General features: G+C 37.2%; 42 protein-coding genes and 5 pseudogenes (1 of these 47 running past the window's edge). 36 read left to right on the forward strand and 11 right to left on the reverse strand.

What is annotated here, in order from left to right:
- Positions 1 to 384, forward strand: a pseudogene (locus ACQKMR_RS19825) (group II intron maturase-specific domain-containing protein); the annotation flags it as partial.
- Positions 385 to 462: 78 nt separating this feature from the next.
- On the opposite strand, the gene ACQKMR_RS19830 reads toward ACQKMR_RS19825, so the two are convergent.
- Genes ACQKMR_RS19830 through ACQKMR_RS19840 form a run of 3 tightly spaced genes read right to left on the reverse strand, consistent with a single transcriptional unit; the run spans position 463 to position 4,522 of the window.
- Positions 463 to 2,322, reverse strand: coding sequence for an ABC transporter ATP-binding protein (locus ACQKMR_RS19830; RefSeq protein ID WP_427698852.1), 1,860 nt, complete (start codon positions 2,320 to 2,322; stop codon positions 463 to 465).
- Positions 2,319 to 4,043 carry an ABC transporter ATP-binding protein gene (locus tag ACQKMR_RS19835; protein ID WP_427698853.1) on the reverse strand — a complete coding sequence of 575 codons (1,725 nt, stop codon included), beginning with the start codon at positions 4,041 to 4,043 and terminating at the stop codon, positions 2,319 to 2,321. Before ACQKMR_RS19835 ends, ACQKMR_RS19830 begins: the two co-directional genes overlap by 4 nt.
- Positions 4,040 to 4,522: a MarR family winged helix-turn-helix transcriptional regulator gene (locus tag ACQKMR_RS19840; protein WP_427698854.1), complete on the reverse strand. Its 483-nt coding sequence runs from the start codon at positions 4,520 to 4,522 to the stop codon at positions 4,040 to 4,042. The genes ACQKMR_RS19835 and ACQKMR_RS19840 overlap by 4 nt, the downstream gene beginning before the upstream one ends.
- Positions 4,523 to 5,322: 800 nt before the next feature.
- On the opposite strand from ACQKMR_RS19840, the gene ACQKMR_RS19845 reads away from it, so the two are divergent.
- The 10 genes and pseudogenes from ACQKMR_RS19845 to ACQKMR_RS19890 all read left to right on the forward strand — a co-directional run bounded on the left by ACQKMR_RS19845 (position 5,323) and on the right by ACQKMR_RS19890 (position 17,067).
- Positions 5,323 to 6,315 (forward strand): thiamine pyrophosphate-dependent dehydrogenase E1 component subunit alpha, encoded by a 993-nt coding sequence (locus ACQKMR_RS19845; protein WP_427698855.1) that lies wholly within the window; start codon positions 5,323 to 5,325, stop codon positions 6,313 to 6,315.
- 15 nt (positions 6,316 to 6,330) lie between these two features.
- Positions 6,331 to 7,314, forward strand: coding sequence for an alpha-ketoacid dehydrogenase subunit beta (locus tag ACQKMR_RS19850; RefSeq protein WP_427698856.1), 984 nt, complete (start codon positions 6,331 to 6,333; stop codon positions 7,312 to 7,314).
- 43 nt (positions 7,315 to 7,357) lie between these two features.
- A pseudogene (locus ACQKMR_RS19855) lies at positions 7,358 to 7,459 on the forward strand (2-oxo acid dehydrogenase subunit E2); the annotation flags it as partial.
- A 474-nt stretch (positions 7,460 to 7,933) separates the two neighbouring features.
- The gene (locus ACQKMR_RS19860) at positions 7,934 to 9,301 is read left to right on the forward strand and encodes a sigma-54 interaction domain-containing protein (protein ID WP_427698857.1); all 1,368 of its coding nucleotides are present in this window, start codon (positions 7,934 to 7,936) and stop codon (positions 9,299 to 9,301) included.
- Between the two features lie 429 nt (positions 9,302 to 9,730).
- Positions 9,731 to 11,284, forward strand: a complete 1,554-nt coding sequence (locus ACQKMR_RS19865; RefSeq protein WP_427698858.1) for an acyl-CoA synthetase — start codon at positions 9,731 to 9,733, stop codon at positions 11,282 to 11,284.
- Between the two features lie 190 nt (positions 11,285 to 11,474).
- Positions 11,475 to 12,269, forward strand: a complete 795-nt coding sequence (locus ACQKMR_RS19870; RefSeq protein WP_427698859.1) for an enoyl-CoA hydratase/isomerase family protein — start codon at positions 11,475 to 11,477, stop codon at positions 12,267 to 12,269.
- 181 nt (positions 12,270 to 12,450) lie between these two features.
- The gene (locus ACQKMR_RS19875) at positions 12,451 to 13,917 is read left to right on the forward strand and encodes a GntP family permease (RefSeq protein ID WP_427698860.1); all 1,467 of its coding nucleotides are present in this window, start codon (positions 12,451 to 12,453) and stop codon (positions 13,915 to 13,917) included.
- Between the two features lie 194 nt (positions 13,918 to 14,111).
- The gene (locus tag ACQKMR_RS19880) at positions 14,112 to 14,555 is read left to right on the forward strand and encodes a MaoC/PaaZ C-terminal domain-containing protein (RefSeq protein ID WP_427698861.1); all 444 of its coding nucleotides are present in this window, start codon (positions 14,112 to 14,114) and stop codon (positions 14,553 to 14,555) included.
- Positions 14,556 to 15,365: 810 nt separating this feature from the next.
- Positions 15,366 to 16,343 carry a ring-cleaving dioxygenase gene (locus ACQKMR_RS19885; protein ID WP_427698862.1) on the forward strand — a complete coding sequence of 326 codons (978 nt, stop codon included), beginning with the start codon at positions 15,366 to 15,368 and terminating at the stop codon, positions 16,341 to 16,343.
- 124 nt (positions 16,344 to 16,467) lie between these two features.
- A complete protein-coding gene (locus ACQKMR_RS19890; RefSeq protein ID WP_427698863.1) occupies positions 16,468 to 17,067 on the forward strand; it encodes a nitroreductase family protein in 600 nt (199 codons plus the stop codon).
- Between the two features lie 481 nt (positions 17,068 to 17,548).
- On the opposite strand, the gene ACQKMR_RS19895 is transcribed toward ACQKMR_RS19890, so the two are convergent.
- Entirely contained in the window at positions 17,549 to 18,892 is a 1,344-nt protein-coding gene (locus tag ACQKMR_RS19895) for a PLP-dependent aminotransferase family protein (protein WP_427698864.1), read from the reverse strand.
- A 116-nt stretch (positions 18,893 to 19,008) separates the two neighbouring features.
- Here ACQKMR_RS19895 and ACQKMR_RS19900 point away from each other — a divergent pair, with 116 nt between their 5' ends.
- Both ACQKMR_RS19900 and ACQKMR_RS19905 read left to right on the forward strand, forming a co-directional pair.
- Positions 19,009 to 19,974, forward strand: coding sequence for a DMT family transporter (locus ACQKMR_RS19900; protein WP_427698865.1), 966 nt, complete (start codon positions 19,009 to 19,011; stop codon positions 19,972 to 19,974).
- A complete protein-coding gene (locus tag ACQKMR_RS19905; RefSeq protein WP_427698866.1) occupies positions 19,967 to 20,851 on the forward strand; it encodes a DMT family transporter in 885 nt (294 codons plus the stop codon). Before ACQKMR_RS19900 ends, ACQKMR_RS19905 begins: the two co-directional genes overlap by 8 nt.
- Positions 20,852 to 21,047: 196 nt before the next feature.
- Here the strand turns inward: ACQKMR_RS19905 and ACQKMR_RS19910 are convergent, their stop codons facing one another.
- The 3 genes from ACQKMR_RS19910 to ACQKMR_RS19920 form a co-directional block, all read right to left on the reverse strand.
- Positions 21,048 to 21,605, reverse strand: coding sequence for an MFS transporter (locus tag ACQKMR_RS19910; RefSeq protein ID WP_427698867.1), 558 nt, complete (start codon positions 21,603 to 21,605; stop codon positions 21,048 to 21,050).
- Positions 21,602 to 23,032 carry an FAD-binding protein gene (locus ACQKMR_RS19915; RefSeq protein ID WP_427698868.1) on the reverse strand — a complete coding sequence of 477 codons (1,431 nt, stop codon included), beginning with the start codon at positions 23,030 to 23,032 and terminating at the stop codon, positions 21,602 to 21,604. The genes ACQKMR_RS19910 and ACQKMR_RS19915 overlap by 4 nt, the downstream gene beginning before the upstream one ends.
- Positions 23,033 to 23,576: 544 nt before the next feature.
- On the reverse strand, positions 23,577 to 24,182 hold the full coding sequence (locus ACQKMR_RS19920; RefSeq protein WP_427698869.1) for a TetR/AcrR family transcriptional regulator: 606 nt from the start codon (positions 24,180 to 24,182) through the stop codon (positions 23,577 to 23,579).
- A 192-nt stretch (positions 24,183 to 24,374) separates the two neighbouring features.
- On the opposite strand from ACQKMR_RS19920, the gene ACQKMR_RS19925 reads away from it, so the two are divergent.
- The 4 genes from ACQKMR_RS19925 (at position 24,375) to ACQKMR_RS19940 (ending at position 29,282) form a co-directional block, all read left to right on the forward strand.
- Positions 24,375 to 25,061 (forward strand): CoA transferase subunit A, encoded by a 687-nt coding sequence (locus tag ACQKMR_RS19925; protein WP_427698870.1) that lies wholly within the window; start codon positions 24,375 to 24,377, stop codon positions 25,059 to 25,061.
- Positions 25,045 to 25,698, forward strand: a complete 654-nt coding sequence (locus tag ACQKMR_RS19930; protein ID WP_427698871.1) for a 3-oxoacid CoA-transferase subunit B — start codon at positions 25,045 to 25,047, stop codon at positions 25,696 to 25,698. Before ACQKMR_RS19925 ends, ACQKMR_RS19930 begins: the two co-directional genes overlap by 17 nt.
- Before the next feature lie 386 nt (positions 25,699 to 26,084).
- A complete protein-coding gene (locus ACQKMR_RS19935) occupies positions 26,085 to 27,404 on the forward strand; it encodes an MFS transporter (RefSeq protein ID WP_427698872.1) in 1,320 nt (439 codons plus the stop codon).
- Between the two features lie 408 nt (positions 27,405 to 27,812).
- Positions 27,813 to 29,282 (forward strand): helix-turn-helix transcriptional regulator, encoded by a 1,470-nt coding sequence (locus tag ACQKMR_RS19940; protein ID WP_427698873.1) that lies wholly within the window; start codon positions 27,813 to 27,815, stop codon positions 29,280 to 29,282.
- Positions 29,283 to 29,360: 78 nt separating this feature from the next.
- On the opposite strand, the pseudogene ACQKMR_RS19945 reads toward ACQKMR_RS19940, so the two are convergent.
- Positions 29,361 to 29,656: pseudogene (locus ACQKMR_RS19945) on the reverse strand (transposase); the annotation flags it as partial.
- Between the two features lie 474 nt (positions 29,657 to 30,130).
- On the opposite strand from ACQKMR_RS19945, the gene hutU reads away from it, so the two are divergent.
- The 15 genes and pseudogenes from hutU (at position 30,131) to ACQKMR_RS20020 (ending at position 47,246) form a co-directional block, all read left to right on the forward strand.
- Positions 30,131 to 31,810 carry a urocanate hydratase gene (gene hutU / locus ACQKMR_RS19950; protein ID WP_427698874.1) on the forward strand — a complete coding sequence of 560 codons (1,680 nt, stop codon included), beginning with the start codon at positions 30,131 to 30,133 and terminating at the stop codon, positions 31,808 to 31,810.
- Positions 31,807 to 33,066 carry an imidazolonepropionase gene (gene hutI / locus ACQKMR_RS19955; RefSeq protein WP_427698875.1) on the forward strand — a complete coding sequence of 420 codons (1,260 nt, stop codon included), beginning with the start codon at positions 31,807 to 31,809 and terminating at the stop codon, positions 33,064 to 33,066. The genes hutU and hutI overlap by 4 nt, the downstream gene beginning before the upstream one ends.
- Positions 33,067 to 33,261: 195 nt before the next feature.
- Positions 33,262 to 33,555 (forward strand): hypothetical protein, encoded by a 294-nt coding sequence (locus ACQKMR_RS19960; protein ID WP_427698876.1) that lies wholly within the window; start codon positions 33,262 to 33,264, stop codon positions 33,553 to 33,555.
- 72 nt (positions 33,556 to 33,627) lie between these two features.
- Positions 33,628 to 34,950 carry an MFS transporter gene (locus ACQKMR_RS19965; RefSeq protein WP_427698877.1) on the forward strand — a complete coding sequence of 441 codons (1,323 nt, stop codon included), beginning with the start codon at positions 33,628 to 33,630 and terminating at the stop codon, positions 34,948 to 34,950.
- Positions 34,951 to 35,097: 147 nt separating this feature from the next.
- Positions 35,098 to 36,165: pseudogene (locus ACQKMR_RS19970) on the forward strand (Glu/Leu/Phe/Val family dehydrogenase); the annotation flags it as partial.
- A gap of 71 nt (positions 36,166 to 36,236) precedes the next feature.
- Positions 36,237 to 36,389 (forward strand): hypothetical protein, encoded by a 153-nt coding sequence (locus ACQKMR_RS19975; RefSeq protein ID WP_427698878.1) that lies wholly within the window; start codon positions 36,237 to 36,239, stop codon positions 36,387 to 36,389.
- A 434-nt stretch (positions 36,390 to 36,823) separates the two neighbouring features.
- Positions 36,824 to 38,209, forward strand: a complete 1,386-nt coding sequence (locus ACQKMR_RS19980; RefSeq protein ID WP_427698879.1) for an MFS transporter — start codon at positions 36,824 to 36,826, stop codon at positions 38,207 to 38,209.
- Positions 38,210 to 38,302: 93 nt separating this feature from the next.
- Positions 38,303 to 39,862, forward strand: coding sequence for a histidine ammonia-lyase (hutH, locus tag ACQKMR_RS19985; RefSeq protein WP_427698880.1), 1,560 nt, complete (start codon positions 38,303 to 38,305; stop codon positions 39,860 to 39,862).
- Positions 39,863 to 40,031: 169 nt separating this feature from the next.
- Positions 40,032 to 41,156: an N-methyl-L-tryptophan oxidase gene (gene solA, locus ACQKMR_RS19990; RefSeq protein ID WP_427698881.1), complete on the forward strand. Its 1,125-nt coding sequence runs from the start codon at positions 40,032 to 40,034 to the stop codon at positions 41,154 to 41,156.
- Between the two features lie 446 nt (positions 41,157 to 41,602).
- Positions 41,603 to 42,364: a 5-oxoprolinase subunit PxpA gene (gene pxpA, locus ACQKMR_RS19995; RefSeq protein WP_427698882.1), complete on the forward strand. Its 762-nt coding sequence runs from the start codon at positions 41,603 to 41,605 to the stop codon at positions 42,362 to 42,364.
- Positions 42,365 to 42,483: 119 nt separating this feature from the next.
- The gene (locus ACQKMR_RS20000) at positions 42,484 to 43,626 is read left to right on the forward strand and encodes an NRAMP family divalent metal transporter (protein ID WP_427698921.1); all 1,143 of its coding nucleotides are present in this window, start codon (positions 42,484 to 42,486) and stop codon (positions 43,624 to 43,626) included.
- Positions 43,627 to 43,700: 74 nt separating this feature from the next.
- Positions 43,701 to 44,492 (forward strand): putative hydro-lyase, encoded by a 792-nt coding sequence (locus ACQKMR_RS20005; protein WP_427698883.1) that lies wholly within the window; start codon positions 43,701 to 43,703, stop codon positions 44,490 to 44,492.
- Between the two features lie 13 nt (positions 44,493 to 44,505).
- The gene (gene pxpB / locus ACQKMR_RS20010) at positions 44,506 to 45,273 is read left to right on the forward strand and encodes a 5-oxoprolinase subunit PxpB (protein WP_427698884.1); all 768 of its coding nucleotides are present in this window, start codon (positions 44,506 to 44,508) and stop codon (positions 45,271 to 45,273) included.
- Complete coding sequence (locus tag ACQKMR_RS20015) at positions 45,270 to 46,265, forward strand: biotin-dependent carboxyltransferase family protein (protein ID WP_427698885.1); 996 nt, start codon at positions 45,270 to 45,272, stop codon at positions 46,263 to 46,265. Before pxpB ends, ACQKMR_RS20015 begins: the two co-directional genes overlap by 4 nt.
- Before the next feature lie 225 nt (positions 46,266 to 46,490).
- The gene (locus ACQKMR_RS20020; RefSeq protein ID WP_427698886.1) at positions 46,491 to 47,246 is read left to right on the forward strand and encodes an IclR family transcriptional regulator; all 756 of its coding nucleotides are present in this window, start codon (positions 46,491 to 46,493) and stop codon (positions 47,244 to 47,246) included.
- Between the two features lie 969 nt (positions 47,247 to 48,215).
- Here the strand turns inward: ACQKMR_RS20020 and ACQKMR_RS20025 are convergent.
- The 3 genes and pseudogenes from ACQKMR_RS20025 to ACQKMR_RS20035 form a co-directional block, all read right to left on the reverse strand.
- Positions 48,216 to 49,268: a hypothetical protein gene (locus tag ACQKMR_RS20025; RefSeq protein ID WP_427698887.1), complete on the reverse strand. Its 1,053-nt coding sequence runs from the start codon at positions 49,266 to 49,268 to the stop codon at positions 48,216 to 48,218.
- Between the two features lie 390 nt (positions 49,269 to 49,658).
- Positions 49,659 to 50,287 (reverse strand): annotated as a pseudogene (locus tag ACQKMR_RS20030) (homoserine/threonine efflux transporter).
- Between the two features lie 330 nt (positions 50,288 to 50,617).
- Entirely contained in the window at positions 50,618 to 51,532 is a 915-nt protein-coding gene (locus ACQKMR_RS20035; RefSeq protein WP_427698888.1) for a LysR family transcriptional regulator, read from the reverse strand.
- 453 nt (positions 51,533 to 51,985) lie between these two features.
- Between ACQKMR_RS20035 and ACQKMR_RS20040 the strand changes: the two genes are divergently transcribed.
- From ACQKMR_RS20040 to ggt, 4 genes are all read left to right on the forward strand, one after another.
- Complete coding sequence (locus ACQKMR_RS20040) at positions 51,986 to 52,960, forward strand: TAXI family TRAP transporter solute-binding subunit (protein ID WP_427698889.1); 975 nt, start codon at positions 51,986 to 51,988, stop codon at positions 52,958 to 52,960.
- 84 nt (positions 52,961 to 53,044) lie between these two features.
- Positions 53,045 to 53,551 (forward strand): DUF1850 domain-containing protein, encoded by a 507-nt coding sequence (locus ACQKMR_RS20045; RefSeq protein ID WP_427698890.1) that lies wholly within the window; start codon positions 53,045 to 53,047, stop codon positions 53,549 to 53,551.
- Entirely contained in the window at positions 53,544 to 55,538 is a 1,995-nt protein-coding gene (locus tag ACQKMR_RS20050) for a TRAP transporter permease (RefSeq protein WP_427698891.1), read from the forward strand. The genes ACQKMR_RS20045 and ACQKMR_RS20050 overlap by 8 nt, the downstream gene beginning before the upstream one ends.
- A gap of 239 nt (positions 55,539 to 55,777) precedes the next feature.
- A protein-coding gene (ggt, locus tag ACQKMR_RS20055) for a gamma-glutamyltransferase (protein WP_427698892.1) crosses the window boundary here: on the forward strand, positions 55,778 to 57,671 show its 5' portion. The gene runs 182 nt beyond the window's last position; only the first 1,894 of its 2,076 coding nucleotides appear in the window; its start codon is at positions 55,778 to 55,780; its stop codon lies off the right edge, out of view.

Here is a 57,671-nt window from a genome sequence, read left to right on the forward strand (position 1 = left end):
AAACGAATCAGGGAAATGACCTCGAGAAAATTACCGATACCCATGAAACTCCGAATAAATAAGTTAAAGCAATACCTTAGAGGTTGGATGGGGTATTTCGCCCTCATTGATACTCCGAACGTATTGAAGAATTTAGATTCATGGATTCGAAAAAGACTCAGATGTGCCTATAAAAACAATGGAAATTGCCAAGAACGAGAGTGAGGAAACTTAAGGGATTAGGCGTCCCATTTGGAAAAGTATATGAATGGGGAAATAGCAGAAAGGGTTATTGGCGCATAGCGCATAGTCCTATTCTAGATAAAACCCTTAATAATGTTTATTGGCACCAACCAAGGGTTAGTAAATCTATATGAACGATATACAAAACTACGTCAGACTTAAACTGAACCGCCGTATACCGAACGGTACGTACGGTGGTGTGAGAGGTCGGAGGCTAGGCGCCTCCTCCTACTCGATTTATTATCCAGCTACATTTTCAGTAAACTGACTATTGTAAAGATCTGCGTAGAAACCATTTACCTCTAATAGTTCTGAATGCGTTCCTTGCTCAATCACCTTTCCTTGATCCATAACCAGAATCAAATCTGCATCCTTAATGGTTGAGAGACGATGGGCAATTACAAAACTAGTCCGTCCTTGCATCAGTCGGTTCATCGCCTTTTGGATAAAGACTTCGGTCCGAGTGTCCACACTCGACGTCGCTTCATCCAATATCATGATTGGTGGATCTGCAAGGACAGCACGTGCGATTGTCAAAAGCTGCTTTTGTCCTTGTGAGATGTTCGAGGCTTCTTCGTTTAAGACTGTATCATAACCATCTGGTAGTGTTCGAATGAAGTGGTCGGCATGTGCCGTACGAGCAGCTGCGAAAATTTCTTCATCTGTTGCTCCATTTTTTCCATAAGCGATATTGTCTTTAATCGTACCATTAAAGAGCCACGTGTCTTGAAGCACCATCCCAAAGTTCTTTCGAAGGTCATTCCGAGACATATTCCGTGTATCAAGACCATCAATCTTTATCTTTCCGCCATTGAGTTCATAAAATCTCATCAAGAGATTTATCATTGTCGTTTTTCCAGCACCAGTCGGTCCAACAATTGCGACCGTCTGTCCAGACAAGACATCAATGTTCATATCTTTAATTAATAAGTCTTCTCCATATCCAAAGTCTACATGTTCAAAAGTTACAGCGCCATTTGCTCTCTTTATACTAGTTGTCGTTTTTTCTTTCATTTCCTCTTCTTCATCGAGTAGCTCAAAGACACGCTCAGCTGCTGCAACCGTCGACTGAATAATGTTTGCGATGTTAGCTGTTTGTGTGATAGGCTGGGTGAACTGTTTTGAATATGTGATAAATGCTTGAATATCACCAATTGAGATCGAACGTTGCGTTACCAATATCCCACCGACAACACTAATAAGGACATAGCTCAAATTTCCGATAAAGAACATCATGGGCATGATGATACCAGATATAAACTGTGCTTTGCTTCCCGCTTTATACAATTCTTCATTAACCATATCAAACTGGGCGCTAGCCTTTTTTTCATGTCCGAATGCTTTTACGACTTGATGACCAGTATACATTTCTTCAATGTGCCCATTTAATTGTCCGAGTGTACGTTGTTGATTAGCAAAATGTTTTTGGGATCTTTTTAAAATGGGCCGGATTGCAAATATTGACAAAGGTAAGCTGACAATCGAGATTAATGTCAATAACGGGCTAATCGAAAGCATCATAATGATAATCCCTAAGATAGTTACAATTGATGTGATGAACTGCGTTAAGCTTTGTTGAAGGGTGCTCCCGATTGTATCAATGTCATTTGTCATTCGGCTTAGCGTTTCTCCGTTTGGACGTCCTTCAAAATATTTGAGAGGAAGTTTTTCAAGCTTTTTATTAACATCTTCCCGAAGATCATATACTGTATCTTGTGCAACACTAGACATAATGTATTGTTGTACATAGTTGAAAAGGCTGCTTAAGACATACAGTCCAGCAAGTAATAGAAGAATCTGGCCAATTTTATCAAAATTAATAGCTGCTCCTGGAATTCCTTGAAATTTCCCGTAAGCTCCTTCGAATAATTCCGTAATCGCCGTTCCCATGATTTTTGGTCCGACAATCATGAAAATCGTACTCATGATTGCAGCGAAGAACACGGCAATCAATTTGTTGCGCCGCGGTTTTAAATAGGCTAAGAGACGTCTTAGTGTTCCTTTAAAATCTTTTGCTTTTTGACCCATCATCATCATGTTTCCGCCACCAGGACCATGCCCCATCTGACCTCCGCTTTGAGGTTTTTTTTGATTACTCATGCAATTTCCTCCTCTGAGAGCTGTGATAAGGCGATTTCACGGTATACGTCGTTTGTGCTAAGCAACTCTTGGTGTGTACCCATACCTACAATGTGTCCTTCGTCTAACACGATGATTCGGTCAGCGTCTACGACTGTACTAACACGCTGTGCAACAAGTAACACCGTCGCATTTTTTGTTTCATCTTTCAGGGCTGCACGAAGGTTGGCATCTGTCTTAAAATCAAGTGCAGAAAAACTATCATCGAATATATAAATATCTGGTTTTCGAATAAGAGCTCGCGCAATCGAAAGTCGTTGTTTTTGTCCTCCTGATAGGTTTGAGCCGCCTTGTTCGATTTCTGCATGATAACCGTCTTTCATGTTACTAATAAAATCTTCTGCTTGCGCAATACGAGCCGCATGCTCAATTTCATCCTGTGTGGCGGTTTGTTTTCCAAAGCGAATGTTTTCAGCAATAGTACCCGTAAAAAGGATGGCTTTTTGTGGCACAAAGCCAATTTTTGAACGAACTTCATCTTGTGATGCCTTACGAATATCAACACCATTGACGCGAATAGCTCCACTTGAAATATCATAAAAGCGAGGGATTAAATTGACGAGCGTTGATTTCCCTGAACCTGTTCCACCGATTATTGCAGTGATTTCACCAGGTCTCGCAGAAAAACTAATATCCGATAATGCAGGTTCTTCTGCTCCTGGGTAACTGAACGTCACATGTTCAAATTCCAGTTTACCGTGTTCACGATCTGCCTTTTCTGTTCCTTCATCTAGGAATGACGGTTTCATGTCAAGGACTTCGTTTATCCGCGTTGCTGACACAGCAGCACGTGGAACCATAACGAACATCATGGAAGCCATAACAAGTGCGAACATAATTTGCATCACATATTGGATAAAGGCCATTAAGTCCCCGATCTGCATACCGCCGTTATCAATTCGAACTCCACCAAACCAAATGATACCAACAACCGTCAAGTTCATGACAAGCATCATTATAGGCATCATAAACGCCATAACTTTATTTACTTTAATCGAGACATCTGTCAATTCTTTATTCGCTTTCTTAAGACGTTCCTTCTCTTGGGTTTCACGATTAAAGGCACGAATGACGCGAATCCCAGTTAAATTTTCTCGTAATACAAGATTCAACCGGTCTAATCGTTTTTGCACCGTTTGAAAAAGAGGCACACCTTTATATAGAATAAGCAGGATTGAACCAATCAACAGAGGCATGGCGACGACAATAACAAGGGATAATTTGGCATCCTTCGAAACGGCCATAATCACTCCACCGACTAGCATAATAGGTGCACTGATAACCATACGAAGCATCATAATAACCACTTGCTGGACTTGTGTTATATCATTGGTCGTCCGTGTAATTAGTGACGCGGTACCGATTTCGTCAAATTCTTGTAACGAAAATTTTTCAACATGATTAAAGACTTTCAGGCGGACATCGCGTCCCATTCCCATTGCTGCTTTTGACGAATAGTAGCTTGCGATAATAGAAGCACAAGCGCCAAGAGCTGAAACTAACAGCATTATACCACCAATTTTCCAAATGTAGGATGTGTCTCCAGGAACGACACCTTTGTCAATAATATCGGCCATTAGTGTAGGTAAAAAGAGGTCCGACATTGATTGAACAAAGACTAGACCGAAAACTGCCAAAATAATCCACTTATAAACGGATAAATTTTTCAGTATTTTTATCATTTTGTACACTCTCCTTGTTCTGTTGCTTGTGCTTCTAAATAGTTTGTAATTTGAAGATGCGTTTCAAGCAACTCTTCAAACTGTTCTTCAGTAAGCAATTCAATGACCGTTTGAAAGATTTGGTGAATACTGCCTTCATGCATATGAACCGTTTTTAACAAATTTTTTCCCTTTTCGGTGATTGACAACTGGATTTCACGCCGGTTGCCCTCCACATGCTCACGATGGAGCATGCCTGCTCGAACGAGACCATCAACAGATTGGCTCAGTGTGCTTTTTGGAAGAAATGTTTTCTCCCCAACGTTTTTTTGCGTCATCTCTTTGTGAAGGATAATGGTCATCAAAATAGAATATTGTGGAACTGATAATCCATTTTCTACTGCTGTTTTTTGAACGAATCGCATAATATTTTTCTGCACGTTCCCAAATGAACGTAATAGTTGTACTGAACGCATAAATTCTTGATTTTCACTCTCCACTCAACATCACCATTCTTCCTCTTCTGAACTGTTCCATAACGAACAGTTCATTTTATGAATTATTTAAATTTACATCTATTTTTCCGCTTAGTCAAGAAAAAACAATTGCATCATTTCAGTGTGTATCTTGCCCTTAGTGCTAACATAAAAAGCAAGTTTTAAACTTCAGTCAAGGTCTAAATTCTTTTAACAAAGAAGGTAAGGGATTTCTCTAGTAACTCGATTAATCGTTTAGGTATAGAAACAACTAGTTCAATAAGGATACAGCTTGGCACAATTTTGTTTTACAATATTAAACTACGTAATTAAGTGAATTTTTTTATAGTATATAGAGCTCTCTATTGACCAAAGTCCGTTTGCTACCCTAGAAAGTGTTATGAAAGTGGAGAAGACTAGTGATAAAGCAATGCTTTTAACGATGCCTTATGGATTGTTTGTGATTTGCTCTTAATTCAAATAGACAAGAAAATAATCTGGTTAACAAAGTGGAATTAGTTGAAAATATGAGATAAAAAGTGTTAGGATAATATTGCATTAAGTTAGTACCAGGTAATAATACTAGATGATAACGTAAATGAGAATGTAATGGTGTTAAATGGAAGATTTATTACATAATAGAGATTTTTCATCCATGGAGGATAGATAACCAAATTTTGTCGAGACAGACAAACAAACAGTTAAAAAGAAAGTATTGTGATTTATGATACAGCGCTCCGTATTGCATTTAAGGGTGCCAGTATGAGGACTAACATTCGGTTTTAAAAGAAAAAAGTTTTAATTATTAGGAGGGATGATGACGTATGGTTGAAAACCGTCATCTACAGGCAGGTCTCAGTGATGATAAAGTGCTTGGGATGTATAAAGTGATGTTGTTAGCAAGGCGGATAGATGAGCGGATGTGGTTGTTAAACCGATCTGGGAAAATCCCATTTGTTGTTTCTTGTCAAGGACAAGAAGCCGCTCAAGTAGGGGCTGCGTTTGCATTAAATCGTGAAAAGGATTATGTCCTTCCCTATTATAGGGATCTTGGAGTAGTGCTTGCGTTTGGGATGACTGCTAAGGATTTAATGTTATCCAGTTTTGCAAAAGCAGAAGATCCTAATTCAGGGGGTCGTCAAATGCCCGGTCATTTCGGGCAAAAAAAGAATCGTATCGTGACTGGTTCCTCGCCTGTTACCACTCAAGTACCACATGCTGTTGGAATTGCACTAGCTGCAAAAATGGAAGGGAAAGATATCGTTTCATTTGTTACTTTTGGAGAAGGTTCATCCAATCAAGGAGACTTTCATGAAGGAGCAAATTTTGCTGGCGTTCATAAACTCCCGGTTATCTTGATGTGCGAGAATAATCAATATGCCATTTCCATTCCGATTGAAAAACAGTTAGCGTGTAAAAAAGTATCAGATAGGGCCATTGGTTATGGCATGCCAGGAGTAACGGTTGACGGAAATGATCCGATTGAAGTTTACCAGGTTGTAAAAGAAGCCGCGGAAAGAGGCAGGCGCGGTGAGGGGCCAAGCTTAATAGAAACGGTTTCATACAGGTTAACACCCCACTCGAGCGATGATGATGACAGTATGTATCGGTCATCTGATGAAGTGGCAGAAGCAAAAAAAATAGATTCGATTATTACATTTGGTGCCTATTTAAAAGCAACAGGGGTCCTAGATGATCAACTTGAGAAACAAATTAATGACGAGATAATGGACGTTGTGAACGAAGCGACTGATTATGCAGAAAAAGCTCCATATGCAAATGAAGAAACGCTATCGAAATACGTTTATGCAGATTAGTAAGGAGGAAAGAAGATGGCTGTAATTTCTTATATAGATGCAGTGACAATGGCTATACGTGAAGAAATGGAACGCGATTCCCGTGTATTTGTACTAGGTGAGGATGTAGGAAAAAAAGGCGGCGTTTTTAAAGCAACAACAGGTTTATACGAACAATTCGGAGAACAACGGGTTATTGATACTCCGCTTGCTGAATCAGCCATAGCAGGCGTTGGCATTGGTGCAGCTATGTATGGAATGAGGCCGATTGCAGAAATGCAATTTGCTGATTTTATCATGCCTGCAATCAACCAAATTATTTCGGAGGCTGCAAAAATTCGTTATCGCTCTAATAATGACTGGCAATGTCCAATAGTCATTAGAGCTCCATATGGCGGCGGAGTCCATGGGGCGCTATATCATTCACAATCCGTAGAAGCTATATTTGCCAATCAACCAGGGCTGAAAATTGTCATGCCATCCACGCCATATGATGTGAAAGGGTTATTGAAAGCAGCTATTCGCGATGAAGACCCAGTTCTTTTCTTTGAGCATAAACGTGCATATCGCCTAATTAAAGAAGAAGTACCGACAGATGATTATGTATTACCTATTGGCAAAGCAGATGTAAAGCGTTACGGGGAGGACGTTACAGTTATTACTTACGGCCTTTGTGTTCATTTTGCGCTTCAGGCAGCTGAAAAATTGGCCAGTGATGGGATATCTGTTTATATACTTGATTTACGAACAATTTATCCATTAGATCAAGAAGCCATTATTGAAGCAGCATGCAAAACTGGAAAAGTTCTATTAATTACAGAAGATAATAAAGAAGGAAGCATTATTAGTGAAGTGTCAGCCATTATTGCAGAAAACTGTCTTTTTGATCTGGATGCACCAATAATGAGACTCGCCGGCCCGGATGTTCCAGCCATGCCATATTCTCCGCCATTGGAAAAATCTTTTATGGTGAATCCTGAAAAAGTGGAAAAGGCACTGAGGGACCTTGTTGCCTATTGAATGAACCTTAAAATAGAACAAACAAAGCATCCTCCATCTGGGGGATGCTTTGTTTGTTCCCGTGATTGATCATGCCGATGAAAAACCAATTAAGGAAATCGCCAAGGATGTCCGTGAACTTGACCAAAAAGTACGCATGAATAAAAAATCATTGAAACGGCATTTGATTTTACTCGAATCTTATACGTTGAAGCAAGTCGGCAAAATAAACTATACCAGTATTTATTGAAGACTAGACTACAGGCTACAGAGATTCGTATAGACCAAGCACTTGAAGAGTATTGTAAAGGAAATGGAAAAGGTGAATTTTATATTAGTTCACATAATACGGATTATAATCATTAAGGCCTTTAATAGTGTTTATATTGGGGTTGAATCTTAAAAATGAACTTAAGTCTAGCAACTATAATAAGGTTGCCAGGCTTTTTTTTCGATAAATAAAGTCAACTATAGAAGCGTGAAAAACTAATCCGTTTGATTACGCTAGGGAGGGCACATAATATCTCCCCCGATTTCTTTTATTCAGTTGTGATTTTTGATGAATTTTCACTTCGTAAATATATATTGATCGAAATGCGTGGTATTATATGGTAAAGGATTCTAGGTAAAGGAGCTTAAGATGAATACTGGACAATTCTCCAATAATAAACTATTAGATATAGTGTTTGAAAGTACATATTATGGAATTGTAATTGTCGATAGTAATGGGAAAATTCAATACATTAGCAATAAATATTGTGAATTTTTAAATGTTGAACGCGACAGAGTGATTGGTGAACATGTGACGAATATAATTGAAAATACAAGGCTACACCTTGTAGTGCAAATAGGTAAATCGGAAATCGCTGATATACATTTTCTTCGTGGTGATTTTGTTATCGCCAATCGCATTCCTATAATCGAAAATAATGAAATAATTGGTGCAATCGGGACAATAATGTTTCGTGATCTTGATGACTGGAATAAAATGAATAGTCACATTAAGGAGATACTGACAAAACATAATTTTTACAGAAATGAAATAGATGTTACAAATGGAGTAAAGTATTCCTTACACAACTTAATTGGAACTTCTCAAGAAATACAACAGTTAAAAGAACGTGTGAAAAGGTTGGCTAGAGGTGATATCTCTGTACTAATTAGAGGAGAAAGCGGTACAGGCAAGGAAATAATAGCACATAGCATTCATCAGTTAAGTGGAAGAAGCGACAAACCGCTTGTGAAAATAAATTGTAGTTCAATTCCGGAACACTTGTTAGAATCTGAACTTTTCGGTTATGAAGAAGGTGCCTTTACAGGGGCAAAAAAGGGAGGTAAAATAGGAAAGTTTCAATTTGCTGATGGTGGAACGGTTTTCCTTGACGAAATTGGTGATATGCCTCAGCAAATGCAAGTCAAGTTATTAAGGGTCCTTCAGGAGAAAGAGTTTGAGCCTGTAGGTTCGCTTTACCCAAAAAAACTAAATGTTCGAGTGATTGCTGCAACAAATCGCCCTTTAGAAAAATTGGTTGAAGAAAAGCTATTTCGTGAAGACTTATTTTATAGAATTAATGCTGTCCAATTATTTGTTCCTCCTTTAAGAGATAGAATTGAAGATATCCCTTTACTTGTAGATTATTTTTTTAAAAAAATCACATCTCGAATAGGAAAACGAGTAACCTCCATACACCCTGAGGTGATTTCAATAATAGAGCAATATAACTGGCCAGGGAATATCAGAGAACTAGAGAATGTGATTGATGCAGGTGTTCATCTATCAAATGAAGAGGTAATGGGAAAGGATGCTTTACCTGATTATCTAAAACTTCATAAGGTGAATATGAAAGAATTAAGTTTAAAGGATTGTGTAGAGGAAACAGAAAAGAAGGAAATCGAAAGAGCGTTAAGGAGGTTTAAGTTTGATAAAAAAAGGGTTGCGGAAGCTCTTGGGATAGGGAATTCTACCCTTTACGATAAAATTAGAAAATATCAGATTTCTGACCAATAAAAATAAATCCGGGATTTCAGAATTCATTCCGAAATCCCGGATTTATTTTTTAATTTCCGTATTAATGTTGATATAGTTCACATTTAAGGTGAAACAAGGCTATAAAATATGAAAATCAATGAATGAAAAATCAACTGATCTTACTTCAGTTGATTTTTTTTAACTTATTTTCCGAATAATCGGAAAATAAGTTATTGGGTTTTCCTCGATTATTAAGGACAGTAAGTCAGTAAGGATTTTTTCCGTTTTGGAATGAATCTTGCATTCAAAATTAGAAGAAAGGAGGAAAGAAAACGATAAAGACGAGGGGGCAATTTAATAGCATGTAAGGGGGCCTCGTTTAGAAATTTTGAGAATTGATTTGAACATTATTGAATTTAGCGGCCTAAATTTTGTCTGTTATTTTTAAATTGAAAAGGAGGAATTTCATTGGATATCGGTTTTATCACAAGAAAAATGGCGAATGATTTAAATAATATAAATCCTAGAAAAATAGCAATAAAAGAAGAAGTAGGAAAGTCGATGACGTACATGGATCTCCACCTTATATCAAATGCGTATGCAAACAAGCTTTACGAAATTGGAGTGCGAAAAGGGGATCGTGTCGGTATTTTACTTTACAACTGTCTCGAATATTTTAGTCTATATTTTGCCATTGCGAAAATCGGTGCGATTGCAGTTCGACTTAATTTTAGGCTTTCAAGTGCTGAGCTTGAGTATGCATTAAATGATTCACAGACAAAAATATTGTGCTTCCATTCTAACTTAGCCAATCAGCTGGAATCAGTTTGTAATCATGTTTCTGTTGAGCGTTATTTTTGTCTTCCTCATAGAAATGCCTCAACCCCAGGTTGGTCTGAGTCATGGAGTGTTTTAGAAAGTGGTTCGGTAGATGAGGTCAAAGTCGATAACATTAAATTAAACGATCCAGTCATGCTTATGTACACATCAGGAACAACGGGAAGACCTAAAGGTGCGATTTGGACTCATGATACAACTTTCTGGTTTTCCACGATACAAGCACTGAAATGGAAATTTACAGGGCGAGAAGTTGCGATGACGACAGGACCACTATACCATGTTGGAGCGATGGAAGATATCGCACTTCCCACGCTACTGATGGGTGGAAGGGTAATAATTACAAAAAGCCAAGAATTCGAGATTGAAAGAATTCTTTCCGTTATTGAAGAGGAAAATGTGACCGATTCTTTTTTATTTCCTTTCATGATTTATGAAATGCTAAATTTGCCTGAAAATGAAAAATATCAGCTAAAATCTTTAAAAACTATTTATACAGGTGGTGACCCGCTAATGCCATGGGCACTAGAACAATTAAAAAAGAGGTTTCCTCAAATTGGAGTTGTACAAGTTTATGGGTTAACTGAAGGACAACCAATTGCGGCTTCGCTTGAACCTCAGGATGCTTTTACAAAAGGCCATACCGTTGGAAAGCCAATGCCACTTACAGAAATTAATATTATCGATGAGGATGGAACGCCTTTGCCTGTTGGTGAAATTGGTGAAATCGCTATTAAAAGTCCAGCGGTTTCTGAGGGTTATTGGAGGAAACCTGATGCCACAATGGAAACATTTGTGAATGGGTGGTGTAAAACAGGAGACATGGGAAAATTCGATCATGATGGGTATCTATCAATTGCAGGCAGAAAAAAAGATATGATTCGAAGCGGTGGTGAAAACATTTACTCAGCGGAAATTGAAGATGTCTTATACCGCCATGAGGAAGTGAAGGAAGTTTCTATAATTGGTATACCTGATCCGAAATACATTGAGGCTGTATGTGCTGTTATTGTTAAAAAAGAAGGAGCCAAACTTACGGAGGAAGATGTCGTTAATTACTGTAAGGAACATCTTGCTAGCTACAAAAAACCTAGAAAGGTCACATTTGTTGATGAAATACCACGTACCCCATCCGGTAAGGTTCAAAAGTTTATTCTCCGAAAACAGTTTAGTGGTATGGAATAAATAAGGAATTTCTGAAAGGTTAAAAAAGGTACTATAAAAAGGTTTTGTGAATACATTATTTCACTTTGTTTTAAAAATGCACATAACCACAAAGGATTCTATCATAGGGTTTATCCACTGATGTACGTTTTTCAACAATGCCAGAGCATCTGGAACCCACAAGTACACTTTAGGTTGAGGAGGAAAACCGATGAAGAATAAGGATCAAGTTGTTTCATGGTCAAAACAGAGTAATATTGCAACGATTATTATTGATAATCCACCTGTTAATGTATTAAGCGCAGATGTTATAGAACAATTGAATATAGCGGTAGATGAAATTGAAAGCGATTACAATATTAAGGTCATTATCCTTACCGGTGAAGGCGAAAGAGCTTTTGTTGCTGGAGGGGATATTAAAGAATTTCCAGCATGGATTGGAAAAGGAGTGGAAGAAGGAAAGGGGAAATCACTTTGGCTTCAGGAACCACTTAATAAAATTGAACGTTTATCTCGACCAACTATAGCTGCACTCAACGGATTAGCATTAGGTGGAGGATGTGAACTTGCCTTATGTTGTGATATACGAATTGCGGAGGAACAAATTAGGATTGGGCTTCCTGAAATTAAATTGGGGTTGTTTCCAGGTGCAGGAGGAACTCAAAGACTTCCTAGACTGATAGGTAAAGCCAAAGCAAAAGAAATGATCTTTATTGGAGAGCCTCTGAATGCAGAAGAGGCCAAACAAATAGGGCTTGTTAATCATGTTGTGCCAAAGGGGGAATCTTTAGAAAAAGCAATGGAAATTGCAAAATGTATTTGCAATTATTCTTTACAATCTTTAACTTTTGCAAAGCATTCTATTGATTATGGTTATGAACAAACACTTGAAGATGGGCTCGTGATTGAAGCTGAAAATTTTGGTCATGTTTTTCAGACTAAGGACGTTAAGGAAGGCGTTGAGGCCTTTATTAATAAAAGAGAGCCAAATTTCGTTGATCAGTAATCCCTCATGAAAATAAAGTTATTTAAAAGAAACAATGGATTCATTCGGGAAATTATTTAGAGTTTTTTACTATATGTGCACAAGAAAAGTGAACTATAATGCCGAAGAAGCTTTGGGGCAATGCAATCAAAACAGCACAAATGATAACTTATTATACTTAGAGAAAAAGGGGGAAATCAATATGGATGTAATGATTATTATTATTTCACTAGGATTACTTATGTTTCTAGCATATCGAGGATTTTCTGTTATACTTTTTGCACCATTGTGCGCTTTGTTTGCTGTATTTTTAACGGATCCTGGACATGTTTTACCTTTCTTCTCTAATATATTTATGGTTAAGTTGGTTGAATTTGTTAAATTATATTTCCCGGTTTTTCTACTAGGTGCTATTTTTGGGAAAATGGTTGAAATAAGCGGTGTTGCAAAGAGCATAGCTAAAATTATTGTCCGTTTTATCGGGGCTAAACAAGCCATTCTAGCCATTGTAATAATGGGAGCAATCCTGACTTATAGCGGAGTTAGTTTGTTTGTTGCAGTGTTTGCCATCTATCCATTTGCTGCTCAGCTGTTTCGCGAGGCTAATATCCCAAAGCGTTTAATTCCTGCGACAATTGCAGTTAGTGCTTTTACCTTTTCCATGGATTCACTTCCAGGGTCTCCGCAAATTCAGAATGTCATTCCAACGGGATTCTTTAGAACTAATATCTATGCTGCACCGACATTAGGAATTATTGGGGCAATATTTATCATTTCCTTGAGCCTTCTATACTTAAATCATTGTCGACATAAGGCAGCTAGAAACGGTGAAGGGTATTTTGGAATTGGAGATAAAGCTATTGATAGGGAAGCTGCTGAAGCAGAAATGGCAGCTAGTTCTGCTATATCGGTGGAAACGACTAATAAGTTGGGAAGGGATTCTGAAAAAGCTATAAGTAGAAAAGACTGGCTTGCTTTTATTCCGTTGGTGTTAGTCGGAGTGGTGAATAAGTTTTTTACTGAGTCTTTTCCTCTTTGGTATGCCAAAGGATTTGATTTTGCTACTATTGGGTTAAAAGATTATGGAAATGTTGATATGTCTAAAGTTATTGGTGTCTGGTCTGTAGAGATGGCTCTTATTCTCGGGATAATAGCAATCGTCTTAATAAACTTTAAAGCTGTAAAATTAAATTTCAAATCGAGTATTAATATAGGCATTAGTGGAGCATTGCTTGCAACCATGAATACGGCAACCGAATATGGTTTTGGGGGTGTGATTGCAGCTTTACCCGGCTTTACTGTGGTACAAGATTATCTAACTGGAATGTTTTCGAATCCTTTAATTAATGGGGCGATCATGACAAATGTTTTGTGCGGCATTACTGGTTCGGGATCTGGTGGGATGAGTATTACGTTGAGTTTAATGGCGGATACGTATATACAAACTGCTGCTCATTTTGACATTCCGTTGGAAGTTTTACATCGTGTCATTGCTATGTCAGCAGGTGGATTTGATACTTTGCCACATAACGGAGCTATAATAACTCTTCTAGCTGTTACGGGACTCACACATCGCCAGGCATATAAAGACATTTTTGTTATTACCATTATAAAGACACTTGCTGTATTCTTTGTAATTGGTATATTCACCTTGTTTGCCATCGTTTAAATATTTGCCGTTGTGAATAGGAAAATACATTTCGATTTCTAGCTTTAAACGCTATTTACATGGAATAATACGTCTTCTATATGAAAATATTTGTGTTGATTTTAAGAACTATCACTAAATTATATAGTCTATAGTATTTGATATCTGAATTTTCCGCCTATTGATTTAATCCCAAATAAAAGGAGAATGAAATAATGTTTAATAAATATTTCCATCAATATGAAATCGGTGAAACGTGGGTGTCGAAAGGACGTACTATAACCGAGGCAGATCTAGTAATGTTTTCTGCATTTAGCGGTGACTGGTTTCCCCTCCATACTGATAAGGAGTATGCAGCAAATACACAATTTAAGCAACGGATAGCCCACGGAATGCTTATACTTTCGGCTGCAACCGGCTTATTTCATTTTGAACCAGGAATCGTCGTTGCATTTTATGGCTTGGAGAAAGTTCGATTTATAAATCCTTCCTTTATCGGGGACACGATACATGTAGAATTAAAGGTGATTGACCTTTTTGAAAAGGGCTATCAAGGTGTTGTAACAGTCATCCAAGAAATAAAGAGACAAAACGAAGAAACTGTAGCCATAGCCAATATGAAAATAATGGTCAATTCTGATGCCGATGTAAAAATATAGTAATCATTTGATTTATTAGGCGACAAACTTAAAAATATTTGAGCAGGTAAAACGAGTTTTGGACTATTTTCACTATCATTAGTCTAGTCTATCGAATTAGCTTATGAGTATAAGAGGAAATTCGAAGTAAAAGTATTACCCCAAAACTTGGCACAGAATTTAAACGGGCGGTAGGAGGAAGAACTGATTATTTTCGCAGGAGTTTATCTTTCTTCTAAGAAGTCAAAAGAAAATGATGGTACAAACTCTTCATCCGGAAAACAAGGGGAATTGCGTCACGTAAAATAAAAAAACAAAACGAAATAGCCCTCACGTAAAGGATTTGTTTTTTCCTGGGGGCTTTCGTATTGAAACACATTTAATTCTGATTCAATTTTGCCAAAGAAGTGATTGATCGTCTTTACCGCGACTTATAGCTATAGCAGTAACCCATATTCAAATATGGCATTTGCTTAAAATGGATATTCTGTTTCCATAATTCTTTCGGAGAATATTTAGAATCAATTTCTCCTATTATAGAAATGAAAATGGACAAGGGTGTTTTTTTGCCTTAAACTATTTTGAAGTTAAGATATATTAACTTGAGGTAATGTTGTTGACAGCAAATGTTATCCATGATAAATTATCTTTAAATAGAGATATATTAATTCAAGATAATTTAACTGGAGATAAAACTCTAAACACAATATCACCTGAATAGACAATCGACCTTAAAGGGAAAATGTAGTAACCGATTACGAATGAGTGAATCAGTCTAAAAGCAGTAGTACCCAATTAGCCAAATTGTCGATTTTGATAGGAGGAATATAAATGAATGAATTAAAAGGAATCCACCACGTAACAGCCATTACAAGTAGTGCAGAAAAGAATTATGAATTTTTCACTTATATATTAGGTATGCGTTTAGTCAAAAAAACGGTTAACCAAGATGATATTCAAACATATCACCTGTTTTTTGCAGATGATGTTGGTGGTCCAGGTACAGATATGACTTTTTTCGACTTCCCTGGTATTCCAAAAGGAGTACATGGCACTAATGAAATTTCAAAAACATCTTTCCGTGTACCAAATGATGAAGCATTAGAGTATTGGGTTAAACGTTTTGATCGTCTAGAGGTTAAAAATACCGGAATTCAAGAACAATTTGGTAAAAAGGTCATTTCATTTGTTGATTTTGATGACCAGAAATATCAACTGATTTCAGATGAAAACAATGAAGGCGTTGCTGCCGGTATACCATGGCAAAAAGGACCAATTCCTTTAGAATATGCTATTACAGGATTAGGCCCCATTTTTATTCGGATCGCCAACTTTGATTATTTTAAAGAAATGTTGGAAAAAGTATTATTATTTAAAGAAATAGGTAAAGAAGGATCATTTCATTTATTTGAAGTTGGAGAAGGTGGAAATGGTGCTCAAGTAATTGTAGAGCATAATGCGATTCTTCCTCAAGCGCGGCAAGGTTTTGGTACTGTTCACCATACTGCATTCCGTGTTGAAGATCGTTCTGTTTTAGAAGAATGGATTAAAAGAATGGAAAGCTTCCAATTTCAAACGTCTGGTTATGTAGACCGTCACTTTTTTGAGTCGCTTTACGTAAGAGTGGCACCGCAAATTTTATTCGAATTTGCAACAGATGGCCCTGGCTTTATGGGAGATGAGCCATACGAAGCGCTAGGAGAAAAATTATCTTTACCACCGTTCTTAGAACCAAAACGTGAACAAATCGAAAAATTAGTTCGTCCAATTGATACAGTAAGAAGTACAAAGGAATTCATTAAAGAATAATTGATGTAAATTACATCTTTAAACGAATTATATGTTAGTTTGTGCCTAATACTAAAACATGTAGAAATAATATGAAAAGAATGATTCAAGATACATTTAAAAAATAGTTCAGGAGGAATGAGTTATGACTAAAGATTTTTATACAGCTATTAAAGAAAGACGTTCAATTTATGGAATAAATAATGAGGTAAAAGTATCAGATGAAAAGATTAAAGAGATTGTTGAATTTGCTGTAAAACATACCCCATCGGCATTTAATTCTCAATCTTCCCGTCTTGTTGTGTTAACTGGTGAAGCACATAATAAATTATGGGATATTACGACTGAAACGTTAAGAAAAGTGGTTGGAGGGGGAGATTTTACAGGTACTCAACAAAAAATGGATTCCTTTAAATCTGGTTACGGAACAATATTATTCTTGGAAGATGAATCTGTTGTGAAATCGCTTCAAGAACAATTTGCAACTTATGCTGATAACTTCCCAATCTGGTCACAACACACCTCAGGTATGCATCAACTTGTTGTTTGGACAGCACTGGAAGCAGAAGGATTAGGAGCAACTTTGCAGCATTATAATCCAATAATTGATGATGAAGTGAAAAAAGAATGGAGTATACCAAATAATTGGAAGCTTATTGCGCAAATGCCATTTGGTAATCCAACAGCTCCAGCGGGAGAAAAAGAATTCCAACCACTTGAAGACCGTATTAAATTTTATAAATAAAGTGGACTAGTAAGAAAAATTTTGTTGAGAGCCAATTCTAAATTGGCTCTCATACTGTAGACAAACTCGATAAATAATTGAGTTTGTCTACAGTTTTTTTGAGGAATTATAAAATATGAACGTTGATTGGAACGTAGGGCACTCGCTTTCCGCGGGCGGTCCGGGAGCCTCCTCGGCGCCCTTTGCGCCTGTGGGATCTCCCTTTGACGCGCTTTTCCCGCAGGAGTCTCGCACCTTTCCGTTACAAACAACTTTGTTTTAACATTTAGATAGAACCCCTTTTGCCAACAGTCTTTTTTGTTTTAGGCTATATTAAGGGTTATTGTTGATATTAATATAAAGGAAGGAACTTCTTTTAATTAGAAGTTCCTTCCTTCAGATTGTACTCATTTTGAAACATGCTTTTTCAGAATTACAAATGTAAATGTTATCCTGATAATAAAATGATATTTCAAAATGTAAAGCTGCATTTTAAGTTAGTTTATAAGTAATAGTTCTGTTTGTTATTCAATTCTTTAAAAATTAGAGCTATTCCTTGGTCTAGTTTTTGTATATTTGTATTGGACACGTTTAATTTTAATATTTTTTCTTGGTGAAAGCCGTCTATATAATTTTGCCCTACCGTCTCTACCAGTACTTGTTGATTCTGTAAGTTTTTGATGAGGTGAGCACTATTTAAACGTTGAGGTAGTACGATATGAGCATTCATACATATGGATGCTGGGCGATAAAAGCCTAGAGTAGAGTGCTTTTCTAGAGCATCATATAGCAAGTTTGCACGCATTAAATAGGATAGACGTACTTTGTTTCTATGACGTTCAAACATACCGCTTTTTATGTAGATTTCCAAGGCTGCTTGTGAAATCATTGAACTATCAATATCCGCTGTTCTTTTATAAAGTTGGAAGCTGTCCGCTAATGATTTAGGCAATACGGCGACACCTATGCGTAATCCTGGAAACATTATTTTAGAGAAACTTTTTAAATAAATGACCATATGATGAGTATCCTCGGAAAAAATAGGGTCTACCTTCAAATTTTCTTCAAAATCTGCTAAATAATCATCTTCTACAATATAAACACCATACTTTACAGCAAGCTTTAGTATCTCTTCTCTGTCCTTTTTAGAGTAAGAAGTTCCTAACGGATTATGAAAACGAGGCATCGTATAAAAAAATTTAATTTCCTGACTTCTAAAAATCCGCTCTAATTCCCCTAAATCAATACCTTCTGCTGTTCGTTGGATTCCTAGCACGGATATCTTGTACGCTTTCAATTGTTCCACAAATAGATGATAGCTGGGCTGTTCTACAAGTATATGGGTACGTTCATTTGGAAATGGGATGAACGTTAATAAGGAAAGTGCTTGTTGCACGCCAGATGTAATGAAAATTTGTTCTTCTTTTGCGAATACCTGATACTGTTCTAATTGTTTTTGTATCACTTTAATTAAAGTGGGAAGTCCTTTTGGAGTGCCATAGATAAACAATTCTTGCTGATAGGTATCGATAGCTTTGTTGATACAATGTTGAAAGTCATGATACGGAAATTGATGCCAAGCAGGAGCGGAGGTAACAAAATCGATTTCCGAAGTTGGTTCACTTTTAGCATCAAATTCTTTTTGCACGACATAATATCCACTTTTAGGAACCGCGTAGATTAAATGCCTCTTTTCCAATTCTTGCAGGGCTTTCAAGACAGTACTTTTACTACATTGATGTTTATCGCTTAATTGACGAATAGATGGGAGTTTAAAGCCCGCTTTGAGCTGTCCATTCTGGATGAGAGATTCAAATTCATTAAACAAAGCTACGTATTTTAGCATGGATACCTCCTATAAACTGTACCGTTACAGATGCTTCTTCTTTGTATTGTATCGTAGTGGAACTTTTAATACGATACTAACAACCGGCCGGGGGATGAAAAGGAGGGCTTACGCATATGTCAGAACAAAAAAAAGCTTATTTTGCGGCGATAGTATATGCCATTATTATTGGATTTTCATTTATCTTTACAAAAATATCATTAATAGAAGCGAGTCCGCTAGATACTTTAGCACATCGATTTACGATGGCTTTTTTGATCGCTATAATTTTAAAGCTGTATAGGAGGACTTCAGTGAAGATGACGGCAAAGGACACTTTAAAGATTCTTCCGTTGGTATTCCTTTATCCAATTTTATTCTTTACCTTTCAAGTGTTTGGCCTCGTTTATACCTCATCTTCAGAAGCGGGTATTATCCAAGCGACCATACCAATTTTTACGTTATTATCAGCTTCATTATTTTTGAAAGAATATGCTGGTAAAGGTCAAAAATTTTTTCTTTATTTATCTGTGATGGGGGTTATCTTTATCTTTGTCATGAACGACTTGCAACTTGAGGCTCACAGTTTGAAAGGAACGATACTGATCTTATTATCCTCGATTGCTGCCGCTTTCTATAATGTGGTAGCAAGGACATTAACAAAGCAATATTCACTATTTACGTTAACTTATGTGATGACGTTCTTTGGTTTTGTTGCTTTTAATAGTATGGCCATCATCAACCATATAATTAACCAATCAATTAGTAGCTTTTTTTTACCCTTAACAAGTAGTTCATTTCTCATTTCAATCGTATATCTTGGTGCATTATCGTCACTGCTTACTGGTTTTTTATCAAACTATGCATTATCTATATTACCTGCCTCTAAAATGAGCGTTTTTAGTAATTTAGCGACATTGATTACGATCATAGCTGGGGTGATTTTCTTACATGAATCCATTCACTATTATCACGTTGTAGGTGCAATGATTATTCTTGTTGGTGTAATTGGCACGAACTATTTTGGTAGTAATCGGTCAAAGCATATTAGTAAGACTATTGCCGATCCATTGGTGAAAAAGGGGAGTAAAGTGAATGAATAAATATGTTTTATTACTCTTGATTAGTTGTATATGGGGATCTCAATTCTTCTTTATTGCATTAGTTATAGATGATGTTGGGGTTATTACTTTGTCAGCCATCAAAGCATGTATAGGTGGTATCTGTTTACTCTTCATTGGTTTTTTCTTATCGAAAGAAGAGCGAAGAGTAAATAAGAGTTATTATAAATGGTATATAATCATTGCGGTTTTCGAGGTTGTACTGCCATTTGCATTCATTGCACAAGGCCAGAAAACGGTGCCTAGCAGTGTCGCAGCGATGTTGATTGGAATGGTTCCTGTTTTTACCATCCTCTTTTTAATAGCATTTTTCAAAAGAAAAAGCACAATGCCGGAGATTATAAGTATCCTATTCGGATTTGCAGGTATTGTCTTTCTTTCCTGGCCTACACACGGATTTCAAGATCTTTTCAACAGCATTCAGGGTAATATCCTATTGATATTAGCAGCCATGAGTTTTGGATTATCATTGATTATCCTGGAGAAATTAAACGAGGGTTCCCCCGTTATCCATATGAGAAATGTATTACTGATTGCCAGTGCAATGCTCGTCCCAATGTCCCTTTTGTTTGAGCAATCATTCAAATTGGATTTAGAACGATCTCAATCTATTTACTTAGTCATTTTAGGCATTTTCCATGCAGGTGTTGTTTATGCATTATTTAATAAGCTGATTCGTCAAGAAGGGGCGTTATTTACGTCATTTAGTAATTATTTTGTGCCTGTCATAGGAATGATTTTAGGCTTTTTCTTTTTACATGAAGCGTTGTCCATTCATCAGTTGGTTGGAATGGGTGTTATTATGATGTCATTAGTTTTATCAGACGAAAAAATAATAACAAAGTTGATAAGAAAGTAGTATTTTATTATGTATGTTATTGTTCGTTAGTTTTTAATTTTACAAAATTAACATAGTAGAAAAGATTTCTATCAAATTCAGCATCATTCATTAAAACGCATAATCCAAATAGGAGATATATAGGTCTATATAATAGAAGAAGCATCTGCTTATGTGAAAGCAGATGCTTCTTCCGTAAAAAGGGAATTGTTTTTATTTATTCTGCATTTGATAGTGGAGCGGTTTTCTCCATTTTCATTATAATAAAACCACTCCAGGCAAAAATTAGGGATGCTAGATAAAAAATGCTTCCAATCGTTAAGAAGTCCACTAAATACCCGGTTGCGATTACGGCAGCCGCTGCGCCAATGGATGTCCAAACATGATAGTTTCCTATTTCTTTCCCGGCTGTTGCTTTGTTTACAAATCTAGCAAGAACTGTTTTTTCAGAGTTTTTTTGCACAGCCCCAAGAATCCCCATTACAATCTGCAAGAGATATACATGCCAAATTTCATATGCGAGAGGAAAGGCAAGAAGGACTAGAGCCATCCCCCATGAATAGACGAGTAGAAAAATGTTGTCACCTGCTCGATCAGCAAATTTACCGATTAAAGGATAGCTAAGTGCTGCAGTTAGTGAAAATATACCGTAAGCCCAGCCAAATTGAGAATAGCTTGTTCCAACATTCTTGATAAGCAGAATATAAAACGGGAAAATCATGCTGGCTGCCATTCCAACTGTGCCTTGGTAGACAATAAAACGTTTATAATTCATTGATGATACTCCTCATAGAATAGATTCATAAATCGATTATTGGGATCATGTTTCTTTTTTAATTGAAAAAAGTCCTCAGTCCGCGGATATGCTTCGTATAATTGTGTCTTTGTTGGATACCCGTAATAGGGCAAATAATAGCTGCCATTATGGTCAAGCGTCACATCAATCATGTTTCGAATAACCCTTCCTGTATTTTCCTTGCTTTTTTTATCGGTCCCTTGATTGATCAGCATAACAAGTGCGAACATATCATCTTTAGCATATGACATTAATGCTTCTTCATTTTGTTCCACATAGCGAATCGTAATATTTAACAAGTTAAAATCCTTTTCGTCCTTCAGGTTATCTCTTAGGTCATCTATATATTCAGTAAATTGGTCAACAGGAATAAAATATTCTTGCAGTACTTCAGTTTTGTTAGGATTATCGTAATCCATAAATGTAGAATCCGAACGCATCACATTATTCCTAGAAATCAACTTGCCATCAATATTAGCCGTGTAGGTTCCTTGTGTTTCCCAAAACATCTTTTTACCCCAGTCATTATAACGAGATAGGCCAAGAAAAAATTTAGGCACAGCCACTATCGTTTCTCGTTTGAGAGTATTATAATTTGAAAGTTTTGTTTGATCACTAGCCGTATAATAATCGGTCACATACATTTCTTCTAAGTATGAGCCAGGGGCAACTGATATTCTTGCTAGATGCATTTTTACATCATCATTCTGAAGAACATCTCGTTTAAAATACGAAATATATTCATCATATTGGAGTGATTTTGTTTTAATTTGATAAAGTTCGTCATCAGTAAGATGCAGAGTCACATCAAGTATTACACCAAACAATCCATATCCACCAATAACAGCATAGAACAGCTCCGAATTTTCATCCCGGCTAACAGTAAGAATGTCTCCTTTTGCATTAAGCAATCTAAATGAATCAACCGTTTCTATCAAGGCATGATGACGAATATCACGGCCATGAACATTTACACTCAATGAACCGCCGATAGTGAAAATATTCTGAGACTGGCTAACCTTTAGCGCGAGTCCATATGGATTAATATACTCTTGTATATCAGCCCAAGTTGCGCCACTTTGAACAGTAATAAGTTGTTCTTTTTTATTCAAATCAAGAATTTTATTATAGTGTTTCATATCCAGCAGAATTCCGTTTGGGTATAGTGTCTGTCCTCCTTGGCTGTGCTGCATCCCGGCGATCGAAATAGAATCATCGTTTTTTATCGCTTCTAAAACAATCTTTTTGATTGCATCCTCACTATCTTCTGCTCTGACAGCTTTCATTTTAACCGGCATGAGTCTGCTTCGGTCTTCTGCTATCGGATTATCGAGCTGGTAATTGAAAATCAGTAGTGAAAACCCAAACACAATTGCGTATAGGATGAAAAAGAAATACCGCTTCATATAAATAGATTTCGACTCCTTTTAAAAATAAATATAATTCTATCCCATTTTACCCCAAACTACTATATATAGAAGGATTAATTTGGAAACTCTTGTGTTATACAAAATCATAAATTTGCTGAATAGAAGAAAAAGTAAAAACGAGAGGGGAGTAAAATTGGCAAATTATCATTTCAGAACAGAAGAGAAACTAGTAGATATTTATCTAGACATGAATTGTAAGGACGGAAACCCAACTTCCTTTCACAAGAGTTGCTTCCTGTTAGAGAATAAGTGATGCACAACGACTAAATTAATGAACAAAAAAAACTAATCAGCATTTAGATTAGTTTTTTCATACTACATAGAGGATTCGAACTTTTTAAAATATAGTTGCAATATTCAGCTTCACTAATATTGACCAATGGGCTTATTAGTGAAGCGACTAATAAATGGGATCAATTAGAAAGACGTGAATAATGTTACTAACCCATTCTGCATAAAAATTGGGCCCTTCAATTTTACTTGACAATGAATGTCTCTGTTGATCTGTGTAGCATTGTATTTAATTCTTCATTTTTAACCCATTAATGATTGTTTCGGTTAGTGGTATAGATAATAATTCTAGGCTTTGTTCTGAGATATTTAATCCCCAATGATAGATGATTCCCATTAAGCTTTGGGTGATAAGTGTTGAAATTTCATCTACAGATTGGTCAATGCCAATGTTGCCTTGTTCCTTCGCTTCTTCAATTAATGAACGAATAATTTGGAAGAGTGAGCGATTTGAATTTAAAAAGTAAGTGTGTTCTTTTGAATCTAACGCTGAACTGTAAATGACTTTCATTAAATCTTTGCCCATTTCTTCTTCTAGAAAACGCATCAATTTACGTATGAAAATAAATAATTTCTCATAAGCGTCCATATCATCTGGGAACGATTGGAAGACTTCGCGATAATAATCATCGACTTCTGTGAACCTCACTAAAAAAATGTCCGATTTCGCAGAAAAGTGTTGGTAAAATGACCCTTTTGATGTGCCACTTCTTTTCACAATTTCGTCTACTGTAACCTTATCATAACCTTTTTCGCTAAAAAGCTTTAAAGACATTTTTAAAATTTTTTCACGAGTTTTTTCTCCCCTAAGCTGCTTTTTTCTTGGTTCAATCATAAAAAAACCTCCAAGTGATAATTGACAGAATATTCACATATAGTTTAAAATTAGACTACAGTCTAGTTAGAAAGTTGATGGTCTATTTAATCTAACTTAGATTATGAATAATCACAACGATTTCTTAATTTTATTTGAAGTTTAAAGAAAACGCTTACAATTATTCTGTATTTAGTATTGGAGGAAAAAATAATGAATAAAATCATTGAATCTAGTGGAATTAGAAAGTATTTCAAAAATGGTGATCAAATCTTAACTGGTGGCTTTGGTTTATCTGGCGCACCTCTGACAATCATTGATGAACTATTAACAGCGGATATATGTGATTTGACAATCATAAGCAATAATTTAGGTGATAATGGGCAAGGGTTGCATAAATTATTTATGCAGGGAAAAATCAAAAAAGCGATTGGTTCTTTTTTTACCATTAATAAAGAAGCTGTTATTGCCTGGTCTAAAGGAGAGTTGGAAATCGAATTGTTGCCTCAAGGTACATTAGCTGAGGCTATTCGTTGTGGAGGTGCTGGCATTGGCGGTTTTTTCACAAAAACCGGTGTTGGGACTGAATTAGGTGAGGGGAAAGAGGAAAGGGAAATCGATGGAGAAAGGTACATTTTTGAAAAAGCCATTAAAGGGGATGTTGCTATTGTAAAAGCGGCTAAAGCAGATCGTATTGGAAACTTAACGTACCACACAACAGCTAGAAACTTTAATCCAATGATGGCTACGGCTGGAAAAATTGTTATAGCTGAAGTTGATGAAATTGTTGAAGTGGGTGAGCTAGCACCAGAATGTATTGTGACGCCCCATGCTTATGTGGATTTTGTCATCAAAAGCAAATATTCGAAAATAGGAAGTGATTATGTTGAATCAAGATAAAAGACATGCCATTGCAAAGAGAATTGCCGAAGAATTAAGGGATGGTCAAATTGTTAATTTAGGAGTAGGAATACCGACATTGCTAACGTCATATCTAGAGGGTAAAAAGGTTTACTTACAGACTGAGAATGGCCTGTTAGGAATGGGACCTCCACCATCAGATGAAAAAATAGATATTGATTTAATAAGTGCCGGAAAAGAGCCAGTTACACATTTAAAGGGTGCATCCTTTTTTGATAGTGCAGATTCTTTTGCTTTAATTAGAGGTGGCCATATTGATGTGGCGGTTTTAGGCATACTTCAAGTTGATATTTATGGTGAAATCGCCAATTGGGCCGTTCCTAATCAACCAATCTTGGGTGTCGGGGGAGCGATGGATCTATTGGTTGGCGCTAAGAAGGTTATTGTAGCATCTACCTTATTTGCTAAGGATGGAACGTCTAAATTAGTCAAAAAACTGACATATAAGTCAAGCGGGGTTCGAAGGGTAGAACTATTTGTTTCTGACTATGCTGTTTTTAAGTTCACTGACGAAGGCGTAAAAGTCATAGAAATGATTAATGATATTTCAATAGAAGAATTAAGTGAAAAGGTTGGTTGTGATTTAGAGTTTTACGAATATTCAGTGTATTCCTAATGGTGAAACATGATTCTAACATATTTTCAGCCTAGATGGTATGGGATCGTTTAAAATAATGTATCATATGCTGCATAATCTTTAGCTGTTATTAAAAAAGATAGAGATACAGCAAATGTAAACAGAGAGGGGATGTGGCATTAGGTTATCATGTTGCCACCTATTCTTCAGCATTTGAGTGAAGTGCTAAATATGTATGGATTTGTTTCACTTCGATTAGTTATTTAGTAGTGTTGTGGCCAAGGAATTGACATTATTTTATAAACTTAAAAAATAATAAATTAAATCATTAGATGTAAAGAATTCAGAAGGAAGTAAAGGTATTTTAGCGGAGATCGTTTTTGTTTAATGATGAAAATAGTAGCTTGAAAAGGGAGGAAATAATCATGAATCAATCTATTAGTGAAATAGAGAAAAGAACAATCAGTAAAACGATGAAACGCATTCTTCCATTTATCTTGATTCTATATATTATTGCTTACTTGGACAGGGTTAATTTAGGCTATGCTGCTTTACAAATGAATACAGAATTAGCCTTATCTGCTGAAGTTTTTGGTTTGCTTTCTGGTATTTTCTTTATTGGCTATTTCTTTTTTGAAGTTCCAAGTAATATGATTATGCATAAAGTAGGAGCTCGCATATGGATTGCTCGTATAATGATTTCATGGGGAATTGTGGTAATCTTAACAGGTTTTGCGCAAACAACGATGCATTTATACATTCTCCGTTTTCTATTAGGTGTCGCTGAAGCTGGATTTTTCCCTGGTATAATTTTGTATTTAACTTATTGGTTTAGAGCCCGTGAAAGAGGACGAGCAACAGCTGTCTTACTACTAGCATTACCGATAGGTGGATTAATTGGTGCACCTGTGTCAACGTGGATTCTTGATAATATATCTTGGTTCGATATGGCAGGGTGGAGATGGATGTTCATCCTAGAAGGTGTTCCGGCCATTATTATAGGAGTTGTGGTTATTTTCTATTTAACTAATAGACCAACTAATGCTAAATGGTTATCTAAGGAAGAAAGAGAATGGTTAGAAGGAGAATTGAATGCTGAAAGACAATTAAGTTCGAAAATAAATAAGGTCTCAAAGCTTGATATGCTGAAGGATTCGAAAATTTGGAAGTTAGCTCTATTTTATTTCGCTGGATATACAGCTATCTATGGATTGTCATTCTGGATGCCAACCATCATAAAATCCTTATCAGAAAATGCAACAACTAATTTAGAAATAGGCTGGTTAGCCATGATTCCTTCATTGGTTGGTATCCCTGCGATTATATTTGTAGGTTGGAATTCAGATAGGACTAATGCACACAAATCCCATTTACTTGTTTGTCTTATGATAGCAGTTATCGGATTTATCGGATGTGGCTTTTCAGAAAGCGTCTTTATGATGGTGCTTATGTTAACGATTACATCATTCGGTTTATACGGGTTCACTGGTTGTTTCTTTGCTTATATGACATTTTTCTTCAGTGAGTCTACTGCACCTGTTGGCATTGCTCTAGTCAATTCATTTGCGGCCTTAGGTGGATTTGTAGGGCCGATGATTCTCGGGACTGTTGCATTTACTCAAGGTATGTTTATTTTATCTGGACTACTCGTAATAGGTGTTATCACTCTATTAACATTAAAATTGACAAGTAATAAAGATGAAAACATTGTTAAAGAAATTGAAGCCAGTATAAATCAATTATAACTGATTTAAATGAAAATTAAATTGTGTGCCTTAAAAGGGCTATAAAAAGAAACACCATTGAAAAGTGTTAGATTTTTCACTGGTGTTTCTTTTTATTTTTTAATATAGTTGTATCGTAAAGAAAGAACAAGCTCTTTACTGCCCCCCCATTTTTTAGAAAGCGTGAATTGAAAACTTGGAAAGACGGTAAATAGAGTAAGAATAAGAAAATCATGAACGAACAATGCCTCGTATTTAGATTAATGGTAAGTCTTTGTAACATAGCAGTTATCTAGAGTAGTTGCTCTTAATGTTTGTTCATTCTAATGGATGAATCTGCTTAACAAGACTTGTTCTTAACATTCTGTGTGGAATAGAATTGAAGGAAAGCTGAAAGCTTCTAAATGCAAGAAGAGATGAGGGAATAATGTGGAAATCCATTTGGTGGCAAAAGATGAGATAGAAGCTCAAGGAATCCGGTGGATAGTGGAGTCTCATCTAACTGGAGTTCGATTAATTCTATGGAAAACAATTGAGGAATTTGAAATGGGTATGCAAAATCAGCAACCAGAATTCGTCATTTTGGATATGGATTTATGGACGAGTGAAAGTGAGATGTTGGGTGTGAAGTTAAAGCAACGAGGTATTCGATGGTTAGGAGTTTCATCTGAGCGAATCTTTCAAACTGCATATCGAGCGCTTCGTTTTCGTGCGGAAGATGTTTTATTCCGTCCTTTTTCTTCTGTAGACTTAGTAAAACATATTCAACAATTACGTTATCAATTGAGAAACGGTCAAGGTTATCTCTCAAATAACACAATGGAAGTAGAAAATACGTTGGCCATCGGTTACCCTGATTTCTTTTTGACAGAGCGGAGACATAACAGTAGGATAACTATGGTCGCATTTTTGACACCTCATCATAACACGCTTCCTTTAGTTTATGATGAATTACAACGTTATTCTTTTACCGGCAATAATCAAATATTTGCGTTATCGGATTTTATTTTATGCGTCCAGGAAACAAAGGAAGTCGATGTATATAAGGAAGAGTATCAAGCGTTTCTTGCTCACTGGAAAGAACGTATGGATGAGCCTCTTGCCATAATAATCAAAGTAGCAACTTCAGAGGATTCGTTAAAAAATACATACCAGCAAACACGTGAATTGACGAGACGAATTTTTTTCGAAGGTTATGATATTATTTTAGCAGAAAGTCAACAAATGTCCTCTCAAGAGATGGATCCATTCCTCACTCCTCTGGAACAACGACAATGGATTGAAATGCTTGAAAGACGAGATACGAAAGCGATTCGGAATTGGGTCGAGCATGAATTTCTGACTTTTCAGCAACCATACCCTGACCCTGAAATAGTGCGCATTCGACTTACAAGTGTTCTTGCTCAGATCAGAAGGCATATGAAATCATACAACCTTCAAAACTCTTCTCTAGAAGCAATCTATCATGAAGTTTTTCAGCAAATAGTACATAAACCAGTTATTTATCAAATCGTCAAAGAGTTGCTTATGTTTACCACCCGCTTACTTTTACAGGATCATGAGCAATTACAAAATGGGGCGCGCACACTTGTAGAAAAAGCAAGGGAGTTAATTGAGTCTAACTATTGGGATGCTCAATGGAGTTTATCAACATGCGCTGATGCGCTTCGTATTAATAAAAGCACCCTAAGCCGTCGTTTTGCAGCCGAATCCGGTCAGTCTTTTCGCAATACCCTGCATCAAGTTCGAATTAGAGAGGCTAAACATCTATTAAAGGAATCGGATTTATCATTGGAAGAAATAGCACGATTAACGGGTTATTCACATCAAACATATTTTAATGCAAAATTCAAACTGCTTGAAGCATGTACACCATCTGCTTATCGGTCTGGATTATGAAAAAAGGCGATTCAGCTAATACTGAATCGTTCAGATTGTAGACAAAAAGGTTTCGGAATGGTCTCATTCCGAAACCTTTTTGATGAAAGCCGTAACCTAAGAACCAACGATAGGCCATGTTCGTATCTATCCCTTCAATGGTCTTACGCATCGAGCGAATACCGAAGGTATATTGAATGAATGTCAGTTTAACTAAAATAACTGGATCAATACTTGGGCGTCCTACCTCTGAATACATATCTTTCACCAAGTCATAAATGAAAGAGAAGTCAATAGCGGCCTCAATTTTACGAACCAAATGGTTGTGGCACCAGTTGATTTAAAGTAATCATTTCAAGTTGATCTCGCTGAATAGAATTATGTTTAGAAAGCATCCTTATCACCTCAAGTTTTTATATTTCTATTTTAAAACAAAAAAGACCGTTAGAAAAAGGGGTTCAATCTAAATGTTAAAACAAAGTTGATTGGAACGAAAGGTGCGAGACTCCTGCGGGAAAAGCGCGTCCAAGGGAGACCCCACAGGCGCAAAGGGCGCCGAGGAGGCTCCCGGACCGCCCGCGGAAAGCGAGTGCCTGGAGTGGAAATCAACGTTCAAATTTTGCAAATCCTTAAAAAAACTGCAGACAAACCCAATTATTTATCGAGTTTGTCTACAGTCTGGGCGATTCAGCTAATACTGAATCGTTTTTTATTTTGGCTTTCAAATGAAATAATTTGAAATTTATTATAAAAATATAAAACAAATAAAAAAATATAAAAACCATTCATAAAAATATCATCAAATTATAAATAATTATTTGAATTTTTAGTTTAAAATGAAAATATAACAAACAAGGAGGTTTTAAAAAATGAATGCTAATACAAAAAACAAGGTTATAAGATATGAAGGTACAGATTTGAATACAAAAGGGTGGCAACAAGAGGCCGTTCTTCGAATGTTGATGAATAATTTAGATCCAGAAGTAGCTGAACGCCCAGAAGATCTTGTGGTATACGGTGGAATTGGAAAAGCAGCTCGTAACTGGGAGTGCTTTGATGCAATTGTCAAATCACTAAAAGAGCTGGAAGACAATGAAACTTTACTTGTCCAATCTGGAAAACCGGTGGCTATTTTTAAAACTCATACTGATGCACCGCGTGTTCTTATTGCAAATTCGAACATTGTCCCGGCTTATGCAAATTGGGAAACATTTCATGAACTCGATAAAAAAGGGTTGATGATGTATGGACAAATGACCGCTGGCAGCTGGATATATATCGGTTCTCAAGGAATTGTACAAGGAACTTACGAAACATTCGCGGAGCTTGCGAAGCAGCATTTCAATAATACTTTAAGAGGCACTATCACAGTAACAGCAGGTCTTGGCGGTATGGGAGGGGCACAGCCGCTAGCCGTAACAATGAACGGCGGTGTCTGTATCGGAATTGATGTAGATGAGACAAGAATTGACCGCAGAATTGAGACTCGTTACACGGATGTGAAAGCGGATTCATTAGATGAGGCCATCCGTTTAGCTATTGAAGCAAAACAAGCAGGGAAAGCTTTATCGATTGGTCTGATTGGGAATGCTTCTGACATTCTTCCTGAAATGATTGCGAGAAACTTTATTCCGGACGTGTTAACTGATCAAACATCTGCACACGATCCACTAAACGGTTATACACCTTCAAGTATGTCATTTGAAGCAGCAGCTGAATTGCGCAAATCGAATTCAGAAGAATATGTAAAACGTTCTAAGGCTTCTATGGCCAAACATGTAAGAGCGATGCTTGAAATGATGGAAAAAGGTGCAGTCACGTTTGACTATGGCAATAACATTAGACAAGTGGCGAAAGATGAAGGGGTAGAAAATGCCTTTGACTTCCCTGGATTTGTTCCTGCTTATATCCGCCCACAATTCTGTGAAGGAAAAGGTCCTTTCCGCTGGGTAGCACTGTCTGGAGATCCTGAAGACATATATAAAACAGATCAGGCGATATTACGCGAGTTTGCAGATAATGAACATTTATGCAATTGGATTAAAATGGCTCAGGAAAAAATTCAGTTCCAAGGCCTTCCTTCTCGAATTTGCTGGCTTGGCTATGGCGAGCGTGCCCGTTTCGGAAAAATACTTAATGATATGGTCGCCAGCGGAGAATTAAAGGCGCCAATTGTTATTGGACGTGATCATCTGGATTCAGGCTCCGTTGCTTCGCCAAATCGTGAAACCGAAGCTATGAAAGACGGCTCAGATGTGGTAGCTGACTGGCCAATTTTAAATGCCATGGTGAACGCAGTCGGCGGAGCTACCTGGGTATCCGTACATCACGGTGGTGGAGTAGGAATGGGCTACTCTCTGCATGCAGGTGTGGTTATTGTGGCTGACGGTACAAAAGAAGCTGAGGCTCGTATTGAACGTGTACTGACAACAGACCCGGGTATGGGTGTAGTACGACATGTGGATGCAGGATATGAATTGGCAGAGAAAACTGCTCGTGAAAAAGGAATTAATATCCCAATGCTTGATAAAGGAAAAGATAAGTCATGACAAAACCAATTTGGATAAAATATGCAGCAAATCTCGCTACTCTTGCATCAGAAAAAAAAGGTCCCCGTTCAAAAGAGGCTATGTCTGACCTTGGATTGATCGAAGATGGCAGCTTGTGGATGGAAAATGGCTTGATCCAAGCTGTCGGTACGACTAAAGAAATAGAGGAACTTTATGCAGATAGATTGCATGAAGCTGAAGTTTTCGATGCGTCTGGCCATCTTGTAACACCGGGGTTAGTCGATCCCCATACGCATGTTGTTTATGGTGGGAGTCGAGCACGTGAATTTGAAATGCGTCTTGAAGGTGCAACATATATGGACATAATGAATGCGGGTGGCGGTATCCATGCAACCACCCGCATGACAAGGGAAGCAAGTGAAGAAGATTTGATGGAACAAACCATACGTCGTCTTGATTCGTTTCTCGCTCATGGGGTGACAACTGTGGAAGGGAAAAGCGGATACGGTATGAATCTGGAAACCGAGTTGAAACAGTTGCGTGTGATGAAAAAATTGCAGGAAAAGCACCCTATTGATCTTGTTCCTACTTTTATGGGAGCACATGCGGTGCCGAAGGAGTTTAAAGGTCGTGAAGATGACTTTGTCGATCATTTGATTAATGAAATGCTTCCCATTGTCGCAAAAGAAAAGCTGGCAGAATTTAATGATGTATTTTGCGAAAAAGGCGTGTTTACACCTGAACAATCGGAGCGTATTTTAGATGCAGGAAAAAATTATGGTTTGATTCCTAAAATTCATGCTGATGAAATTGAGCCTTATGGTGGCGCAGAATTAGCTGCAAAAATAGGAGCTATTTCAGCTGAGCATTTATTGAAAGCTTCAGAAGAGGGCATTCAAGATATGGCCAAATCAGGAACGATTGCCTGCCTCCTTCCAGCAACAGCTCTGTATTTACGCGAAGAGGCGGCTGCAGGAAGGCGGATGATTGATGAAGGTGTAGCAGTGGCCATTTCGACGGACTGCAATCCCGGGTCCTCACCGACGACTTCTATGCCCCTTGTTATGAATCTAGCATGCATCTCGATGCGGCTTACCCCTGCAGAAGCGTTAACGGCGGCGACATACAATGCTGCTTGTGCGATCAATAGACAGGAAAAGGTAGGGTCGCTGGAAGTTGGAAAACAAGCAGATGTTGTATTATGGAATGTAGAAAACTATCAGGAATTGCAATATTTATTTGGCGTTAACCACGTTAAGTCCGTATGGAAAAAAGGCGTACAAGTGGTGAAATAATATAGAGAAAGAATGACTTCAAAAGTCTAATGATCTGGGAATGTACCAGAAGAAGAAAAGGTTTCTGTCTAGCAATAGGTTCAACCGTTTCGAAAAGCGATAGATACGACTGATCTTATCTATTATGGAGCACCCATTTCACAGTCTTCAATTAGTGTATCAGGAGCCTCTTCATATCCGCTGGAATTTCGGCGAATGTGGAAAGGCTTTGATACCTCCAACTTGGATGAAAAAGTTGGTCTAACCGAATTCCGAGTTTCCAATGCAGGAGATGTACTTGATATTTCAATTGCGCTGGGTGTACATGCTTCTACCCATGGTGGAATGCCAGCTAATGAGTTGTTTGATATTTTACTAGTAATTGACCAGCATCTGATTGTCGTGCACATTGATTTTGTCTGTCCGAGAAAAGCCTCTAAGGGTGTCGAAACAGTCAAGATCGGGGTATGCATGGCTGCAAATTATAACAGGTTGCATAATACAGAATAGATAATGGATTTAGGATTAATCCAAAATCAGTAGGTATTGCTGCTCTCTAACAAACATCAAGGGGGGACCTATATGTTGAGAAATAAATATCGTTACTTTATCATTTTTATGATTATTCTTATTACAATCATAAATTATATTGATAGAGGTGCACTTTCATATGCCCAAGCTGAAATCATCAAGGAGTTCAATTTAGATCCAGAAAGTTGGGGAGCAATCTTAGGATATTTTGGATATGGTTATATATTCGGAGCACTATTTGGTGGTGCTTTAGCAGATAAGAAAGGTCCTAAATTTATGTGGATCCTTGCTGGAACTACATGGTCTTTTTTCGAAATTGGGACAATATTCGCAGGTCACATAGGTGTAGCGTTATTTGGAGGTTCTGCATTAGCAGGATTTGCAGTGTTTCGTGTTTTATTTGGGTTCGCTGAAGGACCTACCTTATCAACAATGAACAAAACTATGGCAAACTGGGTATCTCCAAAAGAAAAAGGGTTTGCTGTAGCACTTGGATTAGTTGGGACGCCAATTGGAGCATTAATTACTGCACCCATCGTAGTAGGTCTTCTAACATTCACTAACTGGAAAGTAACATTTGTTATTCTCGGTTTATTAGGTTTTATTTGGGTAGTAATTTGGAACAAAGTATTTACAAACCTACCTGAAGATCATCCAAGAGTCTCGAAAACCGAACTAGAAGAAATTCGAAAAGCAGATATATTAATTAAAGGCGAAACGAAATTAGAAGAACAAATAAATGTACCGTGGTACCATTTTTTTAAAAACCCTACGTTAGTAATGAATGCCATTGGATATTTTGCTTTTTTATATGTAAATATTTTATTACTTACATGGACTCCAAAATATTTGCAAGATGAATTTAATTATTCACTTTCATCTCTTTCATATATTGGTATGATTCCCTGGGTAGGAGCTATTATCACTGGGTTATTAGGTGGTAAAATCTCGGATATATTACGTAGAAAAACAGGGAATTTACGTATTGCTAGATCTTGGTTCACAGTAGTTTCCTTATTTTGTACAGCTGTTTGTTTTATGTTGATCCCAACTGTTGAGAGTGCAGCAGCAGTACTTGCATTAATGTGTATAGGCAATGCTTTTAATTATTTACCAAATTCAATCTATTGGATTGTTGTTCTTGATACAGAACCAAATAAAGCAGGAACTTTTGGGGGAGTAACTCATTTTATTGCGAATCTAGCTACTATTATTGCTCCGACCCTAACAGGAAGTCTTGTAGCAAAACATGGATATAATGCAATGTTTATTGCAGCATCCATTGCAGTAACGATAGGAATGATAGCTATGGTCTTTGTGAAACCAGGTAAACAAAGTAACTCGACTAAATCAACCAATGATATGGTCAGTTAAAAACAGATTGTTTTTAGGAAAGAGGGTTTCAACAATGATTGCAGATTGGAAAGAAGAGATTAAGGTCAATAAATAAGAACTTACAGCTCTTAAGGAGTAATGGTTTCGGCGATGGCTCCTTTTTTGTTAAATGATGCTTCAAGAGAATCAATAAATAATGATGCTGTAGGTCCTACGAAAGGAGGCGTTCGCTTCCATCCTGAAGTAAATGAAAAAGAGGTAAAAGCATTATCCATTTGGATGAGTTTAAAGTGCGGAATTACTGATCTTCCTTACGGCGGGGGAAAAGGTGGTATTATTTGCGACCCAAGGGTAATGTCGTTTGGAGAACTAGAAAGATTAAGTCGTGGATATGTTCGTGCTATAAGCCAAATTGTTGGCCCTACAAAAGATATACCAGCACCTGATATGTATACGAATTCTCAAATAATGGCGTGGATGATGGATGAGTACAGCCGCCTTCGAGAATTCGATTCACCTGGATTTATTACAGGAAAACCGATTGTATTAGGGGGGTCACAAGGTCGTGAAGCGGCTACTGCACGTGGCGTAACTATTTGCATTGAAGAAGCGGGAAAGAAAAAAGGGATAGACTTACGTGGTGCTAGAATCATTATTCAAGGCTTTGGGAATGCAGGGAGCTTTTTGGCAAAATTCATGCATAGTGCAGGAGCTATGGTGATTGGCATTTCGGATGCAAATAGTGCTCTTTACGATCCAAAAGGACTTGATATTGATTATTTGATTGATCGACTTGATAGTTTTGGAACAGTAACGAACTTATTTACAAATGTCATAACGAATCAAGAATTACTAGAAAAAGAATGTGACATACTTGTACCGGCAGCTATTGCAAACCAGATTACAGCACAAAATGCCCATCATATTAAGGCATCGATTGTGGTGGAGGCAGCAAATGGGCCAACAACACTGGAAGCAACCAAAATATTGGATGAAAGAGGAATCCTTCTTGTTCCAGATATATTGGCAAGTGCCGGTGGAGTAACCGTTTCTTACTTTGAATGGGTTCAAAATAATCAAGGATATTATTGGTCAGAGGAAGAGGTTGTTGAAAAACTGCGGAAAGTAATGATTGATTCTTTTGAAAATATTTATCAAACCTCAAAGGTTTACAAAGTGGATATGCGGTTAGCCGCCTATATGGTTGGAATTAAAAAGTCGGCTGAAGCTTCGTGTTTCCGAGGCTGGGTATAAAATGTAAAAATCTCTATTTATATATTAAATAAGGGGTTTTAAATAAAGTCTTCTAAGGGGAGGATATTTTCATGTGGATAATCACTGTCTATTCGAAAAACAGTATTAAAATGTTTGAGTATGACACTGAAAAGGAAGCAAGAGCAAAATTTGAGAGAATTCAAGGATGTAAAATCCTTAGTGAAGTCATTTATTTCAATGATTATTGTTTAGTTGAATCATGATAGTTTCGGTCCCTTAGCTGATTTGGTAGAAGACTCTTTATAGAAAATTGAGGAGAATGAGGATAGTGGAAATTATATGCAATATGATGAAATCTATAATTCTTGAGCTGTTTTAGTTGGGTATCAACAGACTTTTTTTAGTTAAAATGACTATATTTATAAATGCTTAATGTTTTATTATAAAATACAATAGAAATATAATATCATAATATAAATTATAATATAATCATTAATTTATAATATTTATTGTGGAATTTTCATAATAAAATAAGGTTCATAGCTAGGAGGTAAAAATACATAAAGAAATAACCAATGGTGAAATAATGAATGTACAGTAATGCTTGCTAGAGTTGGCAATTTGTTTGTAGATGAATCATTGTAAAGAATTTTTTTAAGTCGATATATCTGAAAAATCTAAAAGTGGAGGGGATTCTTTGAACGAGCAAAAATTTACGATTGATGATGCACCATTTAAAAAGTTCCATTTTCGTATTGCAGGACTTACATTCGGTTCAAGTTTCTGTGATGGCTATTCTCTAGGGATCATTGCGATGGCCCTGACAGTATTCGGGCCTCAAATGAATATGAATTCAATGTGGACAGGGCTGATCGGCAGTTCTGCTTTAATTGGTCTGTTTGCGGGATCTTTAGCCCTTGGAAGACTTTCTGATCGTGTAGGCAGACAGAAAATCTTTCTCGTAAACTTTTTACTTATCACGGTAGCTACTATTTTACAATTTTTTGTTAGTAGTCCAGAACAGCTTTTAATTCTACGGTTACTAATTGGTTTTGGACTTGGAGGAGATTATGCTGTCGGTACGACTTTACTCGCCGAGTTTTCACCAAAAAAGTATCGCTCCTCTCTCCTCGCGTCTATAAACGTAGTATGGACGCTTGGATATGTAGCATCAAACTTCGTTGGTCATTACTTGGGACAGGCTGGTTCAGACTCATGGCGTTGGATGCTTGTTAGTGCTGCTATTCCCGCTATTGTGGTTTTAATTTTACGAATTGGAACCCCTGAATCACCAAGATGGCTCGTCAGCATGGGGCGTGTCGAAGAAGCACAGAAGATTGTAAAGAAGCACCTTGGATCGAACGTTGAAATGGGCGAAACGACTACTGGTGCTGAAAATCAAAAGACTCTAGGATTTCGTGGACTTTTCAGTAAAAAGCTTCGAAAGCGTTTGGCTTTTGGTGGAATATTCAAATTAACTCTTGTTATTCCGTACTTTGCAATCTACACTTTCCTACCGTCTATACTAAGTACAATGGGTTTTGAACAAAACTTTTTTGCCGATACAATGTTAAATCTATTCTTGCTTGTTGGGGCAATTTTTGGTCTTTGGTTGCTTGCAAAATTTTCTCGTAGAGGATTTACCATCGGGGCTTTTACAATACTTACTGTTTCATTGTTTTCACTCAGCTTCTTACACAATGGTTCTCAATTCTTAATGTTGACAGCCTTCTTGATCTTTACTTTTTTCATGTCAGCTGCATCGAACCTTACATTAGTATACCCAGCAGAGCTTTTTCCAACTGAGATTCGTGGATCTGGAATAGGTATGGTTACGGCAATTAGTCGAATTGGTTCTGCAATTGGAACATTTCTGCTGCCTGTTTCCTTAAGTTCATTCGGATTAAGTACCTCAATGGCAGGAATGGCAGTCATTCTGCTAATCGGCTTGATCGTATCGATCGCTTTGGCACCTGAAACGAAGAATCTTTCCTTACATGAAGCAAGTGACCCTTTGCTAGAAGCGGAGAACTCTCCGAAGGGAACCGATATTCCCTTTACAGAAAATAAGAAAATAACATAAGATTATTTTCTAGTAAATTATTGAGTAAAACGTTTCTTTCGACTCCTTGTTTAATCTTGAAGTATATGTTCGAAAGGAGAGGAGTGTTGAGTCATGACAACAATAAATTGTTTACACCCTAAAGATATTAAAGAGGTTGTACTTGGGGATGGTGCTATCTCAATCTATGAAGTGATTGCGGTTGCTAGATATGGGGCGATAGTTTCCTTTACACAAACCTACTGTGATAGGGTGGATAAATCCCGTAGCTTAATAGACAAGTTTTTAGATGAAAATCGATTGATCTATGGTGTAACAACAGGATTTGGCAGTAATATGACAGAGGTAATTTCTTCTGAAGATGCAGAAACTCTTCAACGAAATATTATTCGTTCTCATGCGGTTTCTGTTGGATCGCCTTTAGAAAGAGAAGTAGTGAGAGCCATTCAATTGATGATCCTTGTGAATTTAGGCCAAGGTTTTTCAGGAGTTAGATTAAAGGTATTAAATCTAATTGCTTCACTATTAAATCACGATATTATTCCGTTTGTTCCAGGTGATGGGTCAGTGGGATATCTTTCTCCCGAAGCTCACATGGCCTTAGTGGTGATGGGAGAGGGGAAGGCATGGTATAAAGATGAGCTCATGCCTGGAATAGAAGCGTTAGAGAAAGCTGGATTAGAACCTGTTACGTTGGGTGCTAAAGAAGGATTGGCACTTATAAGCGGAACTACTTCCGTTACAGCGATGGCTGTCTTGGCCTTATACAATAGCATGCAAGCAGCTAAAACCGCCGATATTACGGGAGCTATGTCATTAGAAGTGCTAAAAGGTACAATTAAAGCATTTGATCCTCGTTCCCACACCGTAAAGAAACATGAGGAACAGGCAAAGACAGCTAGAAATGTGACAAGAATTCTCAAGGGCAGCCAAATCATTGATACATACAAGGAACATAGATTACAAGATGCGCTTAGTATACGATGTATTCCGCAAGTTCATGGTGCCATAAAGAAAGTATTAAAGGACGCTGCGGTTACTATTGAGAATGAGATGCACTCTGCAAGTGACAATCCAATTATATTTCCGGAAGAGGAAGATGGAATTGCACTCATGGGTGGGAATTTTGATGGTTCCTACGTAGGAATGTATTCGGATATGATGTGCATTGCATTAGCGAACTTAGCGAAAATTACCGAAAGAAGAATTGATCGCCTAGTAAACCATCACCTTAGTGAACTTCCTAATTTCTTAGTAGTTAATCCAGGGTTAAATAGCGGCTACATGATTCCACAATATACAGCTGCGGGACTATTGAATGAGATTAGAGTTCTTTCACATCCTGCAACTGTAGATAATGTCCCAACATGCGCTAACCAAGAAGACCTGATAAGTTTTGCCTATTTTGCTTCGAAGAAAGCATATCAGATTTCAAAGAAACTCGAATATATTTTAGCCATTGAGCTTATGACGGCCACGCAAGCAATGGATTTTCATCACCCCTTGAAACCGTCACCGATTACGGAGAGTGTGTACCATTTAATACGCGACCAAGTCCCAATGGTAAAAGAAGATCGATTTTTTTATCCTGATATCGAAACGATTTATGGGCAAATTCATGAAGGAGAAATAGTCAAACTAGTCGAAATGGCGATTGGTGAAATTGAGTTCTAAATCTATATTGGAAGCTGTTTTACTCTAACCAATCTAAGTAACGCGGCTTCCTTTTTCATTAAGTTAGGAATTTATTTATTATCTTCACGCTTATAGCAGAAAACACAGTTTTCACAACCTATACTTTCTAAAATGTATAATCACCTTATTTAGGAGGAGAAAAGAAAAAATGCATTATGATGTCATTGTAATAGGAGCTGGATCTATGGGAATGTCGGCAGGATATTTCCTATCTAAAAATGGACAAAAGGTATTATTATTAGACTCTTTTGTTCCTCCTCATAATAAAGGCAGTCATCATGGAGAAACAAGAATTATTAGACATGCCTATGGTGAAGGTGAAGAATATGTTTCTCTGGCACTTAAATCACAAAAATTATGGAATGACTTAGAAAAACTTACGGAAAAACAGTTATTTCTTCCAACAGGTGTACTGAATGCTGGCAGTCAAAAATCCACATTTATTAAGCAAGTAATCGAGAGTTCAAATAAATTTCATTTACCTTTAGAAATCCTAGATTCAAATCAAATCCATAAAAGATGGCCAGGTATTTCACTACCAGAAGATTATATTGGTTGCTTTGAATCGACTTCGGGTGTGTTAAAAAGTGAAGAGTGTATTCGAGCGTATCAACAACTTGCGGAGTCACATGGTGCTAACATCATTGTGAATAGCCAAGTAAGGAAGATATTTGTTCATAGAAATGGGGTCACGATTAAAACTGATGAACAGACTTTCTACGCAGAAGCGTTAGTTGTTGCAGCAGGAGCATGGTCACAAAAACTTTTAGCAATGTTAGACTTAAATGTTCCTCTATCCCCCATCAGAAAAACATTTGCATGGTTTGAAGCAAATGAATTATATAATTACAAAAACTTTCCGGCCTTCACTTTTGATACGTCTCTAGGTACATACTATGGCTTTCCAAGTATTAATGACAGTGGTTTGAAATTAGGAAGACATGATGGGGGAAATTACATTAATCCTGATGATTCTTTAGCAGGGTTTGGTGAATTGGATGAAGATGAGGGAGATTTGGTACAGTTTTTACAACAATTTATGCCTACCGGTCAAAAAATAAAACACGGAAAAAGTTGCATCTATACAATGACACCTGATGAGAACTTTATAGTGGATACACATCCTAATTATCCACACATTGCTATTGCAGCAGGTTTCTCTGGGCACGGGTTTAAATTCAGTAGTGTTATTGGAGAGATTTTAAGTGACCTTATTATTTCAGGTAAGAGTGAGAATGATATCTCAGTATTTTCTATAAATCGATTTTATTAAAAATGAGAAGACTTAAAAAATTATTTTGCCATCGGGATGAAAAAACAAAGTCGCAAGTTTAATATGAACCTACTTATAGAATGAAAATCCAAGTCGTTGATTCCTAATCTAAGGAAATAACGGCTTTTTTTTATTAGGAAAATGTCTTAGCATTTGTTTTTGCTGTTTTTTTGTTATTACACCTATATATTATTTTTTTACTATAAATTGAAGAATATATCAATATATTCAAAGTTAATGAAAAAATATAAAAACATATGTTAGGTTAGCTAACAAATTATATTGTCGAAATAAAAAAAACATGCTAGAATTAGAATATTCCGAAATATGAAACGCTAATTCCGAATTTCGGGATTAATATAATTATAAAAGTGCAATACAGATTTTTTTATCTACATATCTATAAGTTTTATTTTCGAAATTTCTGTAAATAGGAGGAATGTTCAATGAATACAGTTGATTTGAATTGTGATTTAGGAGAGAGTTTTGGCACATATCGTATTGGAAATGATGAAGAGATTTTGGATTATGTAACATCTGTCAATATTGCTTGTGGCTTTCATGCTGGTGATCCGACCGTTATGAGAAAAACGGTTCAACTTGCTTTAAAGAAAGATGTAAAAATTGGTGCCCACCCTGGATTACAAGATTTAATAGGTTTTGGCCGACGCAATATTAATATTTCTCCACAGGAAGCTTATGATATTGTTGTATATCAAATTGGTGCATTAAATGGCTTCTTGCAATCAGAAGGCGGGTATATGCAACATGTTAAACCACATGGTGCTTTGTACAATATGGCTGCAAAGAATAAAGAGTTATCTCTTGCAATTGCTGAAGCTGTATACAAAGTTAATCCTGAGCTCATTTTATTTGGCTTATCGGGAAGTGAATTAATACGTGCTGGACAAACCATTGGATTACAAACGGCTAGTGAAGTATTTGCGGATCGAACTTATCAACAAGATGGTTCATTGACTTCTCGAATGGAAGCGCATGCATTGATAGAAAATGATGATGATGCTGTTGCACAAGTAATTCGAATGGTTAAAGAAGGAAAGGTTTTGTCACAGCAAGGAACTGATGTGACTTTAAAGGCTGATACAATTTGTATTCATGGGGACGGAGCACATGCATTAACCTTTGCTCGTCATGTAAAAAAATCCTTAGAAATATCTGAAATTATAGTTAAGTCTATTTCTAAATAAAATCACAAACATCTAGGAGGCAGATTCCATTGGAGCCAATCAAAAATACAACTGATCAGAAAAAAAATCCTACTAAGCCAAAAACGAACCGGACATTATTACTAGGTGCAGCATTTCTTATGGCAACATCAGCCATAGGACCAGGTTTTTTAATGCAGACAACGGTTTATACCCAAAGTCTTGCAGCAAGTTTTGGTTTTGTTATTCTAATTTCAGTTATTCTTGATATTTTTGCACAAACAAATGTATGGCGCATTATTGCTGTATCTGAAAAACGAGGACAAGAGATTGCAAACATGGTTCTTCCAGGACTGGGTTATGTTCTAGCGGCACTCATTGTTATGGGAGGGCTCGCATTTAATATAGGGAACATCGCAGGAGCTGGGCTTGGTCTAAATGCGATGACAGGAATATCCCCAACAACTGGAGCAGCTATTAGTGCAGTTATTGCAGTATTAATTTTTGTTGTAAAAGAAGCGGGTAAAGCGATGGATCGCTTTACACAAATTGCTGGCTTTTTTATGATCTGTTTGATGATATATGTTGCATGGACGACTTCTCCTCCAGTTGGAGAAGCAGTAGTGAAGACATTTGCACCTGATAAGATTGATATTATCGCAATCGTTACATTAGTTGGAGGATCTGTGGGTGGCTATATTACATTTGCTGGCGGTCATCGTCTATTGGATGCAGGCGTGAAAGGTGTCGGAGCACTGCCAGAAGTCACAAAGAGTTCAGTAATGGGTATTTTAATAACCACCGTTATGCGAGTTGCTTTATTTTTAGCAGTTCTAGGTGTTGTATCTAAAGGCTTGCAAATTGATTCAGAAAATCCCGCGGCATCCGTTTTTCAACTTGCTGCTGGAAATGTTGGTTATAAAATCTTTGGTATTGTTATGTGGGCGGCAGCAATCACATCAGTAGTTGGTGCTGCATATACTTCTGTTTCGTTTATCAGAACATTCAGTGAAAAAATAAATAAAAAGGCTAATTGGATTATAATTGGCTTTATAGTCGTTTCAACAATTTGCTTTATGTTAATTGGTAAACCGGTAAAAGTACTACTTGTAGTAGGAGCTATTAACGGACTTATTTTACCAATTGCCCTTGGAACATTATTAATTGCTGCTTATAAGAAAAACATTGTGGGTGAATATAAACATCCTTTATGGTTAACGATATCAGGTGTATTTGTGGTAGTTGTTATGGCGTTAATGGGTGGATATACTTTATTTACTCAGCTACCATTACTATTTAAATAAACAAATTATTTATAGTTATTCAATAGGGCTGGTAGCTTTTCAAAGCTGCCAGTTACATATAGGAGATGTATAATATGATTGATCTTTCGCAAGCAACCCCGGCTCAATTGCGCGAAATGATTCGCAACAATGAATTGATTAAACCTACTGCTGGAATGGCAAACGGATATGCACAAGCAAACCTAGCAATCTTAAAAAAAGAGCATGCTTTTGATTTTTTATTATTTTGTCAACGAAACCCTAAGTCTTGTCCACTTCTAGACGTAACTGAAATTGGTTCTCCTATTCCTAAATTTGCTGCTCAGTCTGGTGATATACGCACAGATATTCCAAAATACCGGATATATAAATATGGTGAATTAGTGGAAGAAGTAACGGATATTTCAGATTATTGGGAAAATGATATGGTTGGATTTTTAATCGGTTGCAGCTTTACATTTGAACATGCCCTTTTAAACAATGATATTTCCATTCGTCATATTGAAGAGGACTGTAATGTACCAATGTATAAAACGAATATTTCATGTATTGAAGCAGGGATCTTTCACGGGAAAATGGTAGCCAGCATGCGTCCAATCCCTCAGAAAGATGTGGTGCGAGCGGCTCAAGTTACATCGCGTTTTCCTGCTGTTCATGGTGGTCCAATCCATATTGGAGATCCGGAGGCAATTGGTGTTTCTTGCATAGATGAACCTGATTTTGGTGATGCAGTAACGATTCGTGAAGGAGAAGTGCCAGTATTTTGGGCTTGTGGGGTAACGCCTCAATCTATCGCAATGGAAACAAAACCGGCGATTATGATTACGCATGCACCAGGACATATGTTTATAACGGATATTCGTGATGAAAAATTAGGCGTTTTATAACTAACAGAAAGAGATGAGTTCTATGCCGGAAAAGCTTTTGAATAAAACTACATGCGTACTGTCTCCCTTAGGCGATTCCGCAATCGTGATTACATTTGGGAATGAAATGAAATACGACATTCACAAAAAAATTAAAATGTTTATGGACTTGCTTGAAGATGAACCTTTTGTTGGATTTATAGAATGTGTGCCGGCTTTTACAAATTTGACAGTTTTTTATGATCCTCTAGTTATCTATAAGAAACAAAAACTAAGCAATAACGATGAATTTATATCTCCATATGAAGTGGTACGTTCTATCATGGAAAGGAAATTACAGTGGTTAAAAGAAGATAAAAAGCTAACACATCGAACAGTTTCTATTCCTGTATGCTATGGGGAGGAATATGGCCCGGATTTGGAATATGTAGCTCGTTATAATAATTTAACTACAGATGAAGTTATCCATATTCATTCAAACGGTGAGTACTTAGCCTATATGATTGGATTTGCACCAGGTTTTCCATTTCTCGGTGGACTCTCAGAAAAAATTTCAACGCCTAGACGATCTTCTCCTAGAATGACCATACCAACAGGAGCAGTTGGAATTGCAGGTATGCAAACGGGTGTATACCCAATATCAACACCTGGTGGGTGGCAATTAATTGGACAAACGCCGACAAAACTATTTTTACCAAATGTAAATCCTCCAAGTTTATTACAAGCAGGAGACATTGTAAAATTCCATCCAATTTCTAATCAAGAGTATAAAGAAATTATTCTTAAGGAGGGGTTACAGTGAGCCTGCGTGTAATCAAACCGGGATTATTAACTAGTATTCAGGATCTTGGAAGAAAGGGATTTCAGCAACATGGGGTGATTGTAAGCGGTGCAATGGATGCATATTCCCTACGAATTGCCAATATGTTAGTTGGCAATAAAGAAGGTGAAGCGGCCCTGGAAATTACGTTAATGGGCCCGACTCTTAAAATAGAAAAAAATTGTTTGATCGCGATAACAGGTGGAAATTTATCACCTACTATTGACAGTCAGGCTGTCCCAATGTGGAAGCCTGTTTATGTCAAAAAGGGAACTATTCTTCGATTCGCCGGATGTAAATCAGGTTGTAGGGCTTATCTGTCTGTTGCAGGTGGATACGCTATTTCTGCAGTTATGAATAGTAAAAGTACATATTTAAGAGGGGAAATTGGCGGCTATAAGGGAAGATCATTAAAAGTAGATGATGTTGTGGATTTTAATGAAACTTCTTCTATTCTAGATAACCTGGAGTTTAAGGAAGCGTTTACCGCTCCAAAGTGGTTTGTCAATGAAAAGGAGTTTATGCCAAGTCGCATGCCAGTTATTCGTTTCATAGATGGAAGCCAATACGATTATTTTACTGAATCAAGTAAAGTTAGTTTTGTAGGGAATTTGTTTAAAGTTTCAAACCAATCTGATCGTATGGGCTATAGAATATCTGGCCCTTTGCTAGAGTTACAGGAAAAACGTGAGCTATTGTCTGAAGCAGTAACTAATGGGTCAATTCAAGTTCCACCTGATGGAAACCCTATCATTCTTCTTGCGGATAGCCAAACAACGGGAGGGTATCCTAAGATAGCTCAAGTGATTACAGTTGATTTACCATTAATTGCCCAGGTCAAACCAGGGGAATCTATTCAATTTTCACGAGTGACCTTAAAAGAAGCCGAGCAGCTTTTCCTTCAAAAAGAACAACAATTAAAAGAATTAAAGGTTTCGATTTCATTAGCTCTAAAAAAACAGCACGTTTTATAGTTGCCTCATCAAGAAGTAGTAAAAAGGAAGAAAGTACTCTTATTAAAAGGGCACTTTCTTTTTATTTATGCATAATAAGTGGGAGATGAAGCCACTGCATATTTTTTTATTTTATTCAATTACATTTTTTGTGACATGTTTTATAATAAAATGATAGTAAATGTGAACAACAACTACTATATACTGGACTAATAATAAAACTTAAATGATGAAAGGATACCATGTATGCAAGCACAAAACAAAACCGTTGTAAAGTCAATGCAGATTCTTACCCTTTTCATGAATCATTCTAAACTCACTTTTAATGAAATGATGGAATTTTCTGGTCTCCCGAAAACCTCTCTGCACCGTATGATAGGATCATTAGAAGAAATGGGGTTTTTAACAAGGGATGATGATGGTAATTATTCACTTGGACTAATATTCTTGCAGTTTGGACAACTGGTAGGGGAGCGTTTAGATATAAGAAAAATCGCATACCCTATTATGAAGGAACTTCGAGACGATGTTGAAGAAGCTGTGAATCTAATTGTGAGAGATACTAACGAAGCCATGTATATTGAAAAGGTAGATACGTTGCATCCTGTTCGTTTATATACTTCAATCGGAAGGCGTTCACCACTGTACGCAGGTGACTCTCGAATAATACTCGCCTATATGTCTGAAGAAGAGCGTGAAGCATATCTCAAAAATATAGAATTAAAACCAATTGCTATTGGAACGATAACTGATATAAAAATGCTTCGTCATGCTTTGGAAGATGCAAGAATGAAAGGTTACACGATTACTTCATCTGAATTAGAGGATTATACAAAATCCGTAAGTGCACCAATACTTAACGGTAAAAATCAAATTGTAGCCGGTATCAGCGTAGCTGGAATTGATGCAAGATTTCAAGAAGGTCGCTTGCCTGAATTAATTGAAAAAGTAACGAATGCCGCCAGACGAATTTCATTGAAACTAGGTTCTCAAACTTCGTAAACTAAAACTGAAAAAGAAGTGGCAGATTAATAAACTTTGTATGTCTGTCAATTCAATACTATACTGTCTGATGTTCGTTTCCTTATTTATTATGACTTACATAAGATTTACTTGGAACTCCTAAAAGTTGGGGGATAGGACTATTGAAAGCCATTCCCCCGGAAACAACCTAGAGCAGACCTTTCGTTGTTATTTCTTAGGTAAACCCTTTACCACTTGGTTCTTTGAAGGTATGGCTCTATTTTGCCAAATCAGGAGAAGTTAACTTGTGAAAGAGACTCCTTTTCTTTGTAGTGAAGGCTTCAACTCAACTACGGGAATAATTTCTTTAACCACTTTAGTCATTTACGATTATGGTGGTGTTTTGGGTTTTTGTTTTAATTTTTGGCTGTGTTAAACTTGCCTGTTGATTTCCGCTCCAGGCACTTCGCTTTCCGCGGGCAGTCGGGTAGCCTCCTCGGCGCAGAGCGCCTGTGGGGTCTACCCTGACCTGCTACTCTCGCAGGAGTCTCGTGCCTTCCGCTCCAATCAACATAGTTTGAAAAATCAACATTTATGTTTTATGTTTAACATAGCCTAATTTTTAAATAGCTGATAATAGGCAACTATCCATTATCACTTTACTAACAGTTGTATCATTATTGAGTTGTTAAAACATCTAAGCAAATAAATTGAGTTCTCCAACCTTTTAATATCTGCTTGTGAAGAAGCTGATTTTTTTATACGGCATTTGTCTCAGAAAAATAAAAAAATACTTTATATTATCATTTAATCCCTCGACGTAGACTGTTAAAATACGATATTTACTCTTAAATTTAAAATGAACTAAACCAGCTGTTGGAAAGAATTGGATAAAGTTGTCAAATAAGAAACGAAACGTGTACGGGAACCATCCTACATTCGAATCTAGAATTCTCGTACACTTCAAAGAAATATTATAAACTATTAAATGAACACATATTCGTTAGATCAGGTTACACTTCGTCCTAGTGATGCTGTTTCTGCATTAATATACTCGGATTGATATATATTCCTTGGTACTCCAATGTCAGCCATGGTAAGTAGCCCTGGTTTGCGAATGGCATCGATCTGCTTAGCGGTATTTATAACCATTGCAGCGGTCGCAGTATCTCCGAAAATACCATTTGGAACGATCAATCTTTGCGTTTCGTTTCCTTCGATAATGATTTCATCTTCTTGGTTAATACCAACAGACATAGTCAAATCTAAGCATATTTCCTTTCCATTTGAGGTCATGCCCTTTGATACTTGATGAAGGCCATTTACATCTCCTGGTTTTAAGGAAGTAAGTGGAACGGTAATATTTTCCCCAGCAATCGTCGGTTCAATTGTATTTTTTAAACTTGAAAGTTTCCAATTGAGACCATAAGCGATTAATCTGACAGATTCTTCAAGCCCAACATGCCCAATTTTATTCTGTTCAGCTAAGGTTTCAAATACTTCTTTGGTCATACCGATGCCGACTTTTTTTTGTAAGGGAATGCGTCGTTTCGAAACATCTACCCGACGGTTGACAATTATTTTGTTGACCGTTGTTAATACTGTTGAAAAACAGATGGCCATTGTATCCATGATGAATCCTGGGTTAATGCCAGTCCCAATGACACTAAGCCCTTTAGCCTTAGCGTAATCATCTATTTCCTTGGCAAGTTCAGGGTAGCGGTCCCAGGGGAAAGAAAGCTGTTCGCAGGTAGAAACGACTGAAAAACCATGATCTAGAATTTCTTTGATTTGTGCCCATACTTGTTGTGCGTTAGAACCGGTTGCATGAAGGGCGACAGGATGATCTGCGTTCGTTTCTACTTCCTGTATACTGGAGACTACATTTAGTCCTGTTTGTTTTTCATTGATTAATAACCCAATATCATTTCCAATCTTTTCAGGATCAATATCTACAACACCAATGATCGAGTGTGGATTAGTTTGGTATGCACTACGCAGAATTTCAATTCCAATAGGACCGAGTCCGAATACTGAAAATCTTGAATATTGTTTAGTCATTAATCTCTCATCCTTTCAAATATCGTATAAAAAAATGCTAACATGGCAAGATAAATAATAAAAATAGTAAATTTTTATATACTTATAAATATTGGTTATAAAAGGAATGACCGCAATGAATGTGTGGCTATATGCAAAAGAGGCTTCCAAAGGTTTTACTTAGGAAAGTCCCACCTTTTTGTGCCTGATCGAGCTTAAATTACATAGAAAGCTTGAGGAAAGTTGGAGTAATCAACCAAATCCCAAACTCGTAGCTTTTTATTAATAAACTATCGGGGCAGGCAGTTAACAATTATGTTAGTTGCACGTTAGAAACATATGGGGTGAATGGAAAAAACCGTTCAATTTTCTGAACGGATTGAATCAAATTAGTTGTGTTAGTCATAGAATTTATATTCCTGTTTTTATGCCAAAACCTATTAAAATTAAGCCAGTTGATTTTTGGAATGCTTTCTGGAATTTGGAGTTGTTCAACCATTTTTTTGCGTAATCAATTAGATAAACAAGAAACAGAAACCATAATACAGCGAGTAAGGTTAAGATGAAGGCTAATATAATCAATTGTTGGTTTACATTTCCGCTCAAATTGACAAATTGCGGCATGATTGTTATATAAACTAAAATAGTTTTGGATTCAGAATATTTTTAAGTAATGCTTGCATAAAGGAATCCTTATTATGCCGATTTAAATACTTCGTGGGTGTATTTGCTTGTGCTTGTATTTCTTTTAAAGAAAAAGCGCTTTTAGTAAAAAAACTTTTTATCCCTAAATAAATTAAGTAGGCAGCTCCCAAATATTTGATTGTACTGAAAAGAATCACAGACTTTGCAATGACAACAGTTAACCCAAGAATAGCAATAAGCGTCCAAAAAGAAAGTCCCGTTGCCATTCCGAGAACGGTATAACGTCCAGCTTTTGGACCATAGCTAAGCGTGTTTTTCACTAAGAGCATAGTATCTGCTCCAGGTATAATAACCATCATTGCAACTATTGATATGTAAGTTAGTAAGCTATCCATACTATTTCTCCCTTCTTTTCCCCCGAGGTTCTACAAATAACCAGTGATAAATTATTTAACGAAGTTTAGGCGTGAAATTATCAAATATTAAAAGCCCCATTTCTCAGTATCATAAACGAGAAATGGGGCTTTTTTCACTTCATAATCGCTCCCTTTATGCGTAAAGCCCTTATTTCGAACCCCTCCTTTTAATCGAGAGGGGCTCTTTTTTAAAATTTCACAAAACGCAAAAAATGAATCATTTAAAAGGTATAGAGTAAACAATTATTATTAACACAAAATTGGTTCTTCTCACTCCGAGTTGTTTCGCAGCTTTTTAAGCCAAGAATCTCATATATCGTAAAAAGTCTGATCATTCTTTAACGTTTTCAAAATATGCTTAGTTAGCATTGACGCATCATCCGTGTTTTTCCAAACTGCCGATATGGAACTGGATAATTCAGAGTTATCGATGTTCAAGGCTTTAACTTTGCTTTTTCCCAACAAACTCACCATATCTTTCGGCATGAGAGCAACGCCTAAGTTATTGGATATAAGGTTGGCGATCGTTAATAATTCAGATCCTTTACATAATTCCTTAGGTGAAAATCCAGCAGTCAGACAAGCCTTTTCCAAAAGGAATTGAAGGGAGTGTGCTTGGACGGTATCATAATGGATAAAAGATTCGTCTCTTGCTTCGTATAAGTGTATAGCATCCTTTTGGGCTAGTGGATGATCAATGGAAACGACTAATTGTAAAGGGAACCTTTTGAATTCAATCATGCTTAATCCTTCATTGGCGATGATGTTATTGTGTATGGGCGTTCGGATGAAACCGATGTGATAATTTTGTTGGTTTACGAGCTTCACTGCTCTTGAGGATGTTGTTTCATGCAGGTAAAAATCTGTTTCCGGGTATTCCCCAACTATCTTTTTCAATAACTTCGGGATATATATGCTAGCTGCAGAGGGGACAGTAGCAATCTTCATTTTAGGCTTGGGGATGGTTTTATTTTCAACTATGTAATTCACTGTTTTCTCAATATCTTCAAAGGAAGGGGCAAGTTTTTTATAGATGTACTCTCCTTCTTCCGTCAATGTAATTTTTCTAGTCGTTCGATTTAATAGTTTAAAGCCTAATTGTTTTTCTAGGGATAAAATCTGTTGGCTAAGTCCGGGCTGGGATATATGCAGGGTTTTGGAAGCCTCACTGAAACTAAGATGGTTAGAAACCTCTATGAAATATCGAAGGGATAGGAAATTCAAACAATCACCCACTTCAGTTAGATTTGAAAATACACACTCAAAATGGCTGGTAAAAGGAAGGGTGGACCTCTAATATTCCCTCTCAAACAATAACTGAATATAACGATTAAAGGATAGAAAAATGTTAAAAGTTTGTATTTTTATAATAAAGGCTTATAAGTTTATAACAATAATATATTTCTAAAACAGAAGAGTCAATATTATCCTTAAATTAAGGATGAAAATGTAATAAAGAGAAAATGAACTCGTAATATAACAGAATTTTCAGAATTTTAGCAGGTGTTTTTACGCATCTATGCTTGTTTACTTGATATAAATAAAACTTTTTAATCGATAGCGGAGCTTTTGGTCATTGTGTCTAATTTTGCAAAAAAAAGGAAAAGTGAGGTGGTCGGTAGAATAATAATAGTATCATCTCTTGTAGATGATAAAAAACAATGAGGGGGGAGTTTTATGAAAAAGTTTAATAAGTACTTTTTATTGGTTATGATTCTGACAGTGACCGGTATTATCACGGCCTGCGGAGACAGTAAGGAAGAGGTATCCGGAAGCGGAAACCAAAACCTGAGCTTGTTGACTGGTGGAACGGGAGGTACATACTATCCACTCGGAGGACAAATTGGAAAAATCATTTCCGATAAAACAAAAGCTAATATAACACCTCAGACATCTGGTGCCTCGGCTGAAAACATGGAAACTTTAAGAGCTGGAGAAGCTGAAATCGCTTTTTCGCAAACGGATATCGCCGCATATGCACTTGAAGGAAAAGAAATGTTCGACGGGAAACCTATAGACAATATACAAGCGATCAGCTCTTTATATCCTGAAACGGTTCAAATTGTAACGACGGCAAAGAGTGGAATTAAATCAGTCGAGGATTTGAAAGGTAAAAAGGTATCAGTAGGTGCACCGGGTTCTGGTGCTTACATCAATGCCATGCAAATCCTGGAGATCCATGGATTGACTGAGAAAGATATTAAAGGGCAAAATCTTTCTTTCGATGAGTCGACGGAAGGAATCCAAGCAGGAAATATTGACGCAGCTTTCATTACGGCCGGCACACCAACTGGTGCGGTTGATGCGCTATCCGTACAAAATGATATTATTATCCTACCTATTGAAGAGGACAAGATTCAAGAGTTGGTTAAAAAATACCCATACTATGCAGAAGACACAATTCCAAGCGGTACGTATAAAATCAAATCCGAGGTTAAAACAGTTGCTGTTAAAGCAATGTTAGTGGTTACAAAGGATCTTGATGAAGATTTAGTGTATGAAATGACAAAAGCGGTATATGACAACACGGATAAAATCACACATGCCAAAGGCAAGTTCATTACAGCAGAGACTGCACTTGAAGGATTAGGGGATATGGAAGTTCACCCTGGCGCAGCAAAATACTTTAAAGAAAAAGGTGTTTCCAAGTAATGCAATTTGGTCGGTAGCTCGCTATATGTGGCCTATCGGCCTCGTTTTTTCTGAATGGAATTTCAGGTTTTGAAGGGGGTACCTATGAAATTCAAGAGATTCATGGCTTTTGGTACACCTCTGATCATCGCTTTTCTATTATTTTTTCCGTATAAGCATGTAATTGCATTTTCCTACCAGGACCAGGGGGAATTAGTCGCGTACTTGCCATTGAAAAGAGAAAAAAACTTCCAGATTAAGTATACACACTCCATCCACCTCTCGGAGGTGCTGGAATCATATCGTTTATCCGATAAGCAAATCGAACAAACCGAACTTGCTTATAATGATTTTGCTGTCGGTATGCCTTCTAATGCAGAGGGGGAAGAAGTATTCGAAGAGAAAGACGGTACTTACTTCATAAAAAATATGAATCGCAATTTCGCTTATATAGATTTACGAATAGGAAAAGTTAGAGCTAACCATCGACTAGTATATGATGAAAAAACATATACATTGGCAGACTTTATTAAGCCTGGAACATGGGTCAGGATTTCATCGGAAAGAATTTCAATATGGGAACAGTTGAAAGGAGTGAAGATTCATGACTGAAAAAGAAAAAACGAAGTATTTAACCGAAGCGGAACAACAGGAGTTATTGGAAAAGTACGATCCTGAAGCTGGGACAAGGAAATTAACCGGCGTCTTGGGACACATTGTATTTTTTGGACTCTTAGCTTTTTCGTTATTCCAATTATATACTGCTATTTTTGGTGTTTTTACAGCACAAATCCAACGGACGATACATTTAGGGTTTGCACTCTCCTTGATTTTTTTACTTTTTCCTGCAAACCGGAAGAAGCGTCAGAAAGGAAAATTTCAAGTTGCCTGGTACGATATCATTTTAGCAATCCTTAGTATAGGCGTAGGTGCATATTGGCCATTATTTTTCGAGGATATCGTCATGAATGTAGGACGTTTAGGCGCTGTGGATTTTGCGGTTGGTTTAATGGCCATTCTGCTAGTTTTAGAGGCAACTAGGCGTGCAGTAGGGCTTCCTATTATGGTCATTGCTTTATTATTCGTTTTCTATGGAATTTTTGGTCAGTATATGCCAGGCTTCCTCTCTCATCGAGGTTTAACGCTGGAACGTTTGGTGCAAACGATGTTCTTCTCGACAGAGGGCATTTTAGGTACACCGTTAGCGGTTTCATCGACATTCATCTTCCTGTTTTTATTATTTGGTTCCTTTCTTGTCCGTACGGGTGTCGGTCAATACTTCAATGATCTTGCAACGTCTATTGCCGGTAGAAGGATAGGGGGACCTGCGAAGGTTGCGATTTTTTCCAGCGCTCTGCAAGGAACGATCAGCGGAAGCTCTGTGGCTAATGTTGTCACTTCAGGATCCTTTACGATACCGATGATGAAAAATCTTGGATACAAGAAGGAATTCGCCGGGGCAGTGGAAGCTGCCGCGTCTACTGGCGGTCAATTAATGCCTCCGATAATGGGGGCGGCGGCATTTTTAATGGTTGAATTCATTGGGAATGGGATTACGTATTGGGATATAGCAAAGGCGGCTACGATTCCAGCTATCCTTTACTTTTCAGGAATTTGGATCATGACCCATTTTGAAGCGAAACGACTTGGATTGCGTGGATTAACGAAAGAAGAAATGCCAAATAAAAAGGAAGTGATCAGCAAACTTTATTTATTAATTCCGATCATCGCCATTATCTTCTTGCTCATGCTGAATATAACGGTTACACATGCAGCCTTGTATTCCATTCTTATCTCGGTTCTTGTAGGATTCATAAACAAGGATGTCCGCATGAAATTCATCGATATCATTTATGCATTGGTGGATGGAGCCCGGACAGCACTTGCGGTTGCAGCTGCAACCGCAGCAGCCGGCATTATTGTAGGAATAGTTACGAAAACGGGGCTTGGGCTGAAATTGGCAAATGGATTAATCGATTTCTCTGGTGGATATTTAATTCCAACACTGATGCTAACAATGGTAGCGGCAATTATTTTGGGAATGGGATCACCTACAACCGCCAACTATGTGATCACCTCGACGATTGCAGCACCTGCGATCATTTTGCTTGGCGTTCCTGATTTATCTGCACATCTATTTGTCTTCTATTTTGGCATTATAGCAGATATAACTCCTCCAGTTGCATTAGCGGCATTTGCAGCGGCGGGGGTAGCGGGCAGTGAACCGATAAAAACGGGGATACAGTCATCAAAACTTGCTATTGCTGCATTTATCATTCCGTATATTTTTGTTCTCTCTCCACAATTACTTATGATCGATACAACTTGGATGGAGGTGGCCTGGGTCGTTCTTACTGCGATGTCAGGCATGATTGCAATTGGTGCTGGAGTTATAGGTTACTGGGTGAGGGGGATGCACTGGATAGAAAGAATCCTCGCTATAATCGCTGGTTTACTATTAATCTATCCTGAAACGATATCAGACATCGTTGGGTTAACTACATTTATCGTATTGCTGGCTTTACAATATCTTTGGAAGAGCGACAAATACGACAGCCCCAATATCTTGGAACATAAGCAAAGTATAGAGAAAAGTTGAGGCTTCGATTATCATCCGGATGTAAAGGTTAGTTGAAGAGTCATGCTGAAAATTCGGGGGGGTGATTTTTTGAATTGAATCATCATTTGAGAGAACTTACCCAACAGCCAAAGGGAATGTGAATACTGCTTCAATTTAGAGATTAGCCAGCATATTCCAGACTTGCAGATCGAGGGTCATCCGTATATCCACTTGCCGCATGGTGAAATCCCAATTTTTTTTTGAAAGGAGACTAATTCATGAAATTCTTAAAAAGTTTTATTTTAGTTACTTTCAGTTTCTTTTGTATGATCACACCAGCTTTTGCAAGTGTCCCTGGAGTGGATAAGTCAATGGGAAAGGGTGCAACAAAAGGAATCGTATCAGTTTCTCATCCGTTAGCAGCTGAAGCGGGTATAAAGATACTAAAACAAGGTGGAAATGCAGTCGATGCAGCAGCTGCCATTCAATTATCGTTAAATGTAGTTGAGCCAATGATGTCTGGAATCGGCGGCGGTGGTTTTATGATGATCTATAATAAAAAGGAAAATAAAATAACGATGATCGATAGTCGCGAAATGGCACCGCAAAATGTTACGCCTAAACTTTTTTTAGATGAAAAGGGAAAACCTATTCCTTTTAGTAAACGGCACATATCTGGGAAAGCGGTTGCTGTTCCCGGAACACTTTTGGGGGTAGAAACTGCTCTTGAGAAATATGGAACATTGAAATTATCACAAGTTATGGACCAGTCTATTTTACAAGCTGAAAAAGGGGTAAAAGTCAATTGGGCGACAGCTCAATATATCGATGAAAATGTAAAAAAACTTGAAAATAACCCAGCGGCTGCAAAAGTTTTTGTGCCAAATGGAAAACCATTGGTAGAGGGAGACACCCTCGTTCAGCCAGATCTGGCAAAGACTCTTAAGTTAATAAAAAAACAAGGTTCTAACGTTTTTTATAAAGGTGAAATCGGAGAAGCACTCACAAAAGAAGTTCAAAAACGTGAAGGAACGATGACAAAAGAGGATTTGGAAAACTATGTGGTGAAAGAAAGAGAACCAATTAGATCGGAATACAGGGGTTTTGAAGTGGTGGGGGCAGCTTCACCAAGTTCAGGCAGTTTGACGATCCAACAAATCCTGAAGCTTATGGAAGGATACGATGTACAAAAGATGGGGGCTAACTCCCCTGAGTATCTTCATTATCTAACGGAAGCCATGCATCTCGCATATGCCGATCGAGCCGCCTATATGGCAGATGAAGATTTTTATGATGTACCTACTAAAGGACTATTGGATGAAGATTATATAAAAGAAAGAAGAAAACTCATTAATCCAAATAGATCAACAGCTGATGTCAAAGAAGGCGATCCATGGAAGTATGAGGGCAAAGAACCGACTTCAATGAAGAAGGTAAAGGAAGAGAAGACCCCGATCGGACAAACGACTCACTTTTCTGTAATGGATAAATGGGGGAATATGGTTGCTTATACGACTACAATCGAGCAAGTATTCGGATCAGGTATCATGGTACCTGATTATGGATTCATGCTTAATAATGAAATGACGGATTTTGATGCTACACCGGGGGGCGTTAACCAGGTGGAACCAGGAAAAAGACCAAGAAGCAGTATGTCCCCGACATTCGTATTAAAAGATGGCAAACCCTTCATGGCCATTGGTTCACCAGGCGGAGCGACGATAATAGCATCGGTATCTGAAACGATCATGAATGTGCTTGATCATAAAATGCGAATTCAAGATGCCATACTAGCTCCACGTATTTATTCTGCTGGTTATCCGATAGTTAGATGGGAACCGGGAATTGAACAAAATACAAGGTTGGAGCTAATGGCAAAAGGCCATGTATATGAAGAAAAACCCCAACATATCGGTAATGTGCAAGCTGTTATTTTTGATTATGAAACAGGGAAAATGTATGGAGGAGCCGACAATACGAGAGAAGGAACTGTTCAAGGAGTGTATAATGTTTCCTATAAAGCGAAAAAGCCAAAAGAAATAAAAGAAGAAAAGAAGGGACCGTTTACCTTAAAGGTTAATGGAGCCGTTTATCCTTATTCAGCTGAACAAATGAAACTGATAGATGAAAAACCCTATATTCAATCAGACAAATTGCTGCTTGGATTGGGTG

Source organism: Peribacillus sp. NPDC096540 (genome assembly GCF_050278525.1).
Taxonomy (GTDB): Bacteria; Bacillota; Bacilli; order Bacillales; family DSM-1321; genus Peribacillus.

Bases quoted from the DNA above. Each gene is read 5' to 3' on its own strand.
- ACQKMR_RS19830 (WP_427698852.1), bottom strand. From the start codon at position 2,322: ATGAGTAATCAAAAAAAACCTCAAAGCGGAGGTCAGATGGGGCATGGT.
- ACQKMR_RS19835 (WP_427698853.1), bottom strand. From the start codon at position 4,043: ATGATAAAAATACTGAAAAATTTATCCGTTTATAAGTGGATTATTTTG.
- ACQKMR_RS19845 (WP_427698855.1), top strand. From the start codon at position 5,323: ATGGTTGAAAACCGTCATCTACAGGCAGGTCTCAGTGATGATAAAGTG.
- ACQKMR_RS19850 (WP_427698856.1), top strand. From the start codon at position 6,331: ATGGCTGTAATTTCTTATATAGATGCAGTGACAATGGCTATACGTGAA.
- ACQKMR_RS19860 (WP_427698857.1), top strand. From the start codon at position 7,934: ATGAATACTGGACAATTCTCCAATAATAAACTATTAGATATAGTGTTT.
- ACQKMR_RS19870 (WP_427698859.1), top strand. From the start codon at position 11,475: ATGAAGAATAAGGATCAAGTTGTTTCATGGTCAAAACAGAGTAATATT.
- ACQKMR_RS19875 (WP_427698860.1), top strand. From the start codon at position 12,451: ATGGATGTAATGATTATTATTATTTCACTAGGATTACTTATGTTTCTA.
- ACQKMR_RS19880 (WP_427698861.1), top strand. From the start codon at position 14,112: ATGTTTAATAAATATTTCCATCAATATGAAATCGGTGAAACGTGGGTG.
- ACQKMR_RS19885 (WP_427698862.1), top strand. From the start codon at position 15,366: ATGAATGAATTAAAAGGAATCCACCACGTAACAGCCATTACAAGTAGT.
- ACQKMR_RS19890 (WP_427698863.1), top strand. From the start codon at position 16,468: ATGACTAAAGATTTTTATACAGCTATTAAAGAAAGACGTTCAATTTAT.
- ACQKMR_RS19895 (WP_427698864.1), bottom strand. From the start codon at position 18,892: ATGCTAAAATACGTAGCTTTGTTTAATGAATTTGAATCTCTCATCCAG.
- ACQKMR_RS19900 (WP_427698865.1), top strand. From the start codon at position 19,009: ATGTCAGAACAAAAAAAAGCTTATTTTGCGGCGATAGTATATGCCATT.
- ACQKMR_RS19905 (WP_427698866.1), top strand. From the start codon at position 19,967: ATGAATAAATATGTTTTATTACTCTTGATTAGTTGTATATGGGGATCT.
- ACQKMR_RS19910 (WP_427698867.1), bottom strand. From the start codon at position 21,605: ATGAATTATAAACGTTTTATTGTCTACCAAGGCACAGTTGGAATGGCA.
- ACQKMR_RS19915 (WP_427698868.1), bottom strand. From the start codon at position 23,032: ATGAAGCGGTATTTCTTTTTCATCCTATACGCAATTGTGTTTGGGTTT.
- ACQKMR_RS19920 (WP_427698869.1), bottom strand. From the start codon at position 24,182: ATGATTGAACCAAGAAAAAAGCAGCTTAGGGGAGAAAAAACTCGTGAA.
- ACQKMR_RS19925 (WP_427698870.1), top strand. From the start codon at position 24,375: ATGAATAAAATCATTGAATCTAGTGGAATTAGAAAGTATTTCAAAAAT.
- ACQKMR_RS19930 (WP_427698871.1), top strand. From the start codon at position 25,045: ATGTTGAATCAAGATAAAAGACATGCCATTGCAAAGAGAATTGCCGAA.
- ACQKMR_RS19935 (WP_427698872.1), top strand. From the start codon at position 26,085: ATGAATCAATCTATTAGTGAAATAGAGAAAAGAACAATCAGTAAAACG.
- hutU (WP_427698874.1), top strand. From the start codon at position 30,131: ATGAATGCTAATACAAAAAACAAGGTTATAAGATATGAAGGTACAGAT.
- hutI (WP_427698875.1), top strand. From the start codon at position 31,807: ATGACAAAACCAATTTGGATAAAATATGCAGCAAATCTCGCTACTCTT.
- ACQKMR_RS19960 (WP_427698876.1), top strand. From the start codon at position 33,262: ATGTGGAAAGGCTTTGATACCTCCAACTTGGATGAAAAAGTTGGTCTA.
- ACQKMR_RS19965 (WP_427698877.1), top strand. From the start codon at position 33,628: ATGTTGAGAAATAAATATCGTTACTTTATCATTTTTATGATTATTCTT.
- ACQKMR_RS19975 (WP_427698878.1), top strand. From the start codon at position 36,237: ATGTGGATAATCACTGTCTATTCGAAAAACAGTATTAAAATGTTTGAG.
- hutH (WP_427698880.1), top strand. From the start codon at position 38,303: ATGACAACAATAAATTGTTTACACCCTAAAGATATTAAAGAGGTTGTA.
- solA (WP_427698881.1), top strand. From the start codon at position 40,032: ATGCATTATGATGTCATTGTAATAGGAGCTGGATCTATGGGAATGTCG.
- pxpA (WP_427698882.1), top strand. From the start codon at position 41,603: ATGAATACAGTTGATTTGAATTGTGATTTAGGAGAGAGTTTTGGCACA.
- ACQKMR_RS20000 (WP_427698921.1), top strand. From the start codon at position 42,484: ATGGCAACATCAGCCATAGGACCAGGTTTTTTAATGCAGACAACGGTT.
- ACQKMR_RS20005 (WP_427698883.1), top strand. From the start codon at position 43,701: ATGATTGATCTTTCGCAAGCAACCCCGGCTCAATTGCGCGAAATGATT.
- pxpB (WP_427698884.1), top strand. From the start codon at position 44,506: ATGAGTTCTATGCCGGAAAAGCTTTTGAATAAAACTACATGCGTACTG.
- ACQKMR_RS20020 (WP_427698886.1), top strand. From the start codon at position 46,491: ATGCAAGCACAAAACAAAACCGTTGTAAAGTCAATGCAGATTCTTACC.
- ACQKMR_RS20025 (WP_427698887.1), bottom strand. From the start codon at position 49,268: ATGACTAAACAATATTCAAGATTTTCAGTATTCGGACTCGGTCCTATT.
- ACQKMR_RS20040 (WP_427698889.1), top strand. From the start codon at position 51,986: ATGAAAAAGTTTAATAAGTACTTTTTATTGGTTATGATTCTGACAGTG.
- ACQKMR_RS20045 (WP_427698890.1), top strand. From the start codon at position 53,045: ATGAAATTCAAGAGATTCATGGCTTTTGGTACACCTCTGATCATCGCT.
- ACQKMR_RS20050 (WP_427698891.1), top strand. From the start codon at position 53,544: ATGACTGAAAAAGAAAAAACGAAGTATTTAACCGAAGCGGAACAACAG.